The sequence below is a fragment of the Mycobacterium sp. OAE908 genome, from assembly GCF_017872775.1.
Lineage (GTDB): Bacteria > Actinomycetota > Actinomycetes > Mycobacteriales > Mycobacteriaceae > Mycobacterium.
Genome location: NZ_JAGGJL010000004.1, coordinates 1 through 57,671, shown reverse-complemented (window position 1 = coordinate 57,671; position 57,671 = coordinate 1). Strand labels below are relative to the sequence as shown.

The following is a 57,671-nucleotide window of genomic DNA, read 5'->3' as shown; positions in this document are numbered from 1 at the left end:
ACCTTGGCCCGTGCAGAAGCATTGATCAGCGGGCCCAACTCGACGCCGTCTTCGCACCCCGGCCCAAGTCGCACTTCTGCCATCGCCTCGGCGAACCGCTTGGCGAACTGGTCGGCGACGGACTCCTGCACGTAAAACCGGTTGGCGGCGGTGCACGATTCGCCGCCGTTGCGCAGCTTGGCTGTCACGGCGCTGGACACCGCGAGGTCAAGGTCAGCGTCGTCACACACAATGAATGGTGCGTTGCCGCCAAGTTCCATCGAACACTTCACAACATGCCGCGATGCCTGGGCAAGCAGAAGGCGGCCGACTTGCGTGGAGCCGGTGAACGACAGTTTGCGCACGCGCGGGTCGGCCAGCATGGCGTCCACGACCCAGCCGGCGTGCAGCGTGGGAAGCACGTTGAGCACGCCGGCGGGCAGACCCGCCTCCTCGAACAGACCTGCCAAAACCAATGCGGTAAGCGGAGTTTCGGGAGCCGGCTTTAGCACGGTGGTGCACCCCGCGGCCAACGCGGGCCCGATCTTACGGGTCGCCATCGCCGCCGGGAAGTTCCACGGGGTGACGAAAACCGACACTCCAATCGGCTGGCGCAGCGTGAGGATGCGGTTGGTGCCGCCCGGCGCCGTGCCGAGATCACCGAGGATGCGCACCGATTCCTCGGAATACCACCGCAGGAACTCGGCGGCATAGCCCACTTCCGCCCGGGCTTCGGCCAGTGCTTTACCGCTTTCCAGCACGATCAGCCGCGCCAGCGATTCGGACCGCTGTCCCATGAGTTCAAAAGCACGGCGGAGGATTTCGCCACGCTCTCGGGGGGCGGTGGCGGCCCACCCGGAAGCAGCCGCGGAGGCTGCATCGACTGCCGCAATCGCATCGTCCACCGTCGCACTGGCCACCGTGGTGATCACTTGCTCGGTGGCAGGATCGATGACCTGCATCATCGCATCGTCAGCGGCCGCGCGCCACTGACCCGCTATGTACAACTGGGTGGGGAACTCCGCTTCAGTCACGCGGGGTTTCTGCCGATCAGGTACTCGCTGTCAGGATCGTCGGTCACCGGAAGACCAGAGTCGTGCAGGCCGCGCCGCAGCATGCCCATCAGACGGTCGGGCACGCGCTGCACAGGGCCTCGGAGCGGACCGCCGTTGAACCCGGCGAGCCAGTCCTGGTATTTCCACAGACTGCGGTGTATCACGTTGGTGCCCGAGATATAGCTCTGGGCGCCAGCACTATTGGCCAATCGGGCAGGGTGAACCTGCCAGTAGAGCTCCATCGCCGCCGGCCAATCGCCCTGGCGGGCGAGCGCGAATGCGCGGGGGTAGTAGTCGCCCATCCACTGGGTGTTGCTGGTTCCCGAGAACTGCAGGTCCATCAGGCTCATCAGCGGGATCGCGTCCGATTCGATCGGGCAGCTGATGACGACCTCATCGCGGAAATGGTGGTACATCTCGCAGATGCCCGCAGGCAGCGGATAGCCCTGCTCGGACTTGATGGCCACGATGTTGGGAATGGTGTCCAGGATGTGGCGGACCGAGTCGACCGACATGCCCGCGGGGTGTACTCGCTCGAAACCCCACAGCGGAATGGGAAAAAGCATCACCCCGAGGTTGGTGGCCTCGCAGAAGGCCTTCGTGTAGTCGTAGATTTCCTGCTCTGTGGTCGGCCAGAACTGTGCGGGATATGCCAGCAGGGCGAGGTCGGCGCCGGCCCTCTCGGCGAGTCGGACTGCTTCGATGTTCTCGGCGAGAGTGTCGAACGCCGCGTGGAAGAACAACCCGAGTTTGTCGCCGGCCGTCTCACGGGACACGGCGGTGAATCGAGCGTACTCGTCAGGGGTGATCGCCACTTCCGATACCAGCAAGGTGTATTGAAAGCCCAACTCCATCAGCAGATCGATGTCGTGGGCAATGCCCTTGTCATTGACCTTCGCCAAATCCAGACTGAATGAGGGGTGGGTGACTCCCGAACACCCGATCAGGTGTTCGCGTGCCCAGGCGCGGGCGTCACGCTTCGTGTAGTCGGCCATGGGGGCATCCCTTCGGAGAGAGGTTATTTCGTGATCGGCACGATGGTGTTCGGATACCGGGTGCCCAAGCCGCGGCGCCGCGCTGATGCGAGGATTTGTTCGGCCACGACTATGTCTTGCAATGCTGAGCCCACCGACTTGTAGACAACGATGGACTGCGGGTCCTGCCGGACCCTGACCGCGCCGCCGATGAGATCGCCCAGCGAGGCGAGCTTGGCGCTGACGTCGATGCCGGCCGCTGCCGCCGCGAGTAGGTCGCCCGTGTCGTGGGCGGCCTCTTCAGGCACATCGGCGACAATCAGCCCAGCGCGACGAAACACTTCGACATCTAGTTCGCGCTGTTCCGGCAGGGTGGATCCGACCGAGACGACAGTGGCTGCAGGACTTAACCATTCGGCGTGCAGCACCGGGGATTCATCGTGGGAGCGGGCGGCGCAAATGATCACGTCGGCTCCCGTCACCGCCACCTGCGCGGATTCCGCGGCGGTGATGTCGAGCCCGCTCTCGGCTCGCACCTCTTCTGCGAAGCGTTGGCGATTCGCCGGAGTTGGGCTGTATACCCGCGCGGTGGCGATCGTGCACACCGCGCCCAATGCACGGATGTGATTGCGCGCCTCGAACCCTGTTCCCAGCACGGCCACCGAAACCGGTCGCGCCGGCGCAAGAGCTTCGGCGGCCATCGCCGACGTTGCGGCCGTGCGTATCCCGGTAATCCGGTTTCCGTCGATGAGTGCGTCTAGCGCCATCGTCTGATCTTCGAACAGTGCCACCAAATAGCTCACTCGTCGTGTCTTGGGCGAGGCCGAGATCAGTTTTGCGCCCAGGTGGCCGCCGCGTGCCGACACCGCCGTCATCGAGCGCAGCCATACGCCGTCGCCGCGAGCCATCGCACGCGGCGGCACCGCTTCAGGGGTGATATCTGCGGCGTATGCCTCGCGCAGCGCTTTGACCGCAGCAGTCCAGTCCAGCACTGTGGCGACATCAGAGTCCGACAGAAACAACGTGTATTGGCACGCATCGCTAGTAGCGTCTGAGGTCATAGATCCAGTACCAACTTTGGGGTCAGAGAACGAGATACGCAGATAAGCATCAACGCGCCGGTCGCATGTTCGTCGTCGGTGAGCAGCGAGTCTCGATGGTCTGGGGTGCCGGCGAGCACGGAGGTCTCGCAGGTTCCGCACGTGCCCTCACGGCAGGACGACGGCACTGAAACGCCCACCTTCTCAACAGCTTCCAGCACGGTGATGCTCGGTGGCACGGTAAAGGAGGCCCCGGTCCGTGCGAGTTCGACTTCGAACTCGGTATCGGACCCGGTGTCTCGGGTCGACTTGGGTGCGAAGCGCTCCATATGCAGCCGGCCGGCATGAGGGCGAAGGCTTGACTCCACGGCGGCCAACAACGATTCGCGCCCACAGCAGTACACCCGGGTGTCGATTGCCAGGGTGGACAAGCACCGCTCCAGATCGATGTGGCCCTGTTCGTCTTGGGGGACCAGGGTCACCTTGTCGCCGTATCGGGCGAGCTCGTCCAGGAAGGCCATGCTGTCGCGGGTCCGTCCGCCGTAGATCAGCCGCCACTGAGCTCCGGCGGCCTGCGCAGCGGCGACCATCGGCAGTATCGGTGTGATGCCGATTCCACCGACGATGAACAGATAGCGGTCAGCGGGCACCAACGCAAAGTGGTTGCGAGGGAGCCCTATCGCGATATGAGAACCGGCCTGCAGGCGATCATGAACGTAGGCCGAGCCACCGCGACCAGCCGCTTCACGCAGCACTGCGATGCGATAGTACCGCCGCTCTAGGGGGTCGCCGCATAGTGAATACTGCCGCGTCATTCCAGCAGCCAGGTGCACATCGATATGGGCTCCCGGATCCCATCCCGGCAAGGGGTCGCCGTCCGGGTGGCGAAGTGTGAGGCTGACTACGCCGTCCGCGACGTGCGACTTGTCGGCCACGACCAGTTTGGCCTGACCTTCAATCATCGCGAACTCGCTGCAAATTCACTTCACTGCCCTCCGTCGCCGAGCCCTTCGGTTCAGTGTCGGCGACGAAATGCCCTGAGCGGAAATAGTTTTCCCTGAGTGCCGCTATCGACGGCGATTATTGCGCTAGGCCGCAGCAGGCATTGGTGTGAGTGATGGCCGCTATTGTGCGGCTCTATCGGTGCAGCTCGCGCGGGCTATCGTCGCGGGCAATCCGGCGTCCTGCGCACCAGGCGGCGATCTGGGTGCGGCTGCCGAATCCGAGTCGGCTCAGGATGTGGTCGACATGAGACTCCACTGTGCGAACCGAGATGACGAGCTTGTCGGCGATCTCCCGGTTACTGAGCCCCTGTGCGATCAACTCGCTGAGTTGCAGCTGCCGATTGGTCAGGGCCGTGTCGCGATGGGCAGGTGATCGCGGAGGACGGCGAGCGACCTCGCCCAGGGCGTAGGCGATGGCATCTTCGGCCTGCAGTCCCATTCCCGAGGCGAAGGCAATCTGAAATTCGGAGTCGCTGGCGTTGCGCCTGGCGTCGTCTTCGCATCTCTGCCGATATGCCCATAACGGCGGAATGGCCGCCAACGACATTCCAATCGGCCGCCAGATCGCCTCGGCGGCGCCTAATAGGGTCGCTGAGCGTTCGACCTCACCGTCCGCTGCTGCGATCCAGGCCAGGGCTTCCAGACAGACCGCGATCCCGATCGGATCGTCAAGCGAGCGTTTCAGGCGCAGGCTTTCCTGTTCCACCTCGAGGGCTCTGTCGTGGTCACCCTGCAACCACAAGTCGACGGCGTACGCCCACATTGACCATGATCGAAAGTACTCTTCTCCCAACGGTTTTGTGAGTTCCAGGCAGCGGTGATACCACGTTTGCGCATGAGCGGCGTTGCCGGCCAGGCCGGCGGCAAGGCCGGCCTCGAACGCCGCGTAGACCTCGCCGAGTGGGTGCCCGCAGTCCTGAAATGCGGTGACTGCGGCCGTCAAGTATTCGCTGGCACAGTCGAGCTCCCCGCGAAACATCGCAAGTTGCCCACGTGTCAGCGTGATGAACGCACGCGCCGCCACGTCCCCGGTGGCGCGTGCTTCAGCCTCGGCGCCGTCGAGGCGTGCATCGGCCAAGTGATGGTCGCCCTGCATTATGGCCAGCCATGCATTTAATCGCAGGGCGCGGGCGCGGTCCACGGAGGGCCCGGGCGCATCGGTGATCAGTTGGTCCAGCCAGTGTCTGGCCTCGCTGAGCAATCCATGTGCCAGCCAATGCATTTCGAGAGACCATACGATTCGAAGTCCGATTTGCGACTCCCCGTTTGCGGCGCAGAAGTCAAGGGCGCTACGCACATTAGCGTGCTCCCGGTGTAGACGGTTGATGCAATGGTGTTGATGCGGGCCGATCCATTCGCGTTCGGTGCGGGCAGCGAGGTCGGCATACCAATCGCGATGTCGTCGACGCCACGTGTCACGCTCCCCGGCGTTGTCCAGTTTCTCGTCGCCGTACTGGCGGATCGTCTCCAGCAGCACGAACCGGCGGTCGGATCCGGGTCGGTGATCACGAGTCACGATGGACTTGTCGATCATCGCTGTCAGCAGGTCTACGACGGAATCGCGGTCGATCCCGTCGCCGCTGCAAATCCCCTCGGCGGCGTCAAGCTCAAACGAACCGGCAAACACCGACAGCCGCGCCCATATCAGTTGTTCCTCCGGTGAACACAGCTCGTAGGTCCAGTCGATCGACGCGCGCAACGTCTGCTGGCGCGACGGCGCCGACCGGCTGCCTCCGGTCAACAGTCGGTAGCGGTCGTCCATGCGGTCGAGAATTTGGTCCAGCGTGAGGGCACGCAGCCGAACCGCGGCCAGCTCGATCGCCAGGGGAATGCCGTCGAGAAGCCCGATGAGGCGGGCAAGCTCAGAGCTGTTGTCGTCGGTTAACTCGAAGTCGGGTGCGGCAGCCTCGGCCCGGTCGAGGAACAGGTTGACGGCGTCGTATTGGGTGAGCGATTCGGCCGTGGCGCGCTGCGACGCCAGTGGAGTCGACAAGGGCGGTACCGTGACGACGGTTTCGCCGCCAATGCCGAGGCGTTGGCGGCTCGTTGCTAGCACTCGTAGTCCTGGGCAAGAGCGCAACAGCGCATCCACGAGGACGCCGCAGGCCTGCACGAGGTGCTCGCAGTTGTCCAGTACGAGAAGGACCTTCTTAGCCGCGAGGTGGTCGGTCAATGTCGTCAGCCGCCAGCGCGCCGTTGGTTCACGGGCACCCACGGCTTCGGCGACCGCATAACCGAGCAGGGCAGGATCTTGCACTTCGGCAAGTTCGACGACAAAGACGCCGTCCGGGAAGGCGCGCCGCACATCCTCAGCTAACCGAAGGGCCAGCCTCGTCTTACCGACCCCACCCACCCCAGTGAGCGTCACCAATCGAGAGCGCTCGAGGCGATAACGCGCATCGGTGAGTTCATGGCGGCGCCCGACGAATCTCGTCAGCTGTGCGCGATTGCCACGGATTCCGTCGGATAGCGCGTCGTCGGAGTCAAGCTTCACGATGTCCTAACCGGACCCATGTCCTCGGTGCCTCTCACGAGTCGGCGCTAGTAGGTCGGTCGGCGTCGCTAACACCGCGTGAGAGCGACCGCCGACATACGTGACAGGATAGTTGAGAGCAGCCAGAATTTAGTACTAGTTACTGACGATGACGGCGTCGCCTGTCACCGAGCAGATCAGCGTTGTGTGACTACGCGCTCCGACGGGGTCAGGAATGACTAGCACGCAGCCCTCGAGCCATCGGTAAAGGACCCCGGCCCACCGACGTCCCGATCGCGACGATCTGGTGGGGAAGGGCGTGCGAATCGGCCCGCGGGTTTGTGTCATTAGCGGCTTCCTGTTTGCAGCGCGTCCGACCGGAGGACGGACATGGCAGATGATGCTGACGCCGGCGGCGCCTGGTGAGCGGATCGATCGATGTGTTGACGGTCAGCGAGGTCGGCCGTGCACACGCAGTTCCTATCTGGGTGTGCACGGCCACGCTGGCCGGTTCAGTCGAAGCGGATCAGGCCGCGGATGTTCTTACCGGCCGCGAGGTCCTCGAAGCCGGCGACGATATCGTCGAGTTGGTATGTCCGGCTTACCAGCTCGGGGATTTGCAGGGAGCCGTTCTTGTAGTGCCGCAGCGTCTCTGGGATGCCGACCCGTTGGCTGATGGAGCCATAGGAGGACCCGATCAACGTCTTTTGGCCGGCAATTAGCTCCAGGGGGGACAGGGGAATGGCGCTGAAGGATGGCGGATTGAGTGCGGTGACCACCGTGTTGCCGCCCACCTTGGTGGCCCGCGCGGCTTGTGCCAGTGCATCGGCGTCGCCAATGCAGACGAATGAGTGATCCACTCCGGTCGCCGTCAGCCCAAACACGCGTCCGGCCAATTGACCGGGTGTATCGACCACAATTGTGTCGGTTGCTCCGAATCGTTTGGCTTCCTGCAGCTTCCATTCGTGGATGTCTGCGGCAATGACCTGCCTGGCACCGGACAGGCGGGCAGCTTGGATGACGCTCATGCCGGTCCCGCCGACTCCAACCACGAGCACCGCGTCACCGGGACGGATCCGAACCGCGTTCATTCCTGCGCCGAAGCCGCCCGTCACGCTGCAAGCAGCTAGCGCAACAGCATCGAACGGTAGTTCCGGATCCACCACCACCGCGCTTGCTTGATCCACGACCGTCTTTTCCGCGAAGGCGCCGACCATACACATTCCGCCGACTATTTCTCCGGTGTCATCGTGACGACGGAAGGTGCCGTCCAGTTGTGTTCCCGTGGCGATTCGCGCACCTTCCACACAGCGGTGGTGGTTTCCCTGCGCACACGGCAAACAGCGTCCGCATGCCGGCGACCACGTCAGCGCCACATGGTCGCCTTCGACGATGCCGTGGACCTCGGTGCCGACTTCCTCGACGATTCCCGAGCCCTCATGTCCGAGAACCATCGGCGTCATGCCCAGCGGTAGTTCTCCGCGAAGTGCATGTAAGTCGGTGTGGCACAATCCCACAGCCACCATTCGAACCCGAATCTCGGTTGGCCCAGGTGGATCCAATGTCACCTGCTCCACGGTCATCGGCGTGTCCACGCCCCGAAATACTGCCGCACGCACCAATTCTGCAGTGCCCATCGCTAACTCTCCTTACTGTTGCTGTACCGCATGGTTGCGCAACGTCGTCGCGGATTCCGTGGTCGTGCAGGAGTATGCGGAGATGCGACTAGCTGCATTATTCTACAATGTATCGACGACCGTCTTTATTCCTGTAAAATATCCGCGAGTTGTAGACGAGACGCCCAGACAGATCTCGCGGCAGCTCAAAGGCTTTCGAAGACGGCGACCAGACCCTGGCCGCCGCCGATGCACATTGTCTCCAGCCCGTAGCGGGCGCCTCGGCGCTGCATCTCGTGGATGAGTGTGGTCAGGATCCGCGCACCGGTCGCCCCGACGGGGTGGCCCAGCGAGATCCCTGAGCCGTTCGGGTTGAGTCTCTGGTCGTCGGGTTCGATGTTCCATTCCCGAAGCACCGCAAGCGCTTGTGCGGCGAACGCCTCGTTGAGTTCGATGACGTCCATATCGGCCAGGGTCAGGTCAAGCCTGCCGAGTGCCCGGTGGCTGGCCGGCACTGGGCCGATACCCATGGTCTTCGGAGGCACACCGGCGACTGCCCAGCTAGCCAGCTTGGCAAGCGGACGCAAGCCTAGCGATCGGGCCTTCTCTTCGGTGGTGACGATGCAGATAGCGGCTCCGTCGTTTTGTCCGCTCGAGTTGCCTGCCGTCACAGTGGCGTCGGGATCGATCTTGGCGCGGATCGGGGGCAGTTGTGCCAAAGACCGCAATGTCGTGTCGGCGCGCGGATGTTCATCGGTGGCCACGAGGAGCGGATTATCGCCACGCTGAGGCACTGGCACAGGGACGATCTCGTCGGTGAATCGGCCGGCCTGCTGGGCCGCCACGGCGCGCTGATGCGACTGAAGCGCCAACGCATCCTGATCGGATCGACTGATCGCATATTCGGCGCGCAGGTTCTCGGCAGTCTCGATCATGCCGCCCGGCACCGGATGGTTGAGGCCGCCAGCGGTGACGCGAGCACGGGCCAGCCGATCAGAAAGGATCACACCGTCGCTCTTGACACCCCACCGCAAGGTGGTGGCGTAAAACTCGGTCTGGCTCATCGACTCGACACCGCCGGCGAGCACGAGCTCGCTTGCGCCGGTGGATACTTGCATGCAGGCCTGGATGACTGCTTGCAGCCCTGCACCGCATCGCCGGTCGACCTGCATGCCCGCGACGGTGACGCCCAAACCGGCGTTGAGGGCCGCGATGCGTCCGATTGCGGGTGCCTCGCCGTTGGGAGAGGCCTGCCCGAGGATCACGTCGTCAACGTGGGTTCCGTCGATGCCGCTGCGGGCGACGACCTCTGAGATCACCTGTGATGCAAGGGTTTCAGCCGCGACGTCTTTGAAGACCCCACCGAACCGACCTACCGCGGTGCGTAGCGGCTCGCAGATCACGGCGTCAACCATGAGATGCTCCTTGCATATCAACACGGGCGAAAGCCGGGCCCAACCCTGCCGTCATTAGGGTGCTGCTGTGAGGATCTCGCGCGCGATGACGATGCGCTGGATCTGGTTGGTGCCTTCGTAAACTTGGGTGATCTTCGCGTCACGCATCATGCGTTCAACGGGGAAGTCCATGACGCAGCCGGCACCGCCGAGGATCTGCACCGCGTCTGTAGTGACTTTCATAGCAGTGTCGGTGGCAAAGAGCTTGGCTGTGGCGCCAGCGAAACCCAGGGTCGCACTGCCGCTTTCGACCTCACCGGCAGCTGCGTGAGCAAGCAGCCGCGCGGCGCGGACCGCGACGGCCATATCTGCGAGCACGAACTGTAGTCCCTGAAAGTCTGCTAGGGGTGAGCCGAACTGGTGGCGCACCCGCATGTAGTCTGCCGCCGCGTCGAGTGCGCCCTGCGCGATGCCGACTGCCTGCGCGGCGATGCCGACGCGGGTTCGGTCGAGGGTAGCCAGTGCGATGTGCAACCCTCGGCCCGGTTCTCCGATCATCCTGTCAGCCGGTATGAACACGTTATCCAAGTAGATCTCTGTGGTCGGCGAGCCCTTCAACCCGATCTTGCGTTCGGGAGCGCCGAACGCGAGGCCATCATCGGCGGCGTCGAGGATAAACGCTGAAATACCTTGGTCGTGACTGTTGTTGACGGTTCTTGCGAATAAGATGTAGCAGTCGGCAACTCCGCCGTTGGTGATCCACCGCTTTGTTCCGTGAAGTCGCCATCCGTCGGTGGTGGCGACCGCACGCGTTGTCATCGAACGAATGTCGCTTCCGGCGTCGGGTTCAGACAGTGCGAACGCGCCCAGCTTCTGGCCCGCAGCGATGGGCGGAAGCCATTTCTGGCGTTGATCTTCCGTGCCTGCGAGCAGCAATGGCCAGGCGAACAAGTCATTAGCCGCCGCGACCTGTTGCGTCGTCGCGCACACACGGGCGATCTCCTCGGCGATGACGGCGGTGGTCAAGGCGTCGGCACCGGGCCCACCGTACGCCTCGGGAATGAGCGCGGCGTGCAGCTGTGTTTCGACCAGGGCGCGATACCCTTCTTCGGGGAATCGGCCGCGCGCGTCCACATCGGCGGCGTGCGGAGCGATCTTGGCGGCCGCGACATTACGAGCGAGCTCGCGAATCGAGTCGAGGTCCTCTGCTGCTGTTGCGGTCAATGTCCACTGCCGGCATAGCGGAATACGGGCTCGGCGATACAGACCGGCTTGTCAGCACCTTCGGCTTCGACGACGGCTCCGACGCTGACCTGCGCGCCGCCACTGACCGGCTCGACCTTGGCGATGGTCGCGGTCAGACGTATTTTGCTGCCCACCGGCACCGGGGCTGGGAACCGGACTTTGTTCAGCCCGTAGTTCACTGCGAGTTTCGCATCGGTGATCGTGAGCAGCTGTGTCCACAGCGGAATCAGCAAGGACAGCGTCAAGTAGCCGTGCGCGATCGGGCCGCCGAACGGGCTCTCCGCGGCCGCGCGCACCGGGTCCACGTGGATCCACTGATGGTCGTCGGTGGCATCGGCGAACAGCTGGACCCGCTCCTGGGAGACCTCGATCCAATCGCTGGGCGGCAACTGCTGCCCCTCGAGCGTGCCCAATTCGGCAATCGTCGTCGTGGTCATTTGTGGTTGGTCTCCCGTCGGCTCTCAAAGACGTTGTTGTTGCGCCTATTTCGAAATGGCAGTGATGTCTTGGCCGACTCGCTGCTGTGCCGCGGCGAACTTTTCCGGCCAGATGTCTACGATTGCGTCGGGTGACCAGCCGGTGCCGTCGGCGAACTCGACGACCACCTCGGCCGGATGGCTCCACAGTGCGAGCCGATCCCCGCCGATGCCGATCGCCTGGCCGGTGATCGACGATGACGCGTCGGAGGCCAGAAACGCCACCAGGCCCGCAGCATCTTCGGCCGATCCGAAGCCCAACTGCTGCCGGGTGTGGGCGTCTAGGGGCTCGCCGGCGGCGAGTTGATCGAAAAACGGTTTGAGCGCGGGCACGGTGGCGGTCATCTCGGTGATGGCCACCGGGATGACCGCGTTGACCCTGATGTCGGCGCGTGCCAGTTCCATCGCCCACGTGCGGACCATTCCGACGATGCCGGCTTTGGCGGCCGCGTAGTTGGTTTGACCGAAGTTGCCGACCTGTCCTGTCGGGGATCCGATGCAGATGATCCTGCCGCCGGTGCCCTGCTCGCGCATGTGGATCACAGCTGCGCGGGTGCAAGTGAAGGTGCCACGCAGGTGTGTGGTGAGCACTGCGTCGAAGTCGTCGTCGGTCATCTTCCACACCGTTGTGTCGCGCAGGATGCCGGCGTTGTTGACGAGCACATCGAGACGGCCGAATTCGTTGGCGGCGCGGTCGACGAGGGCCTGTGCTGTCTCTGCGCTGCCCACGGCGGCAACCTCGGCGACCGCGGTGCCGCCGGCGTCGGTGATCGCTGCGACAGCGCGCCTGGCGGTTTCGGCGTTGACGTCGTTGATCACCACGCTCGCACCGTTGCGCGCTAACTCGGTCGCATAGGCCAGGCCGAGCCCCTGGCCGCTACCGGTGACGATGGCCACCTTGCCCGACAAGTCCATGTATTCCTCCTGAGGATCTGCGGAGTGCGCGCGGCCAGTCGGCGGCGACGGTTAATCTACAATACAGTGTCGTAACATCAAAATCATGTAGAGTAATTGCAGTCAATGACGGGAGCGACATGGCTGATGCGGATTCATCGACGGTTCTCGTCGAGCGACGAGCCGACCGGACCTGGGCCACACTGAACCGGCCGGCCGAGCGCAACGCGATCGATGCGGCCATGGTCGCGCAACTCCATGAGCTCTGCGCAGAACTGGAATCCGAGCCGAAAGTGCTGGTGCTCACAGGCGGTCGCGACGGCGTGTTCGCCGGTGGCGCAGACATCGGCCAGCTTCTGCAGCGTGGCAGCGACGATGCACTGGCCGGTATCAATCTAAGGCTATTCGAGCGCATCCGGGCACTGCCTATGCCGACTGTCGCCGCGATCGATGGTTGGGCACTGGGTGGCGGAGCTGAACTGGCCTACGCCTGTGATGTCCGGATAGCCAGCACGCGAGCGAAGTTTGGGCAGCCCGAGCCTGCGCTGGGCATCCTTGCCGGGGCCGGCGCCACCTTCCGACTGGTGCGATTGCTTGGCGAGAGTGTGGCCAAACAAATACTGCTGGCCGGACGCACGCTCGACGCGCAGCAGGCCCTTGCCTGCGGCCTGGTACTCGACGTCTGTGAACCTGACGAATTGTTCGTTACTGCCGACCGCGCTATCGACCGGATGCTCAAGAGCTCGCCGCGGGCGCTGCGGCTGACCAAGATGGCCGTCGACTCACCTGAGGCGGCTCATCCACACGTCGATCTGCTGGCGCAAGCGGTGCTATTCGAGGATGCGGAGAAAGTCGAGCGCATGAGCGCGTTCGTGAACCGCAGACGCGGCGAGGAGCGCCTTTCCGCTGACCAGTGAGACACTCATTGTGTTGAGGAGCACGACGACAAGGGAGGCTTCGAGGTGGCAGTAGCGCCGGATCGTGGTGGCGAGCCAGCGGGAGCCACACCCGCACTGAGCCGTCGCCGCGAGGTGGGGGAGGGAAGCGCCCGCTCGCTGCTGATGACAATCCTCGGTGAATTCGTGCTGCCATTTGGCCAGCAGGTGTGGACCGCAACACTGGTGCATTCGCTCGGGCTGGTGGGAATCGAGGAGGGTTCTGCGCGTCAGGCGCTGGCACGCACCGCCGCAGAAGGGTGGCTGACGTCGGATCGTGTTGGTCGTCGCGTGCGGTGGACGCTCACCGACGCTGGCCGGCGGCTATTAGAGGAGGGCGCGCACCGGATTTATACGTTCGGTTCCGGAGAACAGTCCTGGGACGGTCGATGGCTGGTCGTACTGATCTCCATCCCAGAATCGATGCGCGCATTGCGACACAAGGTCCGCACACAATTCAATTGGGTGGGATTCGGCTCCCCGATGCCGGGTGTGTGGATCTCACCGCGCACAGCGGCCGCGTCCGAAGCCAAGGCCATCCTCGACGACCTCGAGCTGTCGGACAAAGCGTTGTCCTTTGTCGCCGAATACGGTGCGCTGGGCAGTCAGCAAGAGATGGTCTCGGCCGCATGGGATCTCGCTGAGGTCGAGCGGCACTACGAGGAGTTCATCGAGGACTTCTCAGGTGCAGACCCTCGATCAGCCGACGACATATTTGTCGCGCAGATCCGGCTGGTCCACGAATGGCGCCGGTTCCCTTTCTTGGATCCACAGCTGCCCCGGCTGCTGCTGCCCCCGCACTGGAGCGGCACCGCGGCGACGACGCTGTTCGAAAAGAAGCACACAAAGTGGCGTGAACCTGCGCGGCGCCGCTGGAGCGAATTTGCCGCCGAACATCAGTGACTGGATCGCTCCTCCGTCTCAATCAGCCGTCCTAGCTCGACGACTCCGCACCGACAGGAACATGCCGGTGCAGGAAGTCGATCTCGTCGACGATGACACGTTCGAACGGCTCGCCGTCGTAGATGTCGAAATGCCCCTCGGGATAGAGCTGTATCTCACCCTGAGGGGCTTTTCGCCCTTCGCGGCTGGTGATGGCGGCCGGGGCGACGCTGTCGCCGCTGCACACGCACAGCAGCAGCGGGCACGGCACGTTCTTCGCGTTGCGGCCGGGCCGGTAGCGCACTACCTGCAAGGCCACCCGCGCGGCGACCTCGTTTCGCCACGACGCGCCCGGCGGGACCATCCGCAGCATCGCCGGCTGTGCGTCGGGTGCGGTCATCACGGCTGTTGAACCGGGAGTACCGACGATGGGCAGCAGAATGGGCCCCTTGCCCACTACGCCAGCCAGTGCGTCGGCCACCCCGCGGGCGAAGACCTTCAGCCCGGTCCAGCGGTCCATTGCCAGCACGGATGCGATCCCGTCGGAGAACGGGCACTGCGCGATGGCCGCGGTGATGTCCGGTTCCCGGGAGGCGGTGGTGATTACGTGGCCGCCGCTAAACGAACTGCCCCACAATATGATCCGGCTGGTATCGACATCGGGACGGGTGCGTGCGAACGCGATCGCCGCCGACCAGTCGGCGAGTTGACGGTTGATGTCGAGTAGTTGGCGGGGTTGCCCGTCGCTGGCACCGAAGTGGCGGTAGTCGAAAACCAAACACGCGTACCCGGCGTCACAAAAGCGTTCAGCGAAGGCGTCGAGGCGCATTTCCCGGATTCCGCCGAAGCCGTGGGCCATCACGATCACTGGAGCGCGTTGTCGAGATGTTGGCAGGTACAGCCACGCTCGGCATGTGGTGCCTTCCGAGGTGAACTCGACGTCCAGTCGCTTGGTCATGTTGATCCTCCTTGATCTACGGGCCAGGTCTATTCGGGGGACAGGGCTATCAGCTGGCCGCGGCGGCTGGGGTGGCCACACGGCATACGGTGCGGGTGGAGGCCACGTCGGCTGTCAGCTCGCCGACCAGATCGGCGCGGCACTCGCGAACTCTGCGCTGATTGATGTAGCCCTTGTCGGTGACTTCGCCAGCGTCCAGATCCGGTGGGGCAGTGAGGATCAGCACCCGTTCGACGCGCTGAGAGGAGCCGCCGCCCTGGGCTGCCAACCGGTTGAGTCCGGCGATGATGTCATCTCGCAGGTCGTCGTCGGGCACACCGTTCGCGTCAATCCGGTCGGCGTGATCGGCGTGCAGCCACACCAGGGCCGACAGGAACTCGCCGCCCTCACCGCAGATGACGGCGTCCTGCAGCAGGCCTCCGCAGGCCGAGAGTAGCTGGGGCCGCACGGTGCCGACGGTGACGAAGGTGCCGGTCGAGAGCTTGAAGTTCTCGGCGATTCGGCCGTCGAAGATCAGGCCCTTGTTCGGGTCGGCCGGGTCGACAAGCGACACCGCATCGCCGGTGCGCAAGAAGCCCTCGTCATCAAAGGTGCTTTCCTGAAGATCCGGGCGGCCGAAATAGCCGGGGGTGACGTTGGGTCCGCGCAGCAACAGTTCTTGTTTGGTGCCGGTCGGCACCAGCTTGAGCTGTACGCCGGGCAGCGGCACGCCAATCGAGTCGCTGCGGGTGACCGCGAAATGGGCTGCGGTCGCCGCCGGTGCGGTTTCCGTCATACCCCACGCGGTTGTCATCCGCATGGTCGAACCATGTTGGGCGGCAAGCGCTTCGATGCGATCCCAGAGTTGCTGAGGCAGGGCCGCGGCGGCGAAGAACGCGATTCGCAGCCGGGAGAAGAACCGCTTCGCGGCCACCGCGTCGTTCTCAAGAATCGGCACGAGTGCGGCGTAGCCGGCCGGAACGTTGAAGTAAACGGTGGGCGCGACGTCAGCCAGGTTGTCGACCGTGCGTCCGATCAGACCGGGCGTCGGCCGACCGGTGTCGATCCAGAGAGTGCCGCCGTTGACGAGCACCATGTTGACATTGTGGTTGGCACCGAAGGTGTGGCTCCACGGCAGCCAGTCCAGCAGCGTCGGCGCTTCGGTGACGACGAACGGCCAGACCTGGCGCACCTGCTGCTGGTTGGCCGAGAGCATGCCGTGGGTATTGATCACACCCTTGGGCATGCCGGTGGATCCCGAGGTGAACATGATCTTGGCGATGGTGTCTTCGGCGATGGCCGCCGCATGGTCGGTAACCGCTGAGGTCGGCGGTGTTTCGATGTCGGTGAGGGGGATGAGGCCGGCGTCGGCGGTGTCGGCGCTGAGCAGCAACCGGCCCGCGCCGATCGCATCCAAAGCACGCGCGTAGCCGGTGTCTTCGGCAAAGACCGCGGCCGGATCGCACACCTCCACGATGTGACGCAATTTCGCGTGATCGCTGCTCTGAAGCGAGTAGGCGACGCTGGCCGGCACGACCGGGCTGCCGATCGTATAGGCGGCCAGCGTGACGAGCAGGTGCGCCACGCTGTTGTGCGAGAGGATCAGCACCGGCCGCCCGGCGATACCGCGATCGAGCAGGCCCTGCGCCACCGCGTCGACGCGGGCTCGGGCCTGTGCCCACGTGCATGTCGACCAGGCGCCATTGACTTTCTCGGCGACCAGTACCCGGTCCGGATGACGGGCGCTACCAGCGTGGAACGAGTGCAGCACGCTGACCGGATAGTTCTGCAGCGGCTGTTCGGACGCGATGACGACGCTGCCGTCTGCCCGCTGTTCTGCGGTGATGGCGGGGCGTGCGAAGAGGTGATCAGGCATCTCTTATCCCGTCGTGTGTGGTGCCGGACGCCAACAATACTCTACAATACCGTCAAGATAGTCAACAGAAATGTAGATTAAGGGAGCGAGTTCTCGATGGGCGCAGCAATCCCCCTTGGGGCAGCATGGACGTCACCGTTCGCGAAGTGGGGCGGCACCTTGGCCGAGGTGAGCAGTCTCGAAGTCGCCGCCGCCGTCACGAGTGCGGCCCTCGACGGGCGGGGACTGGATCCGGCGGTGCTCGATTCCCTGGTGCTGGGTTGGACCGTCCCGCAACCTGACATCTTCTACGGTGCCCCGAGCCTGGCTACCGCGATCGGGGCATCCGGCATCGCGGGCCCGATGGTCAGCCAGGCGTGCGCCACCTCAGCGTTGGCGTTGCGCACCGCGGCTCGACAGGTCGAATCTGGTGATACGACAACCACGTTGGTGGTGCTAACCGACCGCACGAGCAACGGTCCTCTTCTCGTCTACCCGCAGCCAGGTGCCACTGGCGGCGCTCCGGGCACCGAACACTGGGTGCTGGACTCGTTCGCCCGCGACCCCGGAACCGGCCAGTCGATGCTCGCCACCGCCGAAGCGGTCGCGCGCGAGGAAGGCATCGAGCGCGCCGCCCTCGACGACCTCACGGCCCTTCGGCACACTCAGTATGCCGATCGCCCTGCCGATTTCACTCACCTGGTTCCGGTTGTGATCGAGCGTCGCCGCTCGACGATCAAACTTACCGAAGACGAGGGAGTGCAGCTTTCCACCCGCGAGACATTGGGACAGTTGCGCCCGGCCACACCGGACGGCCTGCACAGCTACGGAACCCAGACCCACCCCGCTGACGGCACCGCCGGCGCCATCGTCGCCGATGCGGCTCGGGCGCGGGAGCTCTCCCGGGGCGAAGGCATCGTCGAGTTGCTCGGTTTCGGAGAGGCGCGGGTTGAGGCGGCGCGGATGCCGAAAGCGCCCGTCCCAGCGGCTCATCGGGCTCTCGCGGCGGCGGGTTTGTCGATTTCTGACGTCGATTTGGTGACCACTCACAACCCGTTCGCGGTCAACGACCTCTACTTCTCGACGCAGACCGGCTTCCCGGTGGACCGGATGAACACCTTCGGCTGCAGTCTGGTGTTCGGTCATCCGCAGGCGCCGACCGGCATGCGGTCGGTCGTCGAATTGATCGCTGCGCTGCGGCAGCGCGGCGGCGGCGTCGGACTGTTCACCGGATGCGCCGCCGGCGACGTCGGTTCCGCGCTCGTCATCAAGGTGACCGATTAGGGGCCGCCGCTGATACGGTGCGGCATCGGACAAGGATGGCAAAGGACCATGGGCGATCTCTTCGACACACGATCCAAGCCTGACCGCGAGCGTTTGGAGTTCTGGCGGGACACGGTCTGTCGCGAGATCTTCCCGGTCGCCATCGATCCGCGCCACGACGCTCACCCGCGCGCGGTGATGCGGTGCGCCCGATTCGGCGACGTCGGCATGCGCAACGTCATCGGCGGCGATCACGTGTATATGCGCTCGGAGGCGGACGTCAAGCGCGGCGACCCTCATACCGTCCAGCTCGGCATGCCGATGCGCGGCACCTCGATTCTGGTGCAGGACGGGCGCGAGGCCGTCCTTTCCGGTGGCGACATGGTCATCTACGACAGCGCGCGCCCGTTCACACTGATCATGGAGGAGCGCTTCGACTGGCAGGTCTTCCTGGTGTCCAAGGACACCGTCGGCAAGTCCGATGTCGAGCTGGCCACCATCACCGCGCGCAGGCTGGACAGCTCATCGGGGCTGCCGGCGCTCGTGTCCCACTTCCTGCGCGATCTCGCCGCCCGCGCGCCTGAATTCGACGACGCCGCAGCGGCGGCCGCGGTCGGCGGCACCGTGGCCGACCTGCTGCAAACGATGATCGGCAGCGTGCTGGGACACAGTCACCGGTGTGACGATCCCAACGCCCTGCTGCGCGAGGCGTCGCTGGCGTTCATGGATACCCACCACCGCGACCCGCAGCTCGACCCGATGAGGATCGCGGCGGCGGCGTGCGTGTCGGTGCGTCGGCTGCACGCGGCATTCGAAGGCACCGGCACCACCGTGATGGATGCGCTGCGCGACATCCGACTACATGCAATCCGTCGCGACCTGCACGACCCCCGCCGCCGGCAGCACACACTCGCCCAAGTCGCGGCGTCGCACGGCATCCCGAATGCGACGGTGTTCGCCCGCCTCTTTCGCGCTGAATTCGGTTGCACACCAAGCGAATTCCGCAATCAGCGCAACTGAGGCAGGGCGCGCACGAGTCCCGATTCCACTCTGAGCGCACAGATATCGACCGTCAGCGCCTGATCGGCCCCCTCCCATTGAACCCGCCCGCCGCGGTGGGCAGGCTCACATCACGACACAGATGGTGACGAGGGCCAACCCGCTGCGGTGTTGGTTCATTGCTGATAGGGGAGCCAACACCGATGTACAACGTCGACATCGACACCGGCGGCACCATGACCGACGGCCTGGTCAGCGGCAACGATCGGGTGCTTTCACTCAAGGTCGAGACCACCCCGCACGACATGACCGTCGCGTTCATCGACATCCTGGAGTCCGCGCGCGCCGCACTGGACTACCAGGACCTGCGTTCGTTTCTGCAAGACGTCACCGTCATCCGGTGGTCGTCGACCATCACGTCCAACGTGCTCGCACAGCGCAGCGGGCCGAAGCTGGGGCTGCTGGTGTCTGCTGGACATGAGCATGATCTCTACGACGCTTCCGCCGCGGCCACCGTCCTCGGCACGCTCATCGCCGCCGAAGACATCACGGGCATCGACGTCAACGCCAGCGAGAGCGATGTTCGCAAAGCGATTAAGGCCTTGCTAGACAGGGGGATTCGTCGGATCAACGTCAGTCTGCGCGATGCCTTCCCCGACAACGCTGCAGAGCTCGAGCTTATCGACATGATCGCGTCGGACTACCCCGACCACTTCTTGGGTTCCATTCCGGCCCTCGGCGGCAGCGAGGTGGTGCTGCGGCCCGACGCTAGCACTCGCACGATCGCATCGCTGATCAACGCCTATGTGCATCCGTCGCTGGCGACCACGCTCTACCGCGCCGAGGAGCAGGTGCGCGACCAGCATGGCTGGACAGGAAATGTGCTGATCGGTCACATCAACGGTGGCGTGGCGCGCATCGGCAAGACCAAGGCGTTCGACACCATCGAGTCCGGCCCGCTCTTCGGCACTTACGCGTGCGCGCAGGCCGCCGGCAAACACGCCGACAAGAAGGTGATCGCCATCGACGTCGGCGGCACCACGGCCAAGGCCAGCGCCGTGTTCGAGGGCGCCGTGGTGTCCGAGGCCTCCGGTGACCTGTTCGACATACCGCTCAAGCTCGACCTGCCGTTGCTGCGCTCGATCGCCCTTGGCGGCGGCAGCGTCGCCGCAGTCACCGACGGCACGGTCACACTTGGCCCGGAGAGCATGGGAGCAGCCCCTGGTCCGGCCTGTTACGGACTCGGCGGCCGCAAAGCCACCCTCACCGACGCATTCGTGGTCGCCGGCTTCGTCTCCCCCACAGCGTTTCTGGGCGGGCGACGCACGCTAGATGTTGAGCGAGCGCGGGCGGCGCTGGCCAAGCATATTGGCGATCCGCTGGGACTAGACGCAGAGGCCGCGGCCGCCGCGGTCATCGACGCGGCTTGGGATGCGGTCGCACAGTTGGCTCGCGAGACGGCACAAGAGGCAGGCTGGGATCCCGCCGAGGCCACGATCTACGCGTACGGCGGCAACGGACCGCTGTTCGTGACATCGGTCGCCGAGCGACTGGGGGCGCGCACGGCTCGATTCTTCCGCTACGGAAACGTCTATTCGGCCTTCGGGTCGGCGATCTCGGATGTGGTCCACGTCTACGAGTCCGCGGTCGTCGACGACGATGTGATCGGCACCATCTCCGATGAGCTGGCCGCTCAAGCCCGCCGCGATCTGCGTGGTGAGGGATTCGATCCCGATTTGGCTACTCTGTCGTGGGAGCTGCGCTCGGGCTCGGCGTCGGTCCGCGACGTCTCCGAGCATCCAACGAAGCTCGCCGACAAGCTCGCCGGAACCGCGACACTGGTGCGGCTGTCGGCCAGCTTCCCCCTGCCCCGACTCAAAGCTCCCGTGCTGCAAGAAAATACGCACACCTCAGCACCGCCGAGACGAGCGTCGATGTACGGCGCCGACGGTCAGCTGCCCGTTCACAGCGGTGACGATGCGGTCAACCGCGAGATGCAGGGTCCGCTGCTCGTGGACGGTGATTCCTACACCTGGCTGGTGACCGATGGCTGGACACTGGCCTCCGATCAACACGGTGATGCACTGCTGACCAGAAAGGCGCTCTGACATGGCGTTGCTGCGCTTCGCGGAATACCTCGACGTCGACCTGGACACGGAACGGTGGCGGTGTCATGACTGTGGCCACGATCTCGGTGATGCCCGCGGCGACTACAAGCGCGGACTGCTGGTCGCCGAACGAGATCCCGCCGAGATTCACCCCAAACGCCTTGACGGCGAGTACACGTTCGCCCCGGACGGCGACTGGATTCGGATCATCGAATTCTATTGCCCCAGTTGCGGACGACAAGTCGAGTCTGAGTACCTACCGCCCGGGCACCCCCTGACCCGAGACACCGAACTGGATGTCGACTCCCTCAAGCAACGGCTGGCATCTGGTGAGGCACACATCAACGACGAAGGAAAGCTGCAGGTGGCGCGGTGAAGGCGATCGACATCGACGTCGGTGGCACGTTCACCGACCTCGTCCTGACATGGGACGACAGGCGCGTGGTCGCCAAGTCACCGACGACACCGTACGACCTGTCAGTCGGATTCCTCGATGTACTTCAGGCCGGCGCCCAGCAGCTTGGGCTGCCGTTGGATGAGGTTCTGCCCCAAGTCGATATCGTGCGCTACTCGACGACGGTGGCGATGAACCGACTCATCGAGCGCAAAGGCCCCCGGCTGGGCCTGATCGCGACCGAGGGCCATGAAGACGCGATCCTCATCGGCCGCGGCGCGCAGTGGACCGACGGGACGCGCATCGGTGAGCGCCGCAATCTCGCCGTGCAGCACAAGCCCACACCGCTGATCGAGCGCGACATGATCGTCGGCGTGCGTGAACGCATCGATTCCGCCGGTGCCGTCATCCGCCCACTCGATGAGGACGATGTACGCACGAAACTCCGCCATCTCGTCGACAACGGGGCTCGCGCCATCGCCGTGTCGCTGCTGTGGTCGTTTCAGAATCCGGTGCATGAACGGTTGGTGCGCAAGATCATTCGCGAGGAGTACAAGGGCTACCACGTCGGCTATCTGCCAGTGGTCCTCTCTCATGAGGTGGTCGGCAAGGTCGGCGAGTACGAGCGGACCATGACGGCCGTTCTGGACGCCTACTTGCAGACCAGCATCAAATTCGAGCTGGAGACGACGTGGGATCAGCTGCGCAACCACGGCTACCGCGGCACGTTCCTGCTCACCCACAACACTGGTGGCAGCGCGGAGATCTTCAAGACCACCGCCAGTCGCACGTTCAACGGTGGCCCTGTGTCGGGATTGATGGGCTGCTTCCACATCGGCAAGGCGCTGGGTTACCGCAACGTGATCGCCGCCGACGTCGGCGGTACCAGTTTCGACACAGGCATGGTGGTCGATGCGTCGGTGCGTTCTTATGAGTTCCGGCCGATCATCGACCGCTGGATGGTGGGCATCTCCATGCTGCAGACCACCACGATGGGCGCCGGTGGTGGCTCGATCGCCTGGATCAACGAGCTGCTCGGCGGCCGGCTCGAGGTCGGGCCACGCAGCGCCGGTTCATATCCGGGGCCGGTCTGCTACGACCTGGGTGGCACCGAGCCCACCGTCACCGACGCCGACGTCGTTTTGGGCTACATCGCACCGGATAGCTATTTCGGCGGGAAGATGCCGCTCAACAGGGACAAAGCCGTGGAGGCAATCCGGTTGAAAATCGCTGAACCACTGGGTGTTTCGGTGGAGCAGGCGGCTGCGCTGATCCGCCGCATCGTCGAGGAGAACATGGCATCGGCGATCAAGCGGGAGGTGCATCTGCGCGGCTATCACCCCGAGGACTTCGCGTTGTTCGCCTTCGGCGGTGGCGGGCCGACCCATGTGGCGGGCTTTCGAGCCGAGGTGCCTCAGGCGGTGATCTTCCCGCAGGCACCGGTGTTCTCGGCGCTGGGCAGCTCGGTGATGGACATCATGCACGTTTACGAAGAGAGCGGACGCATGCAGTTCATGGCGCCGGTCACCCAGGAAATCGTGCTGGACCGAGATGCGTTCAACACCCGAGTGAATGCGTTGCTGGACAAGGCCCAACGAGATCTCGAGGCCGAGGGGCTCGCCGAGCGGGAGATCATTTTCAGCGTCGAACTCGACATGCTGTACGGCGGTCTGGTTCAGGTGAAACGCGTTGCTTCACCGAAGATCACGATCGACAGCGACGGCGATGCTCAGGAAGTCTATGACGCGTTCGAAAAGGAGTTCGCCGAGACCTTCTCGCCGTTCGTGGTCAACAAACCAGGCGGGGTGTACATCGACGGAATCGTGCTCAAGGCCACCGTCATCACCGAGAAAATGGATTTGCCCGTCTATGCGCTGGCGCCGCCCGACCCCTCGGCGGCCCGCACGGGCAGCCGGGTCGCCTACTGGCCGCAGACCGAGAAGTCTGTCGACACCGATGTGTTCTCGTTCGACGGTCTGCAGCCCGGAAACATCGTGGCCGGGCCGGCGATCGTGGAGATGGAGTTCTCCACCGTCGTGGTTCCGCCTGGAGATCAACTGCGCATCGACGAGCATGGCCTGGGACTGCTGGAGGACATTGGCCATCAAAGCGGCGAGCTCGTCACCGAACGGACGGAAATGGAGCTGACGCAATGAGTTACCCATCACTGGAAGAAAAGTTGGCGGCATTGAAGGTGACGCCGGCCAGCGAGTACGAGCGGCGTTGCGCCCAGAATCTGGCCCCCGGTGGCTATGAGATCGCGGTGCAGCGCACCGCCGATATTCTCGACGAGGGCTACGAGGTATTCATGCGGTCCTCCCGTTCGTCGATGGGCGTGGCCGGCGACTCGATCGTGGCGATGTTCAACGCGCAGGGGGATCTCGTCAACGCCTCCGCCGGCACCTATCTGCACGCCGTCATCCCGCCCATCGTCATCAAGTACATCCTGGCCCGGCACTCGGCCAACCCCGGGATCAACGACGGAGACATCTGGTACACCAACGACGCCCTTTACGGCGGAATCCACAACCCCGACCAGGTCGCGATCATGCCGGTGTTCTTTGAGGGCGAGCTGGTGGCATGGACGGCGGCACTGTCGCACACCACCGAAACCGGGGCGATCGAGCCTGGGGGGATGCCACTGTCGGCTACGTCGAGGTTCGAGGAGGGGATGAACCTGCCGCCGATGCGGGTAGGTCAGAACTTCCAGATCAGCGAGGACGTACTGGAAATGTTCGCCGCGTTCGGGATTCGCGCGGAGGCCAATGTCACCGTGGACATGCGCGCCAGGGCCACCACCGCCGACCGGGTACGGGTCCGACTGCTGGAGATGTTCGACCGCGAGGGCAAGGATTTCGTCACCGGCCTGTTCCGCCGGATGCTCGACGAGGCAGAGGCCGGAGCTCGGGCGCGTATCGCGGGCTGGGCAGACGGCACCTACCGGTGCGTGACGTTCTCCGATGCCGCGGGCCTCGAGTCCGGGCTGATGCGTAACTGTTCGATGACGTTCACCAAGAAGGGCGACTCCATCACCCTCGACTTCACCGGAACCAGTCCGGAGAACCCGTCGAGCTACAACGCCCATCCGCAAGCGGTGATCGGACATCTGGCCAACTACATCTATGAGTACGTCTTCCACGACCTCCCGATCAGTTCGGCGACGTTCGCGCCGATCGACTTCCTCTTCCCGCCCAATTCGATGCTGTCCCCGGATGCGCGCGCGGCGACTTCCAACGCGGTGATGGCTGCCACCGGCGCAATGAGCGCGATCGCTAACTGCGTCAGCAGGGCTCGGTACGGTTCGGAGGATTGGACACAGGTGGCCGCCAGCCAGGGCAACGGTGGCAACGCGACTGTGCTGGCCGGCATCAGCCAGTGGGGCGCCAACTTCGCCGACATGATCGCCTATCCGATAAACACCGAGGGTCAGGGCGCACGCGCCACCTCCGACGGCATGGATGCCTACGGGTTCCCCTGGTGTGCATTCGGGCGGGCGCCCGACGTGGAGAGCATGGAAAACGAATTTCCGATGCTCATTCCGCTCTCGTCGCATTGGCGTGATTCCGGCGGTGCAGGCAAGTACCGCGGCGGTGTGGGCACCGCCCAGTTATGGGTCGGCCATCACGTGCCGATGCTGTTCGCCATGGCCATCGCCGACAATTCGCGGGTGCAGACGCCGCAGCCGCTGTTCGGCGGCTATTCACAACCCACGGTCCCAGGCATTGTGCTCGAGGACGTCAATGTCACCGAGGCCCTGGCCAGTGCGCAGGCGGGGGAGCTGACCCTCGACGGCTTGCTGAACGGATCGTTCGGCGGTCGCCCCCGGGCGGGCAACTATGGCAGCGCGATTCACCCAGTCGCCAACGGCGAGACCGTCATCATCGGATTGTCCACTGGCGGAACAGGTTACGGCGACCCGATGGATCGTGACCCTAATGCGGTGGTAGTCGACGTCACCAAGAACCTGGTGTCCGAGCAGGCCGCGCGCGACGTGTACGGCGTGGTGCTCGATGGTCACGGCCAGCTCGACACCGAGGCCACCGCGCGGCAGCGTGAGCAGCTGATCGCTGCGCGGCTGCGTCGCGGCAGGCCCTATGACGAGTTCGTTGCGCAGTGGTCGCAACGAAAGCCCGACGAAGAGATCCTGGCCCGGTTCGGGTCCTGGCCCGATGGAGCGGTGCTCGAACCACTGATGCGCCCGTAGGCAGTCACGTGGCGAAGTTCGGAGATGCGGCACGATTGGAGACGACATGGACACTGGCCTGCCGCCACGGGCACGGGTGAAAGCACTCGCTCAAGGCCGCAGCGACGGACGCGGAATCGCCATTCCTCTCGCCGGCCAATTCGCCGCACGTATCAACGAACGGGACTGGGAGGACTTCATATTCGATCCCACCCAATTAGCGAACGGCTTACGCGACCTGGTCGATGCTGTGTCACCTGACGGTGTTCAGGTCACGATTCCTGAAGCGCTTACCGAGCCCGGATTGAATCTGCAGTCCTGCGAGCACCTCCAAGTTGCACTGGAAGCAACGCGCCGGCTCCGGTCCTCAATGGGCGAGCGGGTCGCGCTCCTGGCCTGCCTGCCCTCGGCGACGTCATTCTCGGGCGGCGCGGCGACGTTGACGGAAGTAACCAAAGAATTCCTCGCCGCAGGCGCCGACGTTATCTATGTTCTTGAACCAAACTCCGAAAATCCTGAGCCTCTATCAGCTCTTGCCAACATCGCCCGATTTCACCAAGCGGTAGCCGTCTCAACTGATTCGCGGCTGGCGTTGGCCCCGGTGTCGCAGATCCCCCTGACCGCGCCGTGCCGCGCAGACGGCGTCGCCGTCACTGAGACGAAATTGCCCCGCGATATCGACCTTCACCTACTCGAGGAGTGGATCGACGCGGTTCGTGGTTGAGTACGAGCAGTCGCGCCACAGTGTTCCTCCACCGAAGAGCCCTTGCCGACCGGATTTCTCGCTCCCTCGAGTCAGTGTGATGACGCCGCGGCATCGTGCTGGTCGGAAGTGGACTGCGTGTCTGCGCCCGGAGTTGCACCGTGGTGTGTGGGGCTTCCACCGCCGTCCGTTTCGTGCTTTTTGACTACGGTGCTCGACATTTCCGCGGCGGGAGGTGTCCCCGGTTCAGTGGGGGCGGACGGGAGCGCGGCGTTGCTCGTAATCCGGTCGACTGCCGACTCCCGTGGCCGGTCTTGCTCAGTGGGCTTCGCGGGTAGCACCGCAACCTCCGCGGCGGCTAAGGATGTCTGCCCTGTCGACTGCTGGCCCGCACCCTCTGATGAGTTCGTCTGGTCCGTACCACTTTTCGGTGCACTCGCTGACGTATGAAGCGTCCCAAGTGAATTGGTTCCGACTTTGGCGCTCGGGGGCAGCCCGGGGCCGGGGTCGAGCTCGACAGACGGTTCCGTGGTCGCAGTCGATTGATCTGTTGTGCTTGTCAATGGGGTCGACTTCGGGACAATCGGCGGCGGCAAGAACTTCAGAAGACTGGTGACGGCATTACCAGCTGCGGTCGCGCCGGTGAAGATGATCCCGGAGTCGCCACCCAGTGGCGCGGGGAAGAGCTTCGTGAGGGCAGTGAAAACTGGTCCGACGATGCCTGCAACCAATGATGTTGGGACGCCAGGGACGGGGTTCTCGTTGGGATTGACGACGATGTACACCAGGTAGCTGAGCAGACCCGGAATCTTGCTCGGGTCCTCCAACCCGGCTTGCAGCACATTGAGCAGCCGCGCGGGCGTTGCGACGAGGTACTCCACGGTGTTCGAAATCGCCTGACCCAGGAGGGAAGGGACTGTGGCCTCGGCAGTTGTCATCGCAGACGGCGCCGCCACAGGCCCGCTAACGGCCGGTTGTGCGGCGGCGAACCCGGTCGGTGTGGGGGCCGGCCCATTAGGTATTCCGCCTGAAATGGCGGATGCTGACTCGACCGGTTGCCGCCAGAACAACAGCCCACCTTGTGGGTTATCCCAGACACGCCCCGTCGACTCCGGGCCAGTCTGTAGCGCAACGGCTAAAGCCGTTGGCATGGCATGGATCTCGTGAATGAGCGCGCGTTCGGCCGGTAATCGGCCAAGGCACGCCACCGAGGAGGCGACAAGCGCGCTGGCACCGAGGAGTGCCATGCCGGACCCGAAGCCGGGGCGAACAGACGAAGACATCGATGGCTCCTTTGCAAGCGGTGACGCGACAGCGAGCAACGTACCGAGGCCACAGCCCCGTTGGAAGAGAATTCGGAAAGCTTTTTCTACAGGACTTTGTAGGAAGGCCGCAGTAACGTATCTCGATGACGCGATGGCCACCCCTCCGACATGTCGCTGCCTAAAGAGGAAAGACCGGGTAAATGGGCCTAAAGGACGTCCATATGGGGTAGCCGACGGGACGTGAACGGTGCCATCCAAGCACAACAATCTACAAAACTATTGCGGATCGACGTTGTACTGTCGTATATTGATCGGCAACGGAAGTTCGATCTCTGGGAGGAGCAGTCATGGCCGTCGCCACCGATGAAGCGCAGGAGGTCGCCGCACCGCCCGTCGGCGTCGCCGGCCGGTCACGTGAGGTGTCGTTCGACACCCATCCCGACCGCTACCGGCACTGGAAGCTGCGCCTCGACGGCGAGGTGGCATGGCTGGTTCTCGACGTCGACGAAGACGGCGGTCTTGTCCCGGGCTACGAACTGAAGCTGAACTCCTATGACCTGGGCGTGGACATCGAGCTGTACGACGCGACGCAGCGGTTGCGGTTCGAGCACCCCGAGGTCAAGACGGTCATCGTGACCAGCGGCAAGGAGAAGGTGTTTTGCGCCGGCGCCAACATCCGCATGCTGGCCGCCTCGCCGCACGAATGGAAGGTGAACTTCTGCAAGTTCACCAATGAAACCCGCAACGGAATTGAAGACGCCACAGCGCATTCCGGCCAAACCTATCTGGCCGCGGTCAACGGCGCCTGCGCAGGCGGCGGATACGAGCTGGCACTGGCCTGCGACCACATTGTGCTCATCGACGACAACTCCTCGGCGGTCTCACTGCCCGAGGTTCCACTGCTGGGCGTGTTACCGGGCACCGGCGGACTGACCCGAGTGGTCGATAAGCGGCACGTGCGCAAAGACCGCGCCGATGTGTTCGCAACGCGCTCCGACGGTGTGCGCGGCAAGACTGCGGTGCAGTGGGGACTGGTCGACGAGCTGGCTGCGCCACGTCAGTTCGAGCAAGCGGTGCGCGAGCGTGCCGCTGAATTCGCCGCCCGATCGCACCGCCCGTCGGGTGTCAGTGGCGTCGAGCTGACACAGCTGAACCACGTCATCGGCTCCGACAGCATTGTCTATGACTACGTCACGGCCGAATTCGACCGCTCTAATGGCGCAGTCACGATCACCGTGCGCACGCCGCAAGCTGCCGCGCCGGCCGACATGGCCGCCGCCGCCACACAGGGGAGCGCCTTCTGGCCGCTGGCGGTCACCCGCGAGCTCGACGATCTGATCCTTCGCCTGCGTACCAACGAGACCACGATCGGCACCTGGATCGTGCGTACAGCGGGACAGGCCGACGTCGTCGACGGCTACGAGCGGTTGCTGCTGGATAACGCTGATCAGGACTGGCTGGCCAATGAGGTCCTGCTCTACTACAAACGGGTTCTCAAGCGCTTTGACGTCACCAGCCGAACCCTGATCGCCGAAATCCTGCCCGGTAGCTGCTTTTCCGGGATGCTGGTCGAGCTTGCGCTTGCCTGCGACCGTCAATACATCCTCGATGGTCCTCCGCCGGAGGATGAGGACAGTGATGAGCGGGCCAGCATGCGCCTAACGGCCGCCAACTTCGGCGCGTTCCCGATGGGCAACGGCCTGACGCGCCTCGAGTCGAGGTTCTACGGCCACGATGACCATGTCAATTGGTTGCGCGACAAGGAGATCGGAAACTCGTTGACTCCCTCGGAGGCCAACGAGCTTGGGCTGGTGACGGATGCACCGGACGACATCGACTGGGAAGACGAAATCCGTCTCGTCATCGAGGGTCGCGCGGCACTCTCGCCGGATGCCTGCACCGGCATGGAGGCCAACCACCGCTTCGTCGGACCCGAAACGCTCGAGACAAAGATCTTCGGCCGCCTTTCGGCCTGGCAGAACTGGATCTTCATTCGCCCCAATGCATCTGGGCCGGAGGGCGCCTTGAGGCGATACGGCACAGGTAAATCGGCAACTTTCGACAGGAAGCGGGTCTAGCCACCATGACGACATCGATCAACTACGAAGACAAGATCCCCAACAACGTAGACCTGTCCTCGGATCGCCGGCTGCAACGAGCATTGGAGGGTTGGCAGCCCAAGTTCCTCAACTGGTGGGGCGAAATGGGCCCCACCCTGGAAACCCACGGCGTGTACTTGCGCACCGCTGTCGCCGTCGGGCGCGAAGGGTGGGCACACTTCGACCACGTCAACGTCCCCGACTACCGCTGGGGCATCTTCCTGGCTGAGCCCAAGCCGGATCGGCGCATCGCGTTCGGCGAGAACAAGGGACAGCCCGTATGGCAGCAGGTGCCCGGTGAGCACCGGGCCGACCTACAGCGCTTGATCGTTGTGCAGGGCGACACCGAACCCGCCTCCGTGGAACAGCAGCGGCTGCTCGGGCTGACCGCACCGTCGCTGTATGACCTGCGAAACCTGTTTCAGGTCAACGTCGAAGAGGGCCGGCACCTGTGGGCGATGGTGTATCTGCTGCACGCCTACTTCGGCAAGGAGGGCCGTGAGGAGGCAGAGGCGCTGCTCTACCGCAACTCGGGCAGCCCGGACTCGCCACGCATCCTCGGTGCGTTCAACGAGAAGACCGCCGACTGGTTGGCGTTCTACATGTTCACGTACTTCACCGACCGCGACGGCAAATACCAGCTGGGCACGCTGAAGGAAAGTGCATTCGACCCGCTGTCGCGCACCTGCGAGTTCATGCTGAAAGAAGAAGCCCACCACATGTTCGTGGGCACCACCGGCGTCGATCGCGTCGTGATGCGCAGCGCCGAGCTGATCTGCGAGCACGACACTCTAGACATCGCGGCTCGCGGCGGCATCCCGCTGGAGATCATCCAGAAGTACATCAACTTCCACTACAGCGTGTCACTGGACCTGTTCGGCAGCGAAACCTCCACCAACGCCGCGAATTACTTCACCGCCGGCCTGAAGGGCCGCTGGCAAGAGGAGCGCCGCAGCGACGACCATCAGCTGGTCAACGACAGTGCATTCTTGGACACCCCCAACGCCGACGGCACATGGCGCAAGGACGAACTGTCCGCGCTGCTGGCGCTGAACCTCGATCTGCGCGGCGAGTACATCAGCGACTGCCAAAGCGGGGTCAAACGGTGGAACAAGGTCCTGGCTGACAACGGCGTCGATTTCGTATTCCGGCTTCCCCATGTTGGTTTCAATCGGGAGGTTGGCGTCTACGCCGATTACCACATCAGCCCGACGGGAACCCTCCTGGACGCGGACACGTGGAAGCAGGCCGAAAGCAGCTGGCTGCCCACCGATGAGGACCTGACGTTCGTGCGATCGCTGATGCAGCCGGTCTATGAACCCGGCAAGATCGCGAGCTGGGTGGCCCCGCCCGTGCAGGGAATCAACGGTAAGCCGTTCGACTACGACTACGTTCACCTGGCCTGAGACCTCGAGAACGCGGCTGCCGGTGTGCGACTTGTGCGCACACCGGCAGCACCACCAATCAATTCTTGTCAACCCGTAGAGCAGGAGAGTGGAATGTCCACCGCAGCAACTCCTTCCGCGGTCAATGTCGATGCATTGATCATCGGCGCCGGGCCCGCTGGTCTGTTCGCCGCCTACTATGCGGGCTTTCGTGCCATGTCGGTTGCGGTGATGGACTCCCTGCCTGAACCGGGAGGCCAGATCAGCGCGATGTATCCCGAGAAGCACATCCTTGACATTGCTGGCTTCCCCGCCATCCGTGGACGCGAACTCGTCGAGCGACTCCTCGACCAGGCGGCGCCCTACGAACCCGTGTATCTACTCGGGCAGCACGCACAGCACCTGCAGCGCAACGACAACGGCGACGGACCAGACACATTCACGGTCACCAGCTCGGCGGGAGTGACGGTGCACGCCCGCTCGATCATCATCACCGGCGGCATCGGGAACTTCACACCGCGCCCGCTGCCCGCAGCGCAGACATTCGATGGCGACGGGTTGGCCTACTTCGTGCGCCGCCTCGATGACTACGCCGACACCGATGTGGTGATTGCAGGCGGCGGCGACAGCGCCTTCGACTGGGCTCAGGCGCTGGGACCGATCGCACGCTCTATCACCCTGGTGCACAGGCGAGACAGCTTCCGTGCGCACCCGGCCACGGTGGCTGCGGTAGCGGCCTCGGACGTAGAGGTTCTCACCAACGCCGAGATCCGAAAGATCCACGGCGACGGAGCAATCGACGGTGTCGAGATCGCCACTGATGACGGCACAGTGCGAGACGTGAGCTGCCAGCGCATCGTCGCCGCCCTGGGCTTCACGGCCAACTTGGGGCCGCTGCTGGAGTGGGGCATCGAGATTCGCAACCGGCGCCACATCGTTGTCGATTCAACGATGCAGACCACCATTCCAGGCATCTTCGCGGCCGGCGACATCAACGATTACCCCGGCAAGGTGCGCCTGATCGCCGTCGGTTTCGGAGAGGCTGCCACCGCCGTCAACAACGCCGCGCACTACACCGATCCCGAACAACCCGTGTTTCCAGGACATTCCACCGACACGGTGCCGGCAGCGATACCGGCCTGAACCAGGAAGGAGTCCGGCGATGCCCTACGTCATCGGCGAGTCGTGCATCGACGTGACGGACCGCTCTTGCATGGAGGAGTGCCCCGTCGACTGCATCTACGAAGGCGAGCGCAAGCTCTACATCAATCCGCTCGAATGCATCGACTGCGGCAACTGCGAACCTGTATGCCCGGTGCAGGCGATCACACAGGATCGGCGAGTGCCCGAGGAACAGCAGAAGTTCATCGGCGACGCATTGCGGTTCTTCACCGAGACGTTGCCAGGTAGAGAGGAAAGCCTCGGCGCCCCAGGCGGTTCGGCCAACACCGGGCCGATCGGCGTGGACACCGAATTCGTACAGAGCTATGCCAAGCCAGCGTGAGCGTATGGCGTTGGTCGACGCGCATATGCACGTCCCCCGGCTTTCGACGGTCAAGCCGGCGTGGCTGGACTGGGCGAACCGATTCGGCGCGCCGGGCTGGCGCGATGTGTTCGACAGCGACGGAGACCCCATACCGGCTCGCTTCGATGCGCTGCTGGAATCCCAGGGCGTTGACCGGGCGCTGCTCTTCTGTGAATACAGTCCGCGCGCAACCGGCATCCAAGCCATCGATGACCTGCTGGCGATTCGGGACCACAACCCAGAGCGCTTCCGACTGGTGGCGAACGTCAACCCGCATCTTCACTACCCAATCGCAGGTGAACTGGAGCGCCAACTCGAACTCGGCGCCGTAGCAGTCAAACTGCATCCGGTCCACGGGGCGTTCTCTCCGGCACACCCCGACGTGCGGCCGATCTATCACATCTGCACTGAGCGGGGGATACCGGTGATCGTGCACTCCGGCGTGTCCAGCTTCCCCGGATCGCGCTCCAGCTGCGGCGACCCACAACTGCTGCTCGACGTCATCGAGGACTTCCCGGAAGTGAACTTCGTCTTCGCGCACGGCGGCCGGGGTTGGTGGTATGAGACCGCGGCGTTCCTCGCACTGGCCAAAACCAACGTGTGGCTCGACCTGTCAGGGCTGCCGCCGCTAAAGCTCACGCAGTATTACGCCAACGTCGATTTGGTTCGCCTCGCGGGCAAGTGGATCTTCGGTACCGACTGGCCCGGTGTGCCCGGCATCAGAAACAACGCTGACGCGCTGGCTCAGCTCGGTCTGCCGAAGTCGGTGCTGGAAGGCGTCTTTAGCAGCAACGCAGCGAAAGTGTTTGCAGGACTCGATATTTAGACCGAGCCACCGGTAGAAGGAAGGACCTAACTCCTGATGGTTGGCACAGTCGGCGTCATCGGCGCCGGAACGATGGGTGTCGGCATCGCCTACGTGTTCGCGGCAGCCGGCAGCGAGGTCACCGTCGTCGAACCTGACCGGGACCGCGGCCGACTAGCGCAGCAGGTGATCGAGGACCAGGCCGTCGCGGCGCATGAGCGGGGGAAACTTTCCGCCGCCACGCGTGATGCGTTGAGCAGCCGGTTGCGCTGGGTCGCCGCGATCGCCGACCTGCCAGACGCGCTGGACCTCGCAGTCGAGGCGGTGCCCGAGCGCGCCGACCTCAAACGTCCTGTGCTCGCCGAAGTTGAAAAGCACCAACCAGCGCTGCTGGCTACCAACACAAGCGGCATCGCCATCGGCACGCTGGCCGATGCCCTCAGCACCCCGCAGGCGTTCATTGGGCTGCACTTCTTCAACCCGGTTTGGTCGATGCCGCTGGTCGAGATCGTGCGTGGCGAGCACACCAGCGACGCTGCGCTTTTGGCCGCCCAGCAAGCGGTAGCACACATCGGCAAAGAACAGATCGTGGTAGCCGATGCACCCGGGTTTGCCACGAGCCGCCTCGGGGTGGCGATCGGACTCGAGGCCATGCGCATGTTGCAAGACGGTGTGGCCAGCGCCGAAGACATCGACCGGGCAATGGAACTGGGCTATCGGCATCCGATGGGACCGCTTCGGCTGACCGATCTCGTCGGGCTCGATGTGCGGCTCGACATCGCCACCAATCTCGCCAAGGCCTACGGGCCCCGGTTCGATCCGCCGCAGATCCTGCTCGACAAAGTCACCGCGGGCGACCTCGGCCGCAAGGCCGGGCGCGGCTTCTACACCTGGTGAGCGGAAGACGGACATGGCCATCTATGCGCTCGGCGCAGACGCGCCCGACATCGCCCCCGATGCGTTCGTCCACCCGGAGGGCGTCGTCATCGGGCGGGTCCGCCTCGGATCGAAGGCCTCGGTCTGGCCGGGGGCGGTGCTACGCGCCGACCATGGCGAGATCACCGTTGGCGCGCGGACGTCGATTCAAGACGGCACCGTGCTGCACACCATTCCCGAGCGGCCCACCGCGATCGGTGACGACTGCGTGATCGGCCACAACACCCACCTGGAGGGTTGCACGGTCGAGTCGCGCTGCCTCATCGGCTCAGGGTCGATCACACTCAACCACGCCATCGTGCGCACCGGAGGGGTTGTCGGCGCGGCGGCGCTGGTGCCCGAAGGTTTCGAAGTGCCAAGCGGCGCACTGGCAGTCGGAGTGCCGGTGCGCCTGCGCCCCTTGGGAATGGACTCGCGCTGGCTCGACTACGCAGTCAACACCTACCTCGAGTTGTCGCGACGCCACAGCGCCGAGCTACGCCGAATCGGTTGAAACCTGTAGGACAACCTCCCGCGAAGACAAGGAGTCCCATGAGCGCACCACTGCAAAGCTTCCTGCTCGGTCGCTGGCACACCCCGGCCGACGACGGCCGTGCCCTGCACGACGCCGCAACCGGCGACGAGATCGCCCGCATCGCCACGGAGGCCCCGGATTTCGCGGACGTGCTCGCCTACGCGCGAGATGTCGGTGCCCCCGCTCTGGGCAAGCTCGACTTCGCCGAGCGGGCGGCGATCCTCAAAGGCCTCGGCAAACATCTCACCGGCTACAGCGAGGAGTTTTACTCGCTGTCCACCAGAACGGGTGCGACAAAACGTGATTCGGGTGTCGACGTCGACGGCGGCATTGGGGTGCTGTTCGTTTATGCCGGCAAGGGTGCCCGGGAACTGCCGAGATGCGGCCCGCTGCTCGACGGAAAGATCGAATGGATCGGCAAGTCGGAAACCTTTGGGGTGCAGCACATCTACACCCCACTGACCGGGGCGGCCGTGCAGATCAACGCGTTCAACTTCCCGGTATGGGGCATGCTGGAGAAGTTCGCCCCGGCATTTCTGGCCGGCGTGCCGAGCGTTGTCAAGCCGGCGGCGCAGACGGCCTACCTGACCGAACTGGTGGTACGCCGAATCATCGAGGCGGGGCTACTCCCCGAGGGGGCGCTGCAACTCGTCTGCGCACCACCTGGAAATCTCATCGACCATCTCACCGGCCAGGACCTGCTCTCGGTGACTGGCTCGGCGGCCACCGCCGCGACACTGCGCGCGCACCCCGCGGTGGTGCGAAATGCCGTGCGGTTCAACGCCGAAGCCGACTCGCTGAACTGCTCGATCCTGGGCCATGACGCGGTGCCTGGGACTCCCGAGTTCGACCTTTACGTCGAACAACTCATCACCGAGATGACGGTCAAAGCGGGTCAGAAATGCACCGCCATCCGTCGCGCTCTGGTGCCGCAGCGGCTGTTCGAGCCCGTCACCGAGGCACTGTGTGCGCGCCTTGCGGCCGTCCGTGTCGGCAACCCCGCCCGCGACGACGTTGACATGGGCGCTTTGGTGAGCCTCGCGCAGCGTGACGAGGTGCGCCGCGCGGTGACGAAGCTGGCCGGCGACTGCGAGCTCGTCTATGGTGACCCCGACCGCGTCGATCTGGTCGACGCCGACGCCGACCGCGGCGCGTTTCTGTCGCCGATGTTGCTGCGCTGCGCCGACCCTGATGCCCGCACACCGCACGAGGTCGAAGCCTTCGGCCCGGTCACCACGCTCATCCCGTACGGGTTGACCTCGGATGCGATCGAACTTGCCGCCCGCGGTGCAGGCAGCCTGGCCGGCTCGCTGGTCAGCCACGACCCCGGCTTTGTGCGCGACGTGGTGGTCGGGGCGGCGCCGTGGCACGGTCGGCTGCTGGTCCTCAACCGCGACGACGCCGCAGAATCCACCGGCCACGGATCGCCGCTCCCGCACACCGTTCACGGCGGCCCGGGCCGGGCTGGCGGCGGCGAGGAACTCGGCGGCATTCGCGCGGTGCTACACCACATGCAGCGCACCGCAATTCAGGGCCCACCGTCGCTGCTGGACAGTCTCGTTCCCCAGGGAACATGAGGTCTATTTCCGTCGAAATTTGGATGTTCGGTCGCCAACTTGCGACTGTGTCGATTTCCCGACGAGAGGAACGCAAGTGCAATGAGTGGCGGTATGGGCGAAACTGTCGCGCCGACAACGACACCAGTGCAACTCGGTGACGGGCTGGAGGTTTCACCCATCGGCGTTGGCACGATGGGGTTGTCACCCGGGGTCTACGGCGACGTCACTGATGACGACGCGCTCAGGTTGATCGGCGCGGCAATCGACCGCGGCGCCACCTTCCTCGACACGGCCGACGCGTACGGCCGCGGCGAGGGCGAACGGTTGGTCGCCCGCGCCGTAGCTGGCCGACGTGACGAGGTAACCCTCGCCACCAAATTCGGCTACGTCGGACCCGATCAGGGCCGACGCGTCGACGTCGGCTACCGGATGAAGTTGTTCGTGGATGCCAGTCCGGCACATGCGGCCGCTGCGATCGATGCCAGCCTGAGCAGACTCGGCGTGGACCACGTCGACCTGTGGTACCTGCATTTTCCCGACCCCGAGGTGCCGATCGAGGAGACAGTCGGCGCGATGGCCGAACAGGTGAGGATCGGCAAAGTGCGCCACCTGGGCTTGAGCAATGTCACGGCAGAGCAGCTGCGCCGCGCCCACTCGGTACACAGGATCGCCGCCCTGCAGTGCGAGTACTCACTGTGGCATCGCGCCGCCGAACGCGACCTGATCCGGGCTTGCCGCAACACCGGCGCTGGAATCGTCGCGTGGGGACCGCTGGGCTCGGGATTCCTCACCGACAGTGGATTTCTCGGCGGGCATCTCACCGAGGTGCCGACAAACGACTTCCGTTCCCGCAACGACCGCTTCAACCCGAACAACCTTGGCCGTAACGCCCAGCGATACGCCGCCTTAACCCCCATCGCAAAGTCGTTGGGCTGCACTACCGCTCAGCTGGCACTGGCGTGGCTGATCCGCCGTGGTGCGGTGCCGATACCCGGCACTCGCAGTCTGGACCATCTCACCGAGAACCTGGGCGCCACCACCATCGCGATCCCCGACGACGTCGCCGACGCGATCGATGCCCAATTCGGGCCCGGCGCGGCGGTCGGCGCCGCATTTCACGAACCGTCGTAACGCTCACTTCCCTCGAGATCAGGAGCATTCCATGACATCCCCCGTGCGCTACGAACGTGACGCGGCGATCGCCACCATCACTTTGGACCGGCCCGCTGAGCGCAACGCCGTAAACCTCGAAGTATGCGACGCGATGTACGCGGCGCTGCAGCAGTTCGAAGCCGACACCAAAGCACGGGTAGCGATACTGACCGGCACCGGGCCGGCCTTTTGCGCCGGCGCCGATCTGACCGCCTTCGCTGCCGGTGACGGCCCGAAGATCGCTGCGCATCGCGGCGGTTTCGGCGGCTTTGTCCGTTACCGACGGACCAAGCCTGTCGTCGCGGCGATCAACGGGCACGCGCTTGCCGGCGGACTGGAGTTGGTGCTGGCCTGTGAAATGGCCGTCGCGTCCAATCGAGCGATGTTCGGCCTACCTGAGGTCACCGTGGGGCTGATGGCCGGCGGCGGCGGGGCGATCCGGCTGCCGGTCGACGTGCCGCCCAAGATCGCCTTCCGAATGCTGTTGACTGGCAAGCCGATTGACGCAGCAGAAGCCTTACAGTATGGACTAATCAACCAAGTTGTCGATCCCGATGACGTCATGCCCGCAACACTCTTGCTGGCGCAGCAGATCGCTGCGGCTGCGCCGCTGGCCGTGGCGGCCTCGCTGAGAGTTGGGCGCACCGCGCTCGGGCTCAGAGACGAAGCCAACGCCTGGTGCGTCAGCGACGATGTGATGGACGAAGTCTTCGCCACCCAAGACGCGCGCGAGGGTGTGGGTGCGTTTGTCGACAAGCGCCATCCCACATGGACGGCACGCTAGCTCGCTGGTACTGCACCCAGTAGCTCCCCCGGCATAGAGCGACGGATAAGCGCGGTGCACGTGTCACGCGATCAGCGGCAAACACCGATCATATGTATGACGATTAGTCGAGCTATAGACAGATATGTTGTCGTATGAACCGACGAGTATGCGCTAGGGACCACAACCGCACCCAACGACGGCTGATTCGATCGGCCAAAGTGGGCTAATCGACGGCAAATCATTCGTACGATATGTGCCTGAAGATCACAGACGACGCCCGCCAAACGAGATGCTGCGGCTAACTACTAGACAATTAGATGACGACTCGCTAGTTTTATGTCATGCAACACACCGTGCCGCGCGGAGGGGCCTCGGCCACAGTGTCGCGTCTAACCCACTTCGCAACCACCTAAGCGTCGTGTCGCAGACAAACGCACCCGTCGACGACGTTTCACCGAACAGCGTCGCCACTCCTGCACCCGTACGGCGCCATGCACTGGCCAGGATTTCGTCCTACCCGATGGCCAAGCCCGTCAACGCTGTCGGCGGCTTTTTTTTCATGGCTTTGGACACGCTGATCGCGATACCGCGGCCCCCGTTCGCTTGGCGGGAGTTCTTGCTGCAGTCGTGGTTCGTCGCGCGGGTTTCGCTGGTGCCGACATTGATGCTGACGATTCCCTACGCGGTTCTGTTGGTGTTCACCTTCAATGTGCTGTTCGTCCAGTTCGGGGCGGGCGATTTGTCTGGCGCCGGAGCAGCATTCGGCATCGTGAGCTCGATCGGGCCGATTGTGACGGTCCTGGTGGTGGCCGGGGCCGGAGCCACCGCAATGTGTGCCGATCTCGGCGCGCGCACCATCCGCGACGAGCTCGACGCGCTGCGGGTGATGGGGATCAACCCCGTTCAGGCGTTGGTAGTCCCGCGTGTTCTGGCCGCCACCGTTGTGGCACTGTTGATGTCGGCACTGGTGGTGATGGTGGGCCTGGCCGGTGCCTTCCTCTTCTCGGTGTTCGTTCAGCACATCACTCCGGGCGCCTTCGTGGCCAGCCTGACATTGGTTACCGGCCTGGCCGACGTCGTGATTGGACTGTTGAAAGCCGCCCTGTTCGGATTGGCAGCCGGCTTGATCGCTTGCTACAAGGGCACTTCGGTGGGAGGCGGGCCCGCCGGAGTGGGCAACGCCGTCAACGAAACAGTGGTGTATTCCTTTGTCGCGCTGTTCATCATCAACGTGATCGCCAGCGCTGTCGGAGTGAAGGCCACCCTATGACCGCCGGCGCGCCCAGCAAGCCCCACGCCAGGCTTCGCCGCATGGTGAACACCTGGGCGGCGGGATGGATCCGCGTTGGCCACCAGACGCAGTTCTACGTCGACACCATGAGTGGTATCGGTGTGGCGTTCGCCCGGTACCGCACTGAGGTCGTGCGCTTGATCGCTCAAATGAGTTTGGGCACAGGTGCGTTGGCGATCATCGGCGGCACAATTGCTGTCGTTGGATTTCTGACAATGTCGACCGGGGTTCTGATCGCCGTACGTGGCTACAACACTTTCGCGGACGTGGGCGTGGAAGCGCTGACCGGTTTCGCGTCGGCGTACTTCAATGTCCGATTGATCGCGCCCCTTACGGCCGGCATCGCTTTGGCCGCCACCATCGGTGCCGGCGCGACCGCGCAACTAGGCGCGATGCGGATCAACGAGGAGATCGACGCACTGGAAGTGATGGGCATTCGATCCCTTGCCTATCTTGCCTCCAGCAGAGTCATTGCCGGGGTGCTGGTGGTGATCCCGCTGTACTGCGTCGCGGTGCTGTGCTCCTTCGTCGCCGCGCGATTCGGCACCACCGCGGTCTACGGCCAGTCGACCGGTGTCTACGACCACTACTTCAACACCTTCCTGAATCCCAGTGATCTGGTCTGGTCATTCTTTATCGCCGTCACCATGGCGATCGTCATCATGCTCGTGCACACCTACTACGGCTTCAACGCCTCCGGCGGCCCAGCCGGTGTCGGGGAGGCTGTCGGCCGCGCGGTGCGCACCTCGCTGATCAGCGCCTCGTTCGTCGTCGTTCTCCTTTCGCTGGCTGTCTACGGGCAGTCGGGCAACTTCCAGTACGCCGGCTAGCCCGATGGACACCAGCAGGGACCGACGACGTCTGCACCCAGCGTGGTGGACGCTGATACTTACTGTCGCCCTCACGGGATTCGTGGTCGTCTGCTCGGGTTTCTTCTTCGGCGAATTCAGTCGCGCCGACTCGGTGACCCTGACCTCAGAACGCGCAGGTCTGGTGATGGAGACCGGCGCCAAAGTCAAGATGCGGGGCATCGACATCGGACAGGTCGGCGCCATCAGCGGCGGCGACGGGCCAGTGCGCCTCACGCTCGAAATCTCGCCCGACCAAATGAAATACATCCCGGCCAATGTCGTTGCCGAGATCAACGCGACCACCGCATTCGGCGCCAAGTACGTTGACCTCATCTCGCCAGCCGATCCGAGTCCGCAGCCGTTAGCCGCTGGAGCGGTGCTGCACTCACGAAACGTCAGCACAGAAGTGAACACCGTCTTCGAAAACCTGGTCGGGGTGCTCAAGCAGATCGACGTCGCCAAGCTCAACGCCACCCTGAGCGCATTGGCAGACGGTGTGCGCGGCCAGGGTCAGCGCATCGGTGAAGCCACCACCTCCGCCAACCAGCTGCTGCTCGCGATCAATCCACGCATGGACCAAATCGCCGCCGACTGGCGGTCATTGAAGGGGTTCTCCGACGCCTACGGGGGTGCGGCCCCAAACATCCTGGCGTCCTTGAAATCGGCCAGCGTCACGGCAACCACCATCACCCGCCACGCTACCGATCTGGATGCGTTGCTGCTCAACACCATTGGCTTCTCGGATGCCGGCATCAACCTGCTGGCACCCAACAGGGACAACCTCATCAACGCCGTCAATGCCGCAGCGCCCACTACCAGCCTGCTGATGAAGTACAACCCCGAATACACCTGTCTGCTGTTGGGCGCCAAAGACTTCATCGACAACGGGGGGCACGACACCTTGGGTGGCAACGGGCGGACCCTTGTCACCGATTCCACCTTCCTGCTCGGCGACGATCCCTACCAATATCCGGACAATCTGCCCGTCATCGCTGCGAAGGGTGGCCCCGGCGGCAAGCCCGGCTGCGGCTCGCTTCCCGACGCCAGCAAGAACTTCCCGGTGCGTCAGTTGGTCACCAATACGGGGTGGGGGACGGGCACCGACATCCGCACCAACCCCGGGATCGGCCACCCCTGCTGGGCTGACTTCCTGCCAGCCACCCGGGCGGTGCCCCAACAGGCCAGCATCCGGCAATGCCTGCCGGGCCCAGCGATCGGGCCGATGCCCTATCCGGGCGCCCCACCACAGGGCGCAAAGCTCTACGCACCCGACGGGACGCCGCTCTACCCCGGTGTGCCCCCGCCACCACCACCGCCACCAGGACCGCCAGCACCGTGACAGGCCAACATAAAGGACAGCAGCCATGAAAGAAAACTTGGCGGGTGCGATCTGGCGTCTGTCGATCTTCGCTGCGGTTTGCCTGGTCGCGCTCTTTGCTTTAGTTATGGTATTCGCGCAGCTGCGATTTCAGGACGAGATGGTCTACCGGGCGGAATTCGCCGATGGCTCAGGGTTAAAGCAGGGTAACTTCGTACGAATCGCCGGCGTCGAAGTCGGCAAGGTGCAGAAAATGAGCATCGCACCCAACGCTGTTGTGACTGTTCAATTCTCGGTAGAAGACTCCGTCATGCTCACCGACGCGACACGCGCAGCGATCCGCTGGCAAGACCCATACGGCAATCGGTACCTAGCGTTGGAGGAGGGCGCAGAATCCGGCAAGCCTCTGCAGCCGGGGCAGGCCATCCCGCTCGCGCGCACCCAGCCGGCGCTGGATCTCGACCAGCTGATCGGAGGCTTCAAGCCACTGTTTAAGGCGCTGGATCCTCAACAGGTCAACGCGTTAACTGGTCAGCTGATCGCTGCTTTTCAGGGGCAGGGCACTACGATCAGTTCCTTTTTGGCCCAGACCTCCTCGGTTGCTAGCACGCTTGCCGACCGTGATGAGCTGATCGGCCAAGTCATCACCAACCTCAACACTGTGCTCGGGTCGATCGCTGACCAAAGCGACCAGTTCGACAAGTCGGTCACGTCGCTGTCGGAACTGGTCAAGGGGCTTGCCGCACGCAAAGCCGATATCGCCAACGCCGTCGCCCACACCGATAACGCGTCGGCCGAGCTTGCCGACTTCCTCACCCAGGCACGCCCGCCGGCGCAGAAGGTCGTTACGGAAACCGACCGCGCCGCCGGAATCGTCGTCGCCGACCACGACTACTTCGACGATTTGATCAACACCCTGCCCGATGCCTACCGCGCACTGGCACGACAGGGCATCTACGGCGATTTCTTCAGCTTCTATCTGTGTGACGCGGTGCTCAAGCTCAACGGCAAGGGTGGCCAACCGGTTTATGTCAAGGTCGCCGGTCAGACCACCGGAAGGTGCGCACCGAAATGAAACCGCTCGCTGACCGCAATCCCTTCATCCTCGGCGCCATCGGCATCAGCGTCATGACCGCCATCAGCGTCGCGGCACTGCAATACGACAAACTGCCGTTCGTCAACCAAGACGACCACTACGCGGCCTACTTCGCCGACGCCGGAGGCCTGCGCTCGGGCGCCGCCGTTCAGGTATCGGGATTCCGCGTCGGCAAAGTCTCCAGCATCGAGCTGGACGGGCCGCGTGTGCTGGTGAAATTCACCATCCACGACGACATTCATCTCGGGCAACGCACCGAGGCGCAGATCAAAACTAAAAGCGTGCTGGGAGCCAAGATCCTCGACATCCTGCCTCGCGGGGACGGCCGGCTCACCGAAACGATTCCGATCGAACGCACCACATCGCCCTACCAACTGCCCGATGCGCTAGGCGATTTGGCGTCGACGATCAACGACCTCGATACCGAGCATGTGTCACAGTCGCTACAAGTCTTGGCCCAGACCTTCCAGGACACTCCACCGGATCTCAAAGCTGCGGTAGACAGTGTGGCCCGGTTCTCCCAAACCCTCGATGCACGCGATACCCAGCTTCGTTCCCTGCTCACCAACGCGAACAAAACAACCGCCGTGCTGGCTCGGCGCACCGATCAGGTGGTCAGTCTGATTTCTGACACCAACGCATTACTGTCGCAACTGCTCATCCAGCGCAACGCCCTCGATCAAATCTCAGGACACCTCTCTGCGATGGCGCGGCAGTTGTCGGGATTGGTCGCCGACAACCGCGAATCATTGCGACCCGCCCTGGACAAACTCAACGGCGTGTTGACGATCGTCGACAACCGTAAGCAAAAGGTCCAAGAAGCGCTCAAGCTTGCGCCGCAAGTGATAATGCGGCTCGGCGAATCGCTGGCTTCGGGGCCGTTCTTCAAGGCGTACGTCGCCAACCTGATTCCGGGTCAGTTCCTGCAACCCTTCATCGACTCCGCGTTCTCCGACCTGGGTCTCGATCCGAACGTGCTAGCGCCGTCGCAACTGTCGGACCCCCAGACGGGGCAACGCGGAACTCCGGCCCTGCCGGTGCCTTACCCGCGCACGGGGCAGGGCGGCGAACCCAATCTCACACTGCCCGACGCGATTACCGGTAACCCTGGCGATCCCCGCTACCCGTACCGCGAGCCGCCGCCTGCTCCGCCGCCCGGCGGTCCGCCGCCCGGGCCGCCAGCTCTGCCGCCGCCAAACCTCGCCTCGACATCCGAGCCGACACCGTCGCCCGTCCGTGTTCCGGCACCCAACGAAACAGCACCCTCTCAGCCGGGGCAGGGGTGATGATGGTCAGCGCAGGCCGCGCTCGCATCGCACTGGCACTCGCCCTGGTAGTCACACTCGTCGCCGGAGTCGTGGTGGTCGCGCGCACCATGTGGCAGGAAGCCAAAAGAACCCACCTCGTCGCCTATTTCGACAACAGCAACGGGGTTTTCGTTGGCGACGAGGTCCGCATTCTCGGTGTTCCGGTGGGGGCGATCGACAGGATCGAACCCCAGCCGATGCGCGCCAAGATTTCGTTCTGGATCGATGATGCCTACCACGTGCCTGTAGATGCGAAGGCTGTGATCTTGGCTCCGACACTGGTTACCGCGCGAGCCATCCAGCTGACCCCTGTTTACACCGGCGGTCCGACTCTGGGGGAGGGCGCGGTGATTCCTGAGGACCGCACCGCGGTGCCGGTGGAATGGGACGACCTACGCAAGCAACTCGACAAGGTCACCGCGACGCTGCAACCCACCCAGCCGGGTGGTGTGAGCACACTGGGCGCATTTATCAGCACTGCTGCAGACAACCTGCGCGGCCAAGGCGCGAACATCCGCGACACGTTAATCAAACTGTCGCAAGCATTCTCAGCGCTCGGTGACCACAGTGCAGACGCATTCGGTAGCGTGAAGAACCTTTCGGTGCTCGTCGCTGCGCTGCAGTCAAGTAGTGACCTGATGGTGCAGCTCAACCGCAACTTCGCCGCGATGAGCGCGCTGCTGGCCAACGACCCGAACGAGATCGGCCGCGCCATCGACGACCTCAACACTGCAGTCGGCGACGTGCGCAGCTTCCTGGCCGACACCCGCGAAACAATCGGCACCACCAGCGATAAGGCCGCTGGGGTCACTGGCGCCCTGGCCGACAGCCTCGACGACATCAAGCAGTTCCTGCACAGTCTGCCAACGGTCGCCCAGAACCTGTCCAACACCTACCAACCGGCACAGGCGTCGCTGTCCGGAGCGCTGGAGTTGACCAACTTCGCCAATCCGATCCAGTTCATTTGCGGCGCAATACAAGCCGCCTCGCGGTTAGGCGCCGAGCAGTCAGCGAAGTTGTGCGTGCAGTACCTGGCGCCGATCGTCAAGAACCGCCAATACAACTTCCTGCCCATCGGACAGAACTTCTTCGTCGGGGCGCAGGCGCGTCCCAACGAGATCACCTACAGCGAGGATTGGATGCGACCTGATTATGTTGCGCCCCAGCCTCCAGCCGCACTGCCATCCCAGGAGGCGCCCACCGGGACAGCGTCACCGCCGACGGATCCGCCGTTACCTGCGGAGTCTGCGCAAGCGGCCGATCCCGCCGCAGGGCTGCCGGGCATGATGGTTCCCCCAGGGGTCGGTCCGTGAGAATAATGCCACTGCGGCGCGCGACGATCGTGGTCATCGCGGCACTCACCGTGTCGTGCACATCCGGTTGCGGGTGGCAAGGACTGAACTCGCTGCCGATGCCGGGTACGGAAGGTCGCGGTGCTGGCGCGTTCGAAGTTCAGGCGCAACTGCCCGATGTCACCACCCTGGAGCGTAACTCGCGCGTACGGGTTGGTGATGTCAACGTCGGCACGGTCACCAAGATCGAGCGCCAGGGTTGGCACGGTTTGATCACGATGACTCTCAACGGCGATGTGAACCTGCCCGCCAATGCGACTGCGACCATCGGGCAAACGTCGATCTTCGGCTCACCGCACGTCGAACTGGCCCCGCCCACCGGTGCCGCACCTGAGGGCCGCCTGCACAATGGGTCGCTGATACCGCTGGCATCGGCCGGCGTCTATCCGACCACCGAACAAACACTGGCCGCGCTTTCGCTTCTGTTCAACGGCGGGGGAGTGGGGCAAATTCAAACGATCACCAAAGAATTCAGCACCGCATTCGCCGGACGAGAGCAGGACCTCAAGAGCCTGATCGGTCAGCTCGACCAGTTCATCAGCCGTGTCAACGCCCAAACCGGCGACGTCATCGCTGCCACCGACAGCCTCAACAATCTGGCCGGCCAGTTCGCGGCGGAGAAACCCACACTCGATGAGGCATTCCGGACGATTCCCGATGCGCTGCAGATCCTCAAGGACCAGCGCGATGCCCTGGCCGACGCGTTGGACAGGTTCGGCAAGTTCAGTGCGTTGACTGCTGACGTCGCTGCCCAGACGAAGGACAACCTCATCCAGGAGCTCAAGGATCTCGGACCCGTGTTGGAGTCCCTCGCCAACGCGGGCCCGGCACTTACCCGCTCACTGAGCTGGCTGACGACGTTCCCATGGATCAAAGAAGACATCCGCAACGCGTTTCGCGGTGACTACGCCAACTTGACTCTGGTCTTGGACCTGACACTGAGCCGGCTCGACACCGCGTTCTTCACCGGTACTCGCTGGCAAGGCAACCTCACTGAGTTGGAGATGCAGTGGGGCCGCACGATAGGGCAGACCCCGAGCCCCTACACCGCGGGAAACCCGCTGATCGCTCCCTATCGCACCGACCAGGGGCGCTGACAATGCATCTCGACAATCGGACCAAGATTCAGTTGGCGATCTGTGCCGTAGTGGCGCTGGTCGCCGGCGCCATCATGGTCTTCGGCTACATGCGGTTGCCGGCGACGCTTTTCGGCGTTGGGCGCTACACCGTCACAGTCGAGCTTCCGTCATCCGGTGGGTTGTATAGGAGCGCCAACGTCACTTACCGCGGAACTGAAGTGGGGCGGGTCACCGATATTCACCTGTCCAAAGGCGGTGTGGTAGCGGTTCTTTCGCTGCGCTCAGACATATCGATCCCCTCGGATCTGGACGCCCAGGTGCACAGTGTGAGCTCACTCGGTGAGCAATACGTCGCGCTGACCCCAAGAAGTGCAACGTCCGCGTCGCTGAAAAACGGCGATGTCATCCCGATTAGCCACGCATCGGTGCCGCCCGATGTCAACGGCATCATCGCGGCCACCAACCGCGGACTGCAGGCCATCCCCCGGACCGATCTCAAGACCGTCGTCGACGAAAGTTATACCGCTTTCGCCGGATTGGGCCCAGACCTGTCACGTCTGGTCAAAGGCTCGACAACCCTGGCCATCGACGCACGCACCAACCTTGATGCGATCACTACACTGATCGATCAGTCTGCGCCAGTGCTGGATTCGCAGGCCGACACCGCCGACGCCATCCACGCCTGGGCGGCGCATCTGGCCACCATCACAGATCAACTGCGCACCAACGACTCCGCGGTCGCAGGGCTTCTGCAGACCGGCCCCAATTCGGCCGCCGAGATTCAGCACGTCTTCGAACGGGTTCAGCCCACGGTGCCGATACTGTTGGCCAACTTCGTCAGCATCGGCCAAGTGGGCATCGCCTATCAGCCCAACATCGAGCAGATCCTTGTGCTGTACCCGCAACTCGTCTCCGAATACCAGGGTGCCGTAGTTGCTGGGCGTAACACCAAACAGGACTACCGCGGCGCACAGTTGGACTTCAACCTGAATTTGAATCTGCCGCCGCCATGTACGACTGGATTCCTACCCGCTCAGCAACGCCGCAACCCGACGTTCGAAGACTATCCCGACGTGGCTGCCGGCGATCTGTACTGCCGGGTTCCGCAGGACTCGAATCTGGTTGCGGTGCGCGGCGCCCGCAACGCCCCTTGCGCAACGGTTCCGGGTAAGCGGGCGCCAACGGTCAAGATGTGCGAAAGCGACGAGACCTACGTGCCCCTCAACGACGGCACCAACTGGAAGGGCGACCCCAACGCCACCCTCTCGGGGCAGGACATTCCGCAATCACCGCCGCAGAACTCACCCCCTGCATCGCCATTACCGCCGCTAGCCGTGGCGCCCTACGATCCGGCGACCGGCTCATACATCGGGCCTGACGGACAGGTGCACACCCGAACCGACCTGGCAGGAAACGCGCCAACCGAGCAGACCTGGCAGTCGATGCTGCTACCGCCGCCGCAGAACTGAACGTCGACACCCAACGGCCGCCCACGGCAGAGTGCGAACGGGGGATGACACATCGACTCAGCGGCTGCGGTCATTGCGAACCTCCAGCTGTCATTTCCCGTACGACCTGTCTGTCTCGATCGAAATCAAGGTGTACAGATCGTCTGCGGATCTCTAGTGTTTTGTAGTACATATTGATACGCTCCATCCGTGCTGCACGGACCGATTACAGCGCTGCCTCGCGACGATGGTCACATCCCGATCCGTCGCATGACTGCGTTTAGTCGGAGATGGCCACGAATCGTCATCACTCGGGAAGAGGCGGGCTGATGGAGTGCACAGTGCGAACGCCGTCGCCGCACACGGTGTTCAATGCGGCCGATTATCTCGTCGACCGCCATCTCCGCGAAGGTCGTGGTTCCCGCACGGCGGTAATCACCTCGCAAGTCACCTTGACGTATCGGGATCTGGCCGACACAGTGCACCGGGTCGCCGGGGGATTACAGCGGCTCGGCGTCCGCGCCGAAGAGCGGGTAGTGCTCTGCATGGCCGACGACGTCGAACTGCTCACCGCCATCCTGGCCGCCATGTATCTGGGTGCCGTCCCGGTGCCGGTGTCGACGATGCTGACCGGTAACGAACTGGGCAAGCTGCTCGCCGATTCGCGCGCGAAAGTGTTCTGTGCGTCGACCGAATTTGCCGCTGAGGCGTCCGCTGCGGTGGCTAGCGCACCAGAGGTCTCCGACGTGGTGTTTGATGCAGCCCCACCGGTCGACCTGCCGGCAGGTGTAGCCGTCCACGAGTGGGACGTCCTTACAAGCGCCGAACCCATAACGACGGCGTACGGCACGTGGGGGGATTCACCGGCGCTGTGGTTGTACACCTCGGGCACCACAGGCACGCCGAAGGCGGCGATGCATCGCCACTACAACATTCGTTCGGTTGCCGAGAATTACGGCGCCGGAGTTCTCGCGATCCGACCACAAGACCGGTGTTTGTCGGTCGCCAAACTGTTCTTCGCGTACGGAATCGGCAATTCGTGCTTCTTGCCGCTGTCGGTCGGGGCTACGACCATCCTCAGGCGAGAGCGACCGACGCCCGCCGGCATCGCCGACTGCATCCGCACCACGCGACCGACCCTGTTCTTCGCTGTGCCGACGTTCTACTCCTCGATGCTGGCCAGCGACCTGCCCGATGACACATTCAGCGGCGTTCGCCTGGGCATTTCGGCGGGAGAGGCGCTTCCGGCGGTGCTGTATCAGAGCATGCGTGCGCGATTCGGTATTGATGTTCTCGACGGCATCGGCTCGACGGAGGCATTGCACATCTTCCTTTCGAACAGACCCGGACAGGTCACCCCTGGCTCATCGGGTGTGCCCGTACCCGGTTACGACGTCCAGCTGCGCGACGACGAGGGTGTCGTGATCGAGTCCCCTGAGCAGCCAGGCATCCTGTACCTGAAAGGCGCCTCCATCGCGACCGGGTACTGGTGTCGTGCCGATACGACTCGCCAGGTGTTCCAGGGTGATTGGCTGCGAACAGGCGACGCGTACGTGCGGAACCGCGACGGGTCCTACAGTTGCCTGGGCCGCAGCGGCGACATGCTCAAAGCCGGCGGGATTTGGGTATCGCCGGCCGAGGTTGAAGAGCGACTATTGAGGCACCCCGACGTCGCTGAAGCGGCTGTCGTCGGCGCTCTGGACCCCGCAGGACTGGAAAAGCCGGTCGCGTGCGTGGTCGCCCAGCGTGACGGCGCCATCGATGCCGATGCGCTGATCGCTTGGTGCCGCGAGGAACTCGCAGCTTTCAAGCGCCCGCGGGCCGTGGTACTCATGCAGGAGTTGCCTAAAACCGCGACCGGGAAAATCCGCCGCAATATCTTGCGCGAACAGGTCGCCAACGTCTTCGACGATGCTCAGATATCGGTGTAACGGCCAAACCGCGAAGCTGCGCGGCGAATCTTGCTGACACCTACATCGCGACGTCAGCACGATGGTGGTCGGGGGTCACTCCCCGAATCTTGGTGGCCGTCTGGTCCTTACATCTGAATGCTGCCGCTCGAGAATCTGGCCAAGAGTCGTGGCATGAGCTGGTAAGCGTTGCGGGCCGTATCAACACTAGACATATGCCGTGCGCAACGTTACATTTATGTAATGCATCACGATATTGAGTTCGAGTCGGCCGGAGTCACACTGCGCGGGTGGTTTTTTGCCCCCGAGAACCGGGGGCCGGCACCCTGCATAGTCCTCGTTCACGGCTTCAGCGGGGTCAAAGAAATGCATCTCGACGAATTCGCTCGGGTGTTCCAGGCCGCTGGGCTGGCCTGTGTGGCCTACGACCACCCGGGATTCGGCGCCAGCGACGCGTATGCCGGCACTCCGCGCCAGGAAATCGACCCCTGGCAGCAGGCACGAGCGATGCAGGACGCGATCACCTTCGCTCAGTCACGCCCAGAAGTCGATCCAGGCCGCATCGGTGTGTGGGGTTCGAGCTTCGGCGGCGGGCTGGCCTTCGTGGTGGCAGCCATTGACAAGCGCGTCAAGGCGGTGTGCGGTCAAGTCCCGATGATTTCTGGGCATCGCAACTTTCAGGCGCTCGTGCGCTGTGACTTCTGGGAAGCGACCTGGCAGGGCTTGGCCTACGATCGGCAGGCCCGCGCGCGCGGCGAAGCCCCCGCGATGGTGCCGGTGGTTGACGAGAATCCCATGTCTGCAGCGGTGATCCCGTCGCCCGACGGCTACGCGTTCTTCACTAGGGTGGCCGCCGAGCGGGCCCCTTCATGGCGCAACGAAGTCACCTTGCGTTCACTGGAAGCTTTCCAATCGTTTGAGCCTGCCGACTTCCTCGCCCGCATCAGTCCAGTCCCGCTACTGATGATCGTCGCCGTCGCAGACCGGCTCGCACCCACCGAGTTTGCTTGCGCTGCATATGAATCCGCACATGAGCCGAAGGACTTGCGGTTCATTCCGGGCGGACATTTCGATGCCTACGAGGGGGACGTGTTCGAGCAGTCAAGCAGCGCGGCGCGCGACTTCTTTGTTCGCCATCTGCTCGCTGATTTGGGTCACGGCGCTGCGGCGCAACCGGTTTCGGGGGCGGTCTGACAATCACGGGCCGCCGCGGCGGCGCACAGAGATGACAAGGAGGTCATAGATGACCCGGGTCGCCGGAAAGGTGGCGCTGATCACTGGCGCGGCACGGGGCCAAGGCCGTGCGCACGCCGTGGGGCTGGCAGAGGAGGGTGCCGACATCATCGCGGTGGATATCTGCCGTGATGTCGAGACCGTGCCCTACCCTGGCGCCACCGAGGACGACTTGGCCCAAACTGTGAAACTCGTTGAGGCGCTGGGCCGACGAATCGTTCCTGTGGTCGCGGACGTACGCGACCTAGCGGCCTTGCAGGCGGCGGTGCAGCAGGGCGACAGCGCCCTCGGTGGCATCGACATCGTGATCGCCAACGCCGGCATTGGATCATTCGCTCCGGCCTTGGACCTCGACGAGCACACCTGGCAGACCATGATCGATATCAACCTCACAGGAGTGTGGAAGACGGTCAAAGCTGCAGCACCACAAATGGTCGCCCGCGGCCGTGGTGGATCGATCATCCTCATCAGTTCTGTCGCAGGGTTGATTGCCTACCCCAACGAAGCGCACTACGTCGCCGCAAAACACGGCGTCACGGGGCTGATGCGCACGCTGGCCGTCGAGCTCGCACCCCATGGCATCCGGGTGAACTCCGTGCATCCAGGTACGGTCGACACCCCGATGGTGGCCAACCCGCAATCATGGAAGCTCTTCACTGGGCTTGACGGCGCTACCCGCGATCAGGCCGCCCAAATCATGACGGGCATGAATGCTCTACGCGTGCCATGGCTGGACGAAACCGACATCACCGCGGCCGTCGTGTACCTGGCCTCTGACGAAAGTCGCTATGTCACCGGCACGACCTCCGTGATCGACGCCGGCGCGGTGCTCCCGTTCAAAATCCCCCACGGCTGAGTAGTACGAAAGTGCTTGAAACCAGGGCCAATCCGCGTCGTCTCCTGCCCCGTGTGTTCGAGGCGAGGGCGAGCATGAACTTCATGAGCCGCTTCACCCAGCGTCTGCTGCGGTTGGGCCCGCCGATAACCCGGGACATCGTTATCGAGAAGAACCTGCGGGTGCCGATGCGCGACGGCGTCGAACTCCTGGCCGACCGGCTAGTGCCGCGATCGGGCGGCGACTCCTTGCCGACTGCACTCGTGCGCACTCCGTACGGGCGGAAGGGGCCATTGGCGGCGGCTATTTCGCGACCGCTGGCCGAGCGCGGCTACCAGGTGCTGATGCAGAGCACGCGTGGGACATTTGGCTCCGGTGGCGACTTCGACGCCTTTCGGCAGGAGCGTGAGGACGGCTTGGCGACTCTTGAGTGGATCATCGAGCAGCCGTGGTTCGGAGGTTCGATCGTGCTGTGCGGGGTGAGCTACCTCGGGTACGTGCAATGGGCGGTGGCCGACCGCCTGCCGCCTCAAGTCAAGGCGATGATCCCGCAGGTCACCGAGTCCGCACTCACCTTAGAGTGCCTGCGCGCCGATGGGTTCTCGCTGGAGACATCCTTCGGGTGGGGCGTGATGATCGCGGAGCAGGAGCGCCGCGGTGCGATGCTGCGGCAGATGCGCGACATGCTGCTCCACTACCCGAAGACAGCCCGAGCGCTGAAGACGCTCCCGCTCGGCAAGGCCGACGTCGCCGCTCTCGGACGACAATCCACGTATATCCAGGACATCCTGAAGCACGACAGGAATTCGCCTCGCTGGGAGGGGATCGACCACACCAGCCGGGTCCGGCACGTGACCGTTCCGGTCAGCTCGGTCGCCGGTTGGTACGACATCTTCCTCCCTGGACAGCTCCGCGATTATCGGACGCTGCGGTCGGCAGGCAATCCCGCACGACTCACGGTGGGACCGTGGGCGCACATCTCCCAGGGAGTGCTAGCCACCGGAGCCGCCGAGACACTCGGCTTCGGGCTCGCGCACGCCCACGGTGAGCAACCACCTGACCGCGCCCCGGTGCGTCTCTATGTGATGGGCCAGGAAGCCTGGCGTGACTTCGAGTCCTGGCCGCCGGAAGGTTACGCCGCGCAACGCTTTCACCTGCAACCCGGCGGCGGCCTGAGCGAGCAGCCGCCGGACGACGCGATACCCACTCGATTCCACTACGACCCGAGCCATCCGACGCCCGCGGTCGGTGGTATCCGGATGATCGTTAAGGCAGGGCGGATGAACAACGCCGCGCTCGAAGCCCGCGACGATGTGCTCACCTTCACGACGGCCGCCCTTCCCAACGACGTCGAGGTCATTGGTGAGATCGGCGCGGAGATTTGGTTCCGCTCCAGCCGGCCTTACGCCGATGTCTTCGTCCGCCTGTGCGATGTGGACACTCGGGGTCGGTCGTTCAACGTCTGTGACGGCATGGTGAGCCTCGCCGGCGCCGACAAGCTCACCTGCGCGACCGTGCAGCTCTGGCCGACTGCCTACCGCTTCAAGAGGGGACACCGCATTCGCACCCAGGTGTCCAGCGGCGCGTTTCCTCGTTACGCCCGCAACCCCGGCACCGGCGAGCCACGCGCCACCGCGACGAGACTGCACGCTGCCGACCAGTACGTCTACCACGACGCCGCGCACCCGTCAGCCGTAATACTCCCGGTACAGCGGGAGTGGTAGCAGCCAGAGCTGACGCCGGCAGTCAGATGCGCACTCCTCGCGACAGAGGTCAGGGTCCCGTTTCCGGGACTGTCGGGTTAACGGCTCTAGTGCACTTCCGGTGGTCGTTGAGCGATGCCAGCAGATGCGGTGTCGGAGGAGCTGGGAGCTGGCTCGACCACACCGCCGGCGACGTTGCAGACACCGCCGGAATCGCTGCCCAGACCGGCGTGTCCCCATGATCTAACCGTTGGTCGTCATTTCGAGTCGGGCTCCCTAGTGCTGACTCGATTGTTCAGCAGCCGAGATACAGCTGACGACCGACAAAGCGGCTCTTGCGCGGCGCGACCGACGCTGGTGCAAACACCCATACCTGACGCGGTTTCCACATCGATCGGAAGCCCTCGGTATCACGTATGGCGGATTTATCGGCGCTGGCCTCCAACCTGTGGAACTTCCGGGCTCTCGCTAGCACTCTCCGCAGTAAACATCGGGAACTGGGCCAAGCCCCATGTCGAGATCCCCGGTGACCGGCCGGGCAAACGCCAAACGCCTACACCGATGATCGTGTGCAGTACGGCTAGCGCGTGAGGTCGGCGGCGCCGGCCAGGATGCGTCCCACTGTGCTGTGGTGCACGCCGCGCCGACGGCTGATGGTGCCTGGGGCAGTGCCGGCTGCGTGTTCGGCGAGTATCGCGGCGACGGTCTCCGGGTCTTTGGATGTCGTCCCGTTGCGGACAAGTTGGTGTGCGGTGTGCTTCCAACGCGTGGCCTCGGTCGGCTCTGCCGGCTGATTGCGAGTGTCGTTGACATTCGCCACCACATCGTTCGTCGCATCTGATGGTTGTACTGAAACTGCGGTGGACGCCTCCGTGAGTCGACCTGCACTCACCGCGGCGCGGTTGCGTGGCAGTTGTTTTCGCGCTCGCGGTCCCGGCGCCACCACGGCAGGCTGATCTTCGACACACGTTGGCGGTGGGTGTGCCGAATGCGTTGGTTCGGGCGTCAGTGACAGCAGCCCGAAGGTCGCCTGGGCAATCGATACGTCGATCGCGACCGGAAACAGCCACGCTCTGTCTGGCGGCCACCCGAGGATCACCGCGAGCGCGCGCAGCGCATCGAAGGAGAGAAAGAACGCGCATGCCGCGATGCCGATCGTCATCAACAGCCCCATCACGTAGGCCACGGCGAAACGGCGGGTCCGTAAGCTCAGGGCAACCGAATGTGTGGACCCCAATACGAAGGCCGGCGGCACGACGGAAGCCACAGCTGCGAGCAGTCGAAAGCCGCTCGGCGCGACCAGAAGTGCGTGAGTGATGTTGCCGAGCACCGACACCGTGGTAGCGAAAACCAGCCAGCACCAGTAGAACCGTGCGACACCACGGGCTGCGCCGCCAACCGCCGGAGTGGCTGCGGGGCTGTCGCTCATTGACCCTTCTTTCGCATACGACGAATTGAGCTGCCGCTCTTGACATCTACTGCCGTCAGCTATCCCGACTCATCGCGGGCCTGTTCCATAAAGCGAGGATGCCGATCTCATTTCACAATATTCGAGGCTGACGGCCGGTTCATGCACAAGTTCAGACCCCACGGCCGCCATTTCCTGTCGCGACCACGGCGGACCCTAAGGGATACTTGATGGGTGTCCGTTGCGCAGGCAGCTGCCGAAGTCCAGGCTGTGGTCGATCGCGCACGCTCCTTGTTCGCGTCGTCGCCCGAATCGGTGCCGCAGGCGGGTGCGTCGCTTCAAGCCGCGGGGCGATCGGTCGCCGACGCAGGGGAGCGCGCGGCGGAGTTGTCCGGTGACTTGATCAATCGGCATCGTGACTTTGTCACCACCCAATCCCAGATCCTGATGAATGCCAGTGGAACCGACGCCGCGTTGCAGACGCAGCTCAGCGCTGCGGCGATGGCGACTGAGATAGGCGCAAGCCACCTGGACGCGATCGCCGCACAAACACGCACGATCGCACAAGCTGCGGAGACAGCCCAGACGCCCGCAGCGCAACGGACAATCCTCGCCGCGCTGCGCTCTCAGGTGGCGCAGGCCAACGAGGTCGTGAGCGCGGCCCGGCAGCAAGCCGGTGATGTCGCCGCACAGGTCCGCGCACTGAACTACGGGCACGGGGACGTGCCGCAAGCCCCACCGCTGGCCGACCCGCCGCACGGCAAGGATCCGCGCTACTGGATTGACGTCACCAAGATCATTCACGTCCCCGAGGGGCAGAAGGCGCCCTCTGGATACACGCAGATTGGGCCCGACCTGTACTACCCCTACCAGGACAACTCGCTGACGATGCACGACCCGCCGCCCCCGGCGCAGTACCCGCTGGACATCGCCAAGATCACGACCGTCAAACCAGGGGATCTCGGCCCCTACGGCACCAGTGAACTCGTACCGGGCGTATTCGTTCCTGACCCGCGCCAGAGCTATCAGCCCGAATCTCCCTGGGGGACACCGCAACAGCCGATTGATGTCCGCGACGTCATTCACGTCGCACCCGGCCAACTCGCCCCATCGAACTACGTCGAGTACCTGCCCGGCTGGTGGTGCCCCCGGTACCACCAGCCGTAGCGCACACGCGGGCGTCGAATCTGGCGAGTCCGTCCGCCTGGGCCGCGTCGGCCGCCGCGATGAGCAGAAGTCGCCGTGTCGGCTCGGGCAGCGACTCAAACCGCTAGCGGAAATCCTCTTCCACGCCACCCCGACCGCTGGCTCACCGCCGACTTCACCGGCGAGCTCTAATCACTCCACGGGAATGTTGCAGGGCAGGCACCGGGTTTGCCGATAACCGTGTCGGCAACGCGACACCGTGCAAAAATTGACGCTGACGTAGAGAGATTGGGCCATCGTACGCAGCACGGCGGATGAGCGCATGAAAGTCGGACTCGCAGCGTTCGGGATGTCCGGTGGGGGCGCCCTATGCCTCGCACCACTGTCGATATTCACGTCTGGAGCAGTCCGCGCCGAGCCGTGCGTCGCGATAAATCGGAGATCCCTCAGCACGGTGGGCCACCATGACTGACGGACCACAGGGGCGCGATTGGTGGCAGGCGTCGGACAAAAAGTGGTACCCCCCAGAGGATCACCCTCAGTACATAGCATCGCTACCGCCCCCACCCGTCGCCTCGACGGCCGCTCAGCTGCGGGCGGGTCCCCAGCGGCTCAGCGACGCCGAACGCGCTCGAATCCTGACCCAAGAACTGGCGTTTGTTACCCAGCCCACCAGCTACACCGGAACAGTCGGCCCTAATGGGAGGGTCAGCTTGGGCGCACGCGGCCCGAAAATTAAACAGCGTGGCCAGTTCTCGGCCGTGGTTTGGACGGGCATGGATTACGCGCACCCGGCGTATATCGTCCTACACCTGCTATTTACCCTTATGACCTGCGGTATCTACTTGCCGTTCTGGTGGTGGGGACTGCGCAAGAAACCCAAGGTGTACACCGTGGCCGTCGATGAGCACGGCAACATCACTCACACCCAGCACGAAATCTCTTTAGCCCAACGTATCCAACGCTGGCTGGTGCTGGTCGTGTTTGTGTGGTGGCTCTGGCAGGTCATGCAGCTGCTGAACGCATACGGACAGATGCAGACATGAGGTTTGCCGTCATCCTGGCGGCGGTTGGCTCAGCGGTTCTTCCGCCTGCGTGCGGACAGCGGTGATCGCGCCGGTGCTTACCGGGCGATCTGCCGCCGGTAGATCTTCTGCGCCACGAGGTGAGAGTGGGGCAACCAGTGGCCCATGACGTGTTCATCTGTCATTCCTCGTTGGACAAGGTCGCCGCCGATGCCGTCTGCGCGGCCCTTGAGGCCAGGGGCATTCGCTGCTGG

Annotated in this window: 47 protein-coding genes (1 of these 47 running past the window's edge); 33 read left to right on the top strand and 14 right to left on the bottom strand. The window is 64.0% G+C overall.

Features of this window, described 5'->3' with window-relative positions; all coding sequences use genetic code 11:
* The 10 genes from J3E61_RS34070 to J3E61_RS34025 form a co-directional block, all read right to left on the bottom strand.
* Window positions 1-944, bottom strand: partial view of an NAD-dependent succinate-semialdehyde dehydrogenase gene (locus J3E61_RS34070; protein WP_210087069.1) — the 5' portion only. 430 nt of this gene lie to the left of the window's left edge; the window shows 944 of its 1,374 coding nt (coding positions 1-944); the start codon lies at window positions 942-944; its stop codon lies off the left edge, out of view.
* A gap of 65 nt (window positions 945-1,009) precedes the next feature.
* Window positions 1,010-2,029 (bottom strand): dihydrodipicolinate synthase family protein, encoded by a 1,020-nt coding sequence (locus J3E61_RS34065; protein WP_210087051.1) that lies wholly within the window; start codon window positions 2,027-2,029, stop codon window positions 1,010-1,012.
* Window positions 2,030-2,052: 23 nt separating this feature from the next.
* A complete protein-coding gene (locus J3E61_RS34060; protein WP_210087050.1) occupies window positions 2,053-3,069 on the bottom strand; it encodes an ornithine cyclodeaminase family protein in 1,017 nt (338 codons plus the stop codon).
* The gene (locus J3E61_RS34055; protein WP_210087049.1) at window positions 3,066-4,010 is read right to left on the bottom strand and encodes an oxidoreductase; all 945 of its coding nucleotides are present in this window, start codon (window positions 4,008-4,010) and stop codon (window positions 3,066-3,068) included. The genes J3E61_RS34060 and J3E61_RS34055 overlap by 4 nt, the downstream gene beginning before the upstream one ends.
* 175 nt (window positions 4,011-4,185) lie before the next feature.
* The gene (locus J3E61_RS34050) at window positions 4,186-6,546 is read right to left on the bottom strand and encodes a tetratricopeptide repeat protein (RefSeq protein ID WP_210087048.1); all 2,361 of its coding nucleotides are present in this window, start codon (window positions 6,544-6,546) and stop codon (window positions 4,186-4,188) included.
* A 491-nt stretch (window positions 6,547-7,037) separates the two neighbouring features.
* On the bottom strand, window positions 7,038-8,036 hold the full coding sequence (locus J3E61_RS34045; protein ID WP_210087047.1) for a zinc-binding dehydrogenase: 999 nt from the start codon (window positions 8,034-8,036) through the stop codon (window positions 7,038-7,040).
* 311 nt (window positions 8,037-8,347) lie between these two features.
* Entirely contained in the window at window positions 8,348-9,556 is a 1,209-nt protein-coding gene (locus J3E61_RS34040; RefSeq protein ID WP_210087046.1) for an acetyl-CoA C-acetyltransferase, read from the bottom strand.
* 54 nt (window positions 9,557-9,610) lie between these two features.
* Window positions 9,611-10,759 carry an acyl-CoA dehydrogenase family protein gene (locus J3E61_RS34035; RefSeq protein WP_210087045.1) on the bottom strand — a complete coding sequence of 383 codons (1,149 nt, stop codon included), beginning with the start codon at window positions 10,757-10,759 and terminating at the stop codon, window positions 9,611-9,613.
* A complete protein-coding gene (locus J3E61_RS34030) occupies window positions 10,756-11,217 on the bottom strand; it encodes a MaoC family dehydratase (RefSeq protein WP_210087044.1) in 462 nt (153 codons plus the stop codon). Before J3E61_RS34030 ends, J3E61_RS34035 begins: the two co-directional genes overlap by 4 nt.
* Before the next feature lie 45 nt (window positions 11,218-11,262).
* Window positions 11,263-12,171, bottom strand: coding sequence for an SDR family oxidoreductase (locus tag J3E61_RS34025; protein WP_210087043.1), 909 nt, complete (start codon window positions 12,169-12,171; stop codon window positions 11,263-11,265).
* A 119-nt stretch (window positions 12,172-12,290) separates the two neighbouring features.
* Between J3E61_RS34025 and J3E61_RS34020 the strand changes: the two genes are divergently transcribed.
* Window positions 12,291-13,067 (top strand): enoyl-CoA hydratase/isomerase family protein, encoded by a 777-nt coding sequence (locus tag J3E61_RS34020; protein ID WP_210087042.1) that lies wholly within the window; start codon window positions 12,291-12,293, stop codon window positions 13,065-13,067.
* 144 nt (window positions 13,068-13,211) lie between these two features.
* Window positions 13,212-13,988, top strand: coding sequence for a PaaX family transcriptional regulator (locus J3E61_RS34015; protein ID WP_210087068.1), 777 nt, complete (start codon window positions 13,212-13,214; stop codon window positions 13,986-13,988).
* Between the two features lie 31 nt (window positions 13,989-14,019).
* Here J3E61_RS34015 and J3E61_RS34010 read toward each other — a convergent pair whose 3' ends face one another.
* Both J3E61_RS34010 and J3E61_RS34005 read right to left on the bottom strand, forming a co-directional pair.
* Window positions 14,020-14,925 (bottom strand): alpha/beta hydrolase, encoded by a 906-nt coding sequence (locus J3E61_RS34010; RefSeq protein ID WP_210087041.1) that lies wholly within the window; start codon window positions 14,923-14,925, stop codon window positions 14,020-14,022.
* A gap of 49 nt (window positions 14,926-14,974) precedes the next feature.
* The gene (locus tag J3E61_RS34005; RefSeq protein WP_210087040.1) at window positions 14,975-16,780 is read right to left on the bottom strand and encodes a feruloyl-CoA synthase; all 1,806 of its coding nucleotides are present in this window, start codon (window positions 16,778-16,780) and stop codon (window positions 14,975-14,977) included.
* A 96-nt stretch (window positions 16,781-16,876) separates the two neighbouring features.
* Between J3E61_RS34005 and J3E61_RS34000 the strand changes: the two genes are divergently transcribed.
* The 7 genes from J3E61_RS34000 to J3E61_RS33970 all read left to right on the top strand — a co-directional run bounded on the left by J3E61_RS34000 (window position 16,877) and on the right by J3E61_RS33970 (window position 26,430).
* Entirely contained in the window at window positions 16,877-18,043 is a 1,167-nt protein-coding gene (locus J3E61_RS34000) for a thiolase family protein (protein ID WP_210087039.1), read from the top strand.
* Between the two features lie 48 nt (window positions 18,044-18,091).
* On the top strand, window positions 18,092-19,042 hold the full coding sequence (locus J3E61_RS33995; protein WP_210087038.1) for a helix-turn-helix domain-containing protein: 951 nt from the start codon (window positions 18,092-18,094) through the stop codon (window positions 19,040-19,042).
* Window positions 19,043-19,224: 182 nt separating this feature from the next.
* Window positions 19,225-21,129 (top strand): hydantoinase/oxoprolinase family protein, encoded by a 1,905-nt coding sequence (locus tag J3E61_RS33990; RefSeq protein WP_210087037.1) that lies wholly within the window; start codon window positions 19,225-19,227, stop codon window positions 21,127-21,129.
* Between the two features lies 1 nt (window position 21,130).
* Entirely contained in the window at window positions 21,131-21,505 is a 375-nt protein-coding gene (locus tag J3E61_RS33985) for an acetone carboxylase subunit gamma (RefSeq protein ID WP_210087036.1), read from the top strand.
* Window positions 21,502-23,679: a hydantoinase/oxoprolinase family protein gene (locus J3E61_RS33980; RefSeq protein ID WP_210087035.1), complete on the top strand. Its 2,178-nt coding sequence runs from the start codon at window positions 21,502-21,504 to the stop codon at window positions 23,677-23,679. Before J3E61_RS33985 ends, J3E61_RS33980 begins: the two co-directional genes overlap by 4 nt.
* Window positions 23,676-25,727 (top strand): hydantoinase B/oxoprolinase family protein, encoded by a 2,052-nt coding sequence (locus tag J3E61_RS33975; RefSeq protein WP_210087034.1) that lies wholly within the window; start codon window positions 23,676-23,678, stop codon window positions 25,725-25,727. The genes J3E61_RS33980 and J3E61_RS33975 overlap by 4 nt, the downstream gene beginning before the upstream one ends.
* Before the next feature lie 46 nt (window positions 25,728-25,773).
* Window positions 25,774-26,430, top strand: a complete 657-nt coding sequence (locus J3E61_RS33970; RefSeq protein WP_210087033.1) for a hypothetical protein — start codon at window positions 25,774-25,776, stop codon at window positions 26,428-26,430.
* A 71-nt stretch (window positions 26,431-26,501) separates the two neighbouring features.
* Here J3E61_RS33970 and J3E61_RS33965 read toward each other — a convergent pair whose 3' ends face one another.
* Complete coding sequence (locus tag J3E61_RS33965; RefSeq protein ID WP_210087032.1) at window positions 26,502-27,692, bottom strand: hypothetical protein; 1,191 nt, start codon at window positions 27,690-27,692, stop codon at window positions 26,502-26,504.
* 329 nt (window positions 27,693-28,021) lie between these two features.
* On the opposite strand from J3E61_RS33965, the gene J3E61_RS33960 reads away from it, so the two are divergent.
* The 22 genes from J3E61_RS33960 to J3E61_RS33855 all read left to right on the top strand — a co-directional run bounded on the left by J3E61_RS33960 (window position 28,022) and on the right by J3E61_RS33855 (window position 53,859).
* Entirely contained in the window at window positions 28,022-29,752 is a 1,731-nt protein-coding gene (locus tag J3E61_RS33960) for a benzoyl-CoA-dihydrodiol lyase (RefSeq protein WP_210087031.1), read from the top strand.
* A gap of 5 nt (window positions 29,753-29,757) precedes the next feature.
* Window positions 29,758-31,179, top strand: a complete 1,422-nt coding sequence (gene boxB / locus J3E61_RS33955) for a benzoyl-CoA 2,3-epoxidase subunit BoxB (protein ID WP_210087030.1) — start codon at window positions 29,758-29,760, stop codon at window positions 31,177-31,179.
* A 93-nt stretch (window positions 31,180-31,272) separates the two neighbouring features.
* Window positions 31,273-32,301, top strand: a complete 1,029-nt coding sequence (locus J3E61_RS33950; RefSeq protein ID WP_210087029.1) for an NAD(P)/FAD-dependent oxidoreductase — start codon at window positions 31,273-31,275, stop codon at window positions 32,299-32,301.
* Window positions 32,302-32,320: 19 nt separating this feature from the next.
* Complete coding sequence (locus tag J3E61_RS33945; RefSeq protein ID WP_210087028.1) at window positions 32,321-32,662, top strand: ferredoxin family protein; 342 nt, start codon at window positions 32,321-32,323, stop codon at window positions 32,660-32,662.
* Window positions 32,663-32,666: 4 nt separating this feature from the next.
* Window positions 32,667-33,509, top strand: a complete 843-nt coding sequence (locus tag J3E61_RS33940; RefSeq protein WP_210087027.1) for an amidohydrolase — start codon at window positions 32,667-32,669, stop codon at window positions 33,507-33,509.
* 36 nt (window positions 33,510-33,545) lie between these two features.
* On the top strand, window positions 33,546-34,385 hold the full coding sequence (locus tag J3E61_RS33935; protein ID WP_210087026.1) for a 3-hydroxyacyl-CoA dehydrogenase family protein: 840 nt from the start codon (window positions 33,546-33,548) through the stop codon (window positions 34,383-34,385).
* Window positions 34,386-34,398: 13 nt separating this feature from the next.
* Window positions 34,399-34,917: a gamma carbonic anhydrase family protein gene (locus tag J3E61_RS33930; protein ID WP_210087025.1), complete on the top strand. Its 519-nt coding sequence runs from the start codon at window positions 34,399-34,401 to the stop codon at window positions 34,915-34,917.
* Window positions 34,918-34,955: 38 nt separating this feature from the next.
* Window positions 34,956-36,515, top strand: coding sequence for a phenylacetic acid degradation bifunctional protein PaaZ (gene paaZ, locus J3E61_RS33925; RefSeq protein ID WP_210087024.1), 1,560 nt, complete (start codon window positions 34,956-34,958; stop codon window positions 36,513-36,515).
* Between the two features lie 93 nt (window positions 36,516-36,608).
* Window positions 36,609-37,628 (top strand): aldo/keto reductase, encoded by a 1,020-nt coding sequence (locus J3E61_RS33920; RefSeq protein ID WP_210087023.1) that lies wholly within the window; start codon window positions 36,609-36,611, stop codon window positions 37,626-37,628.
* 31 nt (window positions 37,629-37,659) lie between these two features.
* Window positions 37,660-38,433, top strand: coding sequence for an enoyl-CoA hydratase/isomerase family protein (locus J3E61_RS33915; RefSeq protein WP_210087022.1), 774 nt, complete (start codon window positions 37,660-37,662; stop codon window positions 38,431-38,433).
* Between the two features lie 502 nt (window positions 38,434-38,935).
* Complete coding sequence (locus J3E61_RS33910) at window positions 38,936-39,685, top strand: ABC transporter permease (protein ID WP_210087067.1); 750 nt, start codon at window positions 38,936-38,938, stop codon at window positions 39,683-39,685.
* The gene (locus tag J3E61_RS33905) at window positions 39,682-40,536 is read left to right on the top strand and encodes an ABC transporter permease (protein WP_210087021.1); all 855 of its coding nucleotides are present in this window, start codon (window positions 39,682-39,684) and stop codon (window positions 40,534-40,536) included. Before J3E61_RS33910 ends, J3E61_RS33905 begins: the two co-directional genes overlap by 4 nt.
* A gap of 4 nt (window positions 40,537-40,540) precedes the next feature.
* On the top strand, window positions 40,541-41,896 hold the full coding sequence (locus J3E61_RS33900) for an MCE family protein (RefSeq protein ID WP_210087020.1): 1,356 nt from the start codon (window positions 40,541-40,543) through the stop codon (window positions 41,894-41,896).
* Window positions 41,897-41,921: 25 nt separating this feature from the next.
* A complete protein-coding gene (locus J3E61_RS33895) occupies window positions 41,922-42,950 on the top strand; it encodes a virulence factor Mce family protein (protein ID WP_210087019.1) in 1,029 nt (342 codons plus the stop codon).
* On the top strand, window positions 42,947-44,257 hold the full coding sequence (locus tag J3E61_RS33890; protein ID WP_210087018.1) for an MCE family protein: 1,311 nt from the start codon (window positions 42,947-42,949) through the stop codon (window positions 44,255-44,257). Before J3E61_RS33895 ends, J3E61_RS33890 begins: the two co-directional genes overlap by 4 nt.
* 2 nt (window positions 44,258-44,259) lie before the next feature.
* Complete coding sequence (locus tag J3E61_RS33885; RefSeq protein WP_210087066.1) at window positions 44,260-45,591, top strand: MCE family protein; 1,332 nt, start codon at window positions 44,260-44,262, stop codon at window positions 45,589-45,591.
* 5 nt (window positions 45,592-45,596) lie between these two features.
* Window positions 45,597-46,727: an MCE family protein gene (locus tag J3E61_RS33880; protein WP_210087065.1), complete on the top strand. Its 1,131-nt coding sequence runs from the start codon at window positions 45,597-45,599 to the stop codon at window positions 46,725-46,727.
* A gap of 2 nt (window positions 46,728-46,729) precedes the next feature.
* Window positions 46,730-48,178, top strand: coding sequence for an MCE family protein (locus J3E61_RS33875; RefSeq protein WP_210087017.1), 1,449 nt, complete (start codon window positions 46,730-46,732; stop codon window positions 48,176-48,178).
* A 308-nt stretch (window positions 48,179-48,486) separates the two neighbouring features.
* The gene (locus tag J3E61_RS33870) at window positions 48,487-50,088 is read left to right on the top strand and encodes a benzoate-CoA ligase family protein (protein WP_210087016.1); all 1,602 of its coding nucleotides are present in this window, start codon (window positions 48,487-48,489) and stop codon (window positions 50,086-50,088) included.
* 222 nt (window positions 50,089-50,310) lie between these two features.
* Window positions 50,311-51,261, top strand: coding sequence for an alpha/beta fold hydrolase (locus tag J3E61_RS33865; protein ID WP_210087015.1), 951 nt, complete (start codon window positions 50,311-50,313; stop codon window positions 51,259-51,261).
* A 49-nt stretch (window positions 51,262-51,310) separates the two neighbouring features.
* Entirely contained in the window at window positions 51,311-52,156 is an 846-nt protein-coding gene (locus J3E61_RS33860; protein ID WP_210087014.1) for a mycofactocin-coupled SDR family oxidoreductase, read from the top strand.
* Window positions 52,157-52,239: 83 nt separating this feature from the next.
* The gene (locus J3E61_RS33855; RefSeq protein WP_210087013.1) at window positions 52,240-53,859 is read left to right on the top strand and encodes a CocE/NonD family hydrolase; all 1,620 of its coding nucleotides are present in this window, start codon (window positions 52,240-52,242) and stop codon (window positions 53,857-53,859) included.
* Window positions 53,860-54,418: 559 nt separating this feature from the next.
* On the opposite strand, the gene J3E61_RS33850 is transcribed toward J3E61_RS33855, so the two are convergent.
* Window positions 54,419-55,267: a DUF2637 domain-containing protein gene (locus tag J3E61_RS33850; protein ID WP_210087012.1), complete on the bottom strand. Its 849-nt coding sequence runs from the start codon at window positions 55,265-55,267 to the stop codon at window positions 54,419-54,421.
* An 867-nt stretch (window positions 55,268-56,134) separates the two neighbouring features.
* Here J3E61_RS33850 and J3E61_RS33845 point away from each other — a divergent pair.
* Both J3E61_RS33845 and J3E61_RS33840 read left to right on the top strand, forming a co-directional pair.
* Window positions 56,135-56,413, top strand: coding sequence for a hypothetical protein (locus J3E61_RS33845; protein WP_210087064.1), 279 nt, complete (start codon window positions 56,135-56,137; stop codon window positions 56,411-56,413).
* A 443-nt stretch (window positions 56,414-56,856) separates the two neighbouring features.
* Complete coding sequence (locus J3E61_RS33840; protein WP_210087011.1) at window positions 56,857-57,438, top strand: DUF4234 domain-containing protein; 582 nt, start codon at window positions 56,857-56,859, stop codon at window positions 57,436-57,438.
* The last annotated feature ends 233 nt before the right edge of the window (window positions 57,439-57,671 follow it).

Bases quoted from the DNA above. Each gene is read 5' to 3' on its own strand.
- J3E61_RS34065 (WP_210087051.1), bottom strand. From the start codon at position 2,029: ATGGCCGACTACACGAAGCGTGACGCCCGCGCCTGGGCACGCGAACAC.
- J3E61_RS34060 (WP_210087050.1), bottom strand. From the start codon at position 3,069: ATGACCTCAGACGCTACTAGCGATGCGTGCCAATACACGTTGTTTCTG.
- J3E61_RS34055 (WP_210087049.1), bottom strand. From the start codon at position 4,010: ATGATTGAAGGTCAGGCCAAACTGGTCGTGGCCGACAAGTCGCACGTC.
- J3E61_RS34040 (WP_210087046.1), bottom strand. From the start codon at position 9,556: ATGGTTGACGCCGTGATCTGCGAGCCGCTACGCACCGCGGTAGGTCGG.
- J3E61_RS34030 (WP_210087044.1), bottom strand. From the start codon at position 11,217: ATGACCACGACGACGATTGCCGAATTGGGCACGCTCGAGGGGCAGCAG.
- J3E61_RS34025 (WP_210087043.1), bottom strand. From the start codon at position 12,171: ATGGACTTGTCGGGCAAGGTGGCCATCGTCACCGGTAGCGGCCAGGGG.
- J3E61_RS34020 (WP_210087042.1), top strand. From the start codon at position 12,291: ATGGCTGATGCGGATTCATCGACGGTTCTCGTCGAGCGACGAGCCGAC.
- J3E61_RS34015 (WP_210087068.1), top strand. From the start codon at position 13,212: ATGACAATCCTCGGTGAATTCGTGCTGCCATTTGGCCAGCAGGTGTGG.
- J3E61_RS34010 (WP_210087041.1), bottom strand. From the start codon at position 14,925: ATGACCAAGCGACTGGACGTCGAGTTCACCTCGGAAGGCACCACATGC.
- J3E61_RS34005 (WP_210087040.1), bottom strand. From the start codon at position 16,780: ATGCCTGATCACCTCTTCGCACGCCCCGCCATCACCGCAGAACAGCGG.
- J3E61_RS34000 (WP_210087039.1), top strand. From the start codon at position 16,877: ATGGGCGCAGCAATCCCCCTTGGGGCAGCATGGACGTCACCGTTCGCG.
- J3E61_RS33995 (WP_210087038.1), top strand. From the start codon at position 18,092: ATGGGCGATCTCTTCGACACACGATCCAAGCCTGACCGCGAGCGTTTG.
- J3E61_RS33990 (WP_210087037.1), top strand. From the start codon at position 19,225: ATGTACAACGTCGACATCGACACCGGCGGCACCATGACCGACGGCCTG.
- J3E61_RS33985 (WP_210087036.1), top strand. From the start codon at position 21,131: ATGGCGTTGCTGCGCTTCGCGGAATACCTCGACGTCGACCTGGACACG.
- J3E61_RS33975 (WP_210087034.1), top strand. From the start codon at position 23,676: ATGAGTTACCCATCACTGGAAGAAAAGTTGGCGGCATTGAAGGTGACG.
- J3E61_RS33970 (WP_210087033.1), top strand. From the start codon at position 25,774: ATGGACACTGGCCTGCCGCCACGGGCACGGGTGAAAGCACTCGCTCAA.
- J3E61_RS33965 (WP_210087032.1), bottom strand. From the start codon at position 27,692: ATGTCTTCGTCTGTTCGCCCCGGCTTCGGGTCCGGCATGGCACTCCTC.
- J3E61_RS33960 (WP_210087031.1), top strand. From the start codon at position 28,022: ATGGCCGTCGCCACCGATGAAGCGCAGGAGGTCGCCGCACCGCCCGTC.
- boxB (WP_210087030.1), top strand. From the start codon at position 29,758: ATGACGACATCGATCAACTACGAAGACAAGATCCCCAACAACGTAGAC.
- J3E61_RS33950 (WP_210087029.1), top strand. From the start codon at position 31,273: ATGTCCACCGCAGCAACTCCTTCCGCGGTCAATGTCGATGCATTGATC.
- J3E61_RS33945 (WP_210087028.1), top strand. From the start codon at position 32,321: ATGCCCTACGTCATCGGCGAGTCGTGCATCGACGTGACGGACCGCTCT.
- J3E61_RS33940 (WP_210087027.1), top strand. From the start codon at position 32,667: ATGGCGTTGGTCGACGCGCATATGCACGTCCCCCGGCTTTCGACGGTC.
- J3E61_RS33935 (WP_210087026.1), top strand. From the start codon at position 33,546: ATGGTTGGCACAGTCGGCGTCATCGGCGCCGGAACGATGGGTGTCGGC.
- J3E61_RS33930 (WP_210087025.1), top strand. From the start codon at position 34,399: ATGGCCATCTATGCGCTCGGCGCAGACGCGCCCGACATCGCCCCCGAT.
- paaZ (WP_210087024.1), top strand. From the start codon at position 34,956: ATGAGCGCACCACTGCAAAGCTTCCTGCTCGGTCGCTGGCACACCCCG.
- J3E61_RS33920 (WP_210087023.1), top strand. From the start codon at position 36,609: ATGGGCGAAACTGTCGCGCCGACAACGACACCAGTGCAACTCGGTGAC.
- J3E61_RS33915 (WP_210087022.1), top strand. From the start codon at position 37,660: ATGACATCCCCCGTGCGCTACGAACGTGACGCGGCGATCGCCACCATC.
- J3E61_RS33910 (WP_210087067.1), top strand. From the start codon at position 38,936: ATGGCCAAGCCCGTCAACGCTGTCGGCGGCTTTTTTTTCATGGCTTTG.
- J3E61_RS33905 (WP_210087021.1), top strand. From the start codon at position 39,682: ATGACCGCCGGCGCGCCCAGCAAGCCCCACGCCAGGCTTCGCCGCATG.
- J3E61_RS33900 (WP_210087020.1), top strand. From the start codon at position 40,541: ATGGACACCAGCAGGGACCGACGACGTCTGCACCCAGCGTGGTGGACG.
- J3E61_RS33895 (WP_210087019.1), top strand. From the start codon at position 41,922: ATGAAAGAAAACTTGGCGGGTGCGATCTGGCGTCTGTCGATCTTCGCT.
- J3E61_RS33890 (WP_210087018.1), top strand. From the start codon at position 42,947: ATGAAACCGCTCGCTGACCGCAATCCCTTCATCCTCGGCGCCATCGGC.
- J3E61_RS33885 (WP_210087066.1), top strand. From the start codon at position 44,260: ATGGTCAGCGCAGGCCGCGCTCGCATCGCACTGGCACTCGCCCTGGTA.
- J3E61_RS33880 (WP_210087065.1), top strand. From the start codon at position 45,597: ATGCCACTGCGGCGCGCGACGATCGTGGTCATCGCGGCACTCACCGTG.
- J3E61_RS33875 (WP_210087017.1), top strand. From the start codon at position 46,730: ATGCATCTCGACAATCGGACCAAGATTCAGTTGGCGATCTGTGCCGTA.
- J3E61_RS33870 (WP_210087016.1), top strand. From the start codon at position 48,487: ATGGAGTGCACAGTGCGAACGCCGTCGCCGCACACGGTGTTCAATGCG.
- J3E61_RS33865 (WP_210087015.1), top strand. From the start codon at position 50,311: ATGCATCACGATATTGAGTTCGAGTCGGCCGGAGTCACACTGCGCGGG.
- J3E61_RS33860 (WP_210087014.1), top strand. From the start codon at position 51,311: ATGACCCGGGTCGCCGGAAAGGTGGCGCTGATCACTGGCGCGGCACGG.
- J3E61_RS33855 (WP_210087013.1), top strand. From the start codon at position 52,240: ATGAGCCGCTTCACCCAGCGTCTGCTGCGGTTGGGCCCGCCGATAACC.
- J3E61_RS33850 (WP_210087012.1), bottom strand. From the start codon at position 55,267: ATGAGCGACAGCCCCGCAGCCACTCCGGCGGTTGGCGGCGCAGCCCGT.
- J3E61_RS33845 (WP_210087064.1), top strand. From the start codon at position 56,135: ATGCACGACCCGCCGCCCCCGGCGCAGTACCCGCTGGACATCGCCAAG.
- J3E61_RS33840 (WP_210087011.1), top strand. From the start codon at position 56,857: ATGACTGACGGACCACAGGGGCGCGATTGGTGGCAGGCGTCGGACAAA.